This is a genomic window from Ancrocorticia populi, assembly GCF_003123745.1.
GTDB lineage: Bacteria > Actinomycetota > Actinomycetes > Actinomycetales > Actinomycetaceae > Ancrocorticia > Ancrocorticia populi.
On the sequence record NZ_QETB01000001.1, the window covers coordinates 1 to 56644 of the forward strand.

Consider the following 56644-nt stretch of genomic DNA (forward strand, 5'->3'; position numbering starts at 1 on the left):
ATGACTCTAAAAAAACACAACACAACATCAACAAAGACATCACATCATGCACAACCGAGACTCAACCCGGCACACCCAACAACCGTTGAGCAACCACCCTCACAGGCAGCCACACCACAAACACCCAGACACCCTCACAGGCACCCAGAAACATGTTTGTCGTGAGCCAGACACAAACCGTCTGGCATTTTCACACTCGACACACTATTAGACACTCAACCACCACACCCACACCCCACAACCAACCAGAAAAAACCAGTCAATCACAAGAAGGAGCGAGAACCAAGCCTACCCCACCAAGCCCGAAACCACAAACCCGCACCAGCGAGAACACAGTCACAACCAGCAGAACAAACCCTTGTCCCACACCACCCAAACACAACCCAAAACCCAACAAACACAAGACCAAAACCCTTGCCCTGCCGGCCCGAACCATGTCCCGGCGACAAGCAAAAACAATACCCACCCCACCCACCCCAACACAAACCACAACCCCATGAACCACCTCACACACCCACAAAACCCAACAACCACAACAAAAACACGCACACGGTGCAGTTCTAACAAGCCTCCAAACCCGGATAAGGCCGGCACCCTCCCAGCATGCGCGACTCAGTTACCGCATCCAAAAGTGACCCACCAATCAGACACAGGAACCGTGAGAGCCCCCAAACGGCCCCGAGGGCACCCGGTAGAACCCGATCGAACCCTCACTCTCAGCACACAACACGCACTGTCACCACCATCAGCAGTGATCGAATAGGTAAAACGCAGATGCCCGTATCTAGTCGCGCACCCACGCACACGGGACGAACCGACCTCGGCGCTGGTCCGGCCAAAACCACGCAAACCTGATCTCGACGCTATCGGATGCCCCTAGCGCTTTGGGAGGCCACTATAGAGGCAACTCAAAGCGCTAACGTACCCTCAAACCGGCAGAGGGGCAGGAGCCCAGCCCACGCGGAGACGGTACAGGCACCGGCCACGTCGTTGTGGTGACGAATGTGACCTAGAAGGGCCGCAGACACGAAGAGACGTAAAGAGCGTCTGAATAGACAGAAGAGCTGGTGGCCAATAACTGGCCACCAGCTCTTCTGATGGGTCTTGCTCCGAGTGAGACAGCTGAGGTTCAGCTGAGCCTCAGCGCAGATTACTCAGCAACAACCTCAACGGTTAGGTTCGCGGAAACATCGGTGTGAAGCTTCGCGGTTGCCTTGTAGGTGCCAACGGACTTGATCGCGGTCGCAACGTTAATGCTGCGGCGGTCCACGGGCTTGCCGGAGGCTGCGGTAGCGGCCTCGGCGATATCGGCAGAGGTGACTGCACCGAAGAGACGGCCGTTTGCTCCGGCGGTCTTTGTGACGGTAAGGGTCTGTGCCTCGAGGGCCTCGCGAGCAGCGTTCGCATCCTCGAGGGATTCGATGGCGCGCTTGCGACGGGACTCGTTGATCTGATCAATTTCCTTCTGGGCACCCTTGCTCCATGCCTGGGCGTAGCCGCGAGGGATGAGGTAGTTGCGGCCGTAGCCGTCCTTGACCTCAACAACTTCGCCGGCTTCACCAAGACCAGAGACATCATGCGTCAGGATGAGCTTCATATGGTTACTCCTCCTTAACGAGCAGAGCTCGAGTATGGCAACAGGGCCATTTCGCGGGCATTCTTGATTGCCTTAGCGATCTTGCGCTGTTCACGGGTGCTAACACCGGTTACCCGACGGGCGCGGATCTTGCCGCGGTCGGAGATGAACTTCCGCAGGGTAGCGGTGTCCTTGTAATCGATGTTCTGGACTTTTGTGGCCTTGACGGGGCCAATCTTCTTCTTTGGCTTGCGAAGCGCGGGCTTCGGCATAGTAGCTCCTTTGGATGTGCGGCTAACGCCGCAGAAAAGTCAATATCTGTTGGTTCCGTTAGAACGGAGGAAGATCATCGAAGGATGAGCCACCCTGAGGTGCCTGCTGCCACGGATCGTATGAGGATCCGCCCTGCGGGGCATCGTAGGAAGCTCGGCCGCCAGATGGCGCGCCTTGCTGTGACTGGCCACCCTGGCCGCCGCCGTAGTTTCCACCACCGCGGTTCTGCCCACCGGATCCGCCGGAGATCTTGGTGACCTGCGCGCGCGCATAGCGCAGCGAGGGCCCCACTTCGTCTACCTGCATCTCGATGGAGGTGCGCTGCTGCCCGTTGTACTCGTAGCTACGTACGGTCAATCGGCCAGTAACAACAACCCGCATTCCCTTGGTGAGTGATTCAGCCACGTTTTCGCCGTACTCACGCCACACGGAGCAGCGGACGAACATAGCTTCGCCATCTTCCCACTGGTTCGTTTGGCGGTTGAGGGAGCGAGGTGTGGATGCCACGGTAAAGCTCGCGACAGGGGTACCTGAGCTAACGTAACGCAGTTCAGGATCGGCGGTTAGGTTGCCAACGATTGTGATGATCGGTTCGCCTGCCATGATCTCTCCTTAGAGTTCGGCCTCAGGCCTCGACGCGCAGCAGCTTGGTGCGCAGAATGGATTCGTTCAGCCCAAGCTGACGATCGAGTTCCTGTGCGGTTTCCGGTGTGGCCTTCATGTTAACCACAACGTATGTGCCTTCAGAATGCTTCTGAATGTCGTAGGCAAGGCGGCGCTTGCCCCAGATATCAACCTTGTCCAGAGAGCCACCTTCGTTAGGGACAACCTGAAGCAGCTTGTCAACGTATACGCCTAGGTTGCGCTCGTCGACGGTCGGATCGATGATGATCATCATCTCGTAATCACGCATGCTTTTCCCACCTCCTTTGGACTATACGGCCATGGTCTTTCCATGGCAGGAGGGTCAATGCGTGGCATCGCGGGGCACATTACCCCGATATACCAACACAACACTCTAGCGGCCCCCGCCCGGCTCGGCTAGTTTTCACCAGAGTTGGTTGTGTGTTTTTGGCGACGACGACGTCAGCTAGCCCTCGCCACCACCGTCATCCTGGCTACCGCCACCGGTGTTACCACCGCCTTGGTCACCGTTACCGCCGCCGTTGTCATCGTCTTCACCGTCGCCCGGTTCCGGCTCGGGTTCCTCGGGCTCAGTCGTCGGCTCCGGCTCAGTTGTCGGCTCCGGCTCGGTCGTCGGCTCCGGCTCAGTCGTGGGCTCTTGCGTCACTGTCGGCTCAGGTTCAGGCGCGGGAGCAGGGTCAGGATCCACCGGAGTGACTGGCGCAGGATCATAGACCTGCCCACCAGCCGAATCTGGCAGATCAGCAAACTCCTCAATATCCATACCCTCAGTGGCCACCTGCATGTAGGCCAGCCACACATCTGCGGGGTAGGAGCCACCGCCAATCTCATATGGCGCAACGGTTCCGAAGGTGTCGAGCTTCTCTTCGGTGCCATCGTCGCCAATCTGGTACATATCAACCGCGGTCACCATCTGGGGGATGTACCCGATATACCAGGAAGACCAGGGGCCGGATGAGGTACCCGTCTTGCCTGCCACGGGCCGTCCGAGCTGGCCCGCCGTTTCGGCGGTTGCTCCTGACGCAGAAGTTCCCTGAAGCGCGTAGTTCAGCGTGTCAATATCATCCTGCTCGAAGACCTTCTCGCCCTCGTTTTCTCCGGAATATACGACGTTTCCGTCAGCGTCATACACTTCCTTCACGATGTGAGTGTCATGCTGAACGCCTCGGTTTGCAAAGGTGCTGTAGGCCGTCACCATATCGATGGGATGCGGTGACGCCGAACCCAGCACGTTCGTGAGCGAATCATCCAACCCCGGTGTTTCATTGGCCTCTGCGGTTTCGCCTTCAGCTGGCCCGTCTGGTAGCCCCGCACGAACGGCTACATCACGCGTTGCGGACGGGCCCACTTGTTGATTGAGCTGAACGAACACGGTGTTAACCGAGTAAGCCGTGGCAGTTGTCAGGGGAATTCGTCCACGGTTGGAACCATCAAAGTTCTGAACTTCAAAGTCTCCGTTTCCGAAGGACATGGGTGAGTAGGACTCATACGTATCCCACAGGGTGCCGCCCTGCTCGATATGAGCAAGTAGAGCAAACGGCTTGAACGTTGAACCGGCCTGAGCCCGATCTTGCGTGACGCCGTTTCGCTCCCGCTCCTTATAGTCTGCGCCAGCATACATCGCATAGATGGCGCCAGTGCGAGGATCTGCGGAGGTAAGCGTCACGTAGTTGTTATCGGGACGATCCTCAGGGAGCGAGTCCACCGCATCCACCGCCGCCTGCTGCATATCCTCATCGATCGTGGTCACAATCTTCAGGCCACGGGTATTGATCTCATCCGCGGTGAACTCACCCGATGCAACGAGTTCGCTCTTCGCGGTAGAGAGAAGGTAGCCATCGGGGCCCTCGAAATCATCGGACAGCTCCGTGGAGATCGTCTCGGGGAACTCCAGATCGTCAGCCTCTTCTTGGGTCAGGTAGCCCTCGGACACCATGTTTCCGAGCACGCCCTGCCACCTCGATTCGGCCTTCTCGGGACTATTCTCCGGATCCCAAGCGGAAGGCGCCGGGATAATGCCGGCCAGCAACGCCGATTGGCTCACGTCCAGCTCCGAAGCGGAGACCCCAAAGTAGCGCTGAGCAGCCATCTCAATGCCATATGCACCACGGCCGAAGTAGATGGTGTTCAGATAGTTCTGAAGAATCTCATCCTTGGATTGCTCTCGATCGATCTTCAGGGCAATGATGGCTTCTTTGAGTTTGCCGGTGTAACTCGTCGTCGTCCCTAAGTAGTAACGCTCCACGTACTGTTGTGTGAGCGTAGACCCTCCCTGAGTAGCCCCACCACGCACGTTATTCACCAACGCGCGGCCAATACCACGCAAATCAATGCCGTTATTGGTGTAGAAGGACTTATCCTCCGAGGAAATCACCGCGTGGCCCACGTAATCCGGCAGGTCAGAAATCTGGACGGATTCGCGGGAGATATCAGCGAAGCTGCCCATCTCCGTCTCCCCATCCTCGTAGTAAACACGGGTGGACTGGGCGATGGCCAAATCGTCCGGCTCGGGAATCGAGACCGAAACGTAGAGGACCGCAAACGCAGCTACCCCCAGCCCGATCACGCCAAAGATGGAAGCCAGAACAACGCGCCAGCTCGGAAGCCAGCGATGAATCGGGCCCTTATCTGCGCGGGGGTAGTTCCAGAACTTCTTCTTCGGCTTCCCGCCTTTGGCAGCGTGCCCAACACCCTTGGGCGAGTGTTTGCCGCTATTCGCCGCGTTCTTAACCATGACTATTTCTCCGTCCTAGCTCGCAGGCTACGAAGCGAGAGACTGCGCAACGTACGTTGGATCTTCTTTCGTTCTTCTGAATCTTGAGCGGTGAGATCGATAAAGGTATCGGGACTTGGCGATTCTTCATCGTAGTATCCATCTGCTTCTTTCTTACGAGCTTCACCCTCCGGAATAAGGAAGGCCTCCATCCAGCGGGTCTGCACGCTAGAGTCAATCAGCAAAGCCTTGGCAAACAATGTGAGCGGGACTGCCAAGATCGCGCCGAGCGGCCCGATGATGAATGTCCAGAACACCAGTGAGAGGAATGTGACGGTGGTGGACAGACCAACCGCATCTCCCGTGAACTTCGGCTGGAAGACCCCCTGAATTACCGCGTTGAACACGCAGTAGGCCACAACTACCCACACACCGGTGATCCAGCCAGAATCGAGCACACCCAGTAGCGCGGGCGGGATCACGCCAATCACAAACCCGATGTTCGGGATGTAGTTCGTGATGAAGGAGAAGAGCGCCCATGCTACCGGCAAGGGGACATCAAGGATTTGCAGTGCCGCCCCATTAAACACGGCAACGATCAGGCCGAACACCGTGGAAACAAGCCAATACTGGCGGACGCGGCCTTCGAAAGATGACAGTGCTTGGAAGAATGTGGAATCGTGGCGCTTCACTACGAACGCGCGTTGCTCCACAATCTGAGTGTCAATCGTAATGAACAACAGCGCAAGGGCTACTAGGGCGATGAGCGCGCCAGCCGAGGAGAGCGAGTTCACCACATTGGTGACGGTATTAACCGCTTGCCCGAAATCGAACTTGCTGAACAGATCAGTGGTGATTTGATCGGCTTGCAAACCCTGACGCTCCGCAAACTCGAGAGCCTGATTCACCAGATTCTGGAAGGCAGGGGCATACCCGCGAATAAGCTCAGGCAGGCCAACAAGCGACCACGCCATCAGGCCCACCACCACAAGCAGTGTTCCCACAAGTGTGGTGATCGTGACAACCGCCGAAAGCCACACCGGTACGCCCTTGCCCAGCAACCATCTGTGGATAGGACGCACAGTGAGAACCAGCGTAAACGCGAAGAAGGCGGGCGCCACCATATCTCTGATCTGATAGAGGCCGGCGCATGCGAGAGTCGCGAGTGCCGCCACCGCCAGAATTTTCATACCTGCCGGTATGTTGTTCGCAGATGTAGCGCTCACCTGCAAACGGGCCGCCGGGGGCGCCGGCGGCTGGTGGGGCCGTGAGGTGCCGGCCTGCTCGGGAGCATCAGAGGATTCAACAGGCGTGGCCTGATCTTCCTGAGGGGTGGATTCGGGATCCGTATGAGGAGCCGTATCGGCCGAGACCTCGGAAGGGGAATCTGGGCGCGGGTGGCCCGGGCGCAGGGCCGCAATGGCATCACGCCCGCGTGCCGAGTTTTTGGCCATGGGTTCCTATTCCCTTCTGTGTTCCCGGTTCTCCCGTCAAGTTTGCCGCAAATCACGCTGATTGCGGCAATCAAAGCGGCTCCCACTGGATTAAGTGTGCCACGATAGAACTGTTCTACCCATGGTCACGGACACAGTTCAGTGACGCGTTAGGGGTGACAGATATATCAGTTCGATATATCCTCTTAACAACATGACAGTCTAAGGAAGTTCTCTTGCCAACCAGCACATCTCGCTCTCAGGTACTCAACCTCGCGATCTTGGGCTATCTTGCACAGGGTCCGCAACACGGTTATGCCCTACGCAAGGCACTGAATCTCTCCTTAGGCACGTTCCGAACGTTGAGTTACGGCTCGCTCTATCCCGCTCTTCGGCGGCTCGAGGCGGACGGCTTGATCGAATCGCACGAGGATCCCAAGATCCCCGGCACGCGCCGCAAGCGCATCACCTACTCCATCTCAGGAGCAGGTCACGATTACCTCGATAACCAGCTTTCCTCCGCAGGTCCTTCGGACTGGGAAGACGGCACGTTCGATGTTCGGTTCACCATGTTTTCCTCCACAGATTCAGCCACTCGGCTCCGGATCCTCGAGGGAAGATACGCGCGAATGCTCGAGCGCCGTGAGGCACTCGTTTTGTGGGCAGACACCGCTGCCCGCCATGCCGATGCGTATGTCACCGAGCTAGCAAATCACGGCTTGGACCAAGTGAATGCCGAAGTGCAGTGGCTGGAGCGCATGATCGAGGAGGAGCGGGCCATCCAAAAGCCCACGCCAACACGCCGTGCTCCGCGGACCCCACAAAAGGGCTCGCAAAAGGAAAAGGCCTCACAACAGGGCACTAAGGCAACGGGCGGTCACCAGACAACGTCCCGTGAACCTATAAAGGAGAACTAATGAGCAAGATCCGCGTTGGAATCGTGGGGCTTGGAAACTGCGCCTCGTCACTCATTCAGGGCGTTGAATACTATAAGGATGCCGATCCTTCCTCTACTGTGCCTGGCCTCATGCACGTCCAGTTCGGCGATTACCATGTGCGCGATCTTGAGTTCGTGACCGCCTTCGATGTGGATTCGAAGAAGGTCGGGACCGATATCGCGGAAGCAATCTCCGCTTCAGAGAACAACACCATCAAGCTGGCCGACGTGCCTCCGCTGGGCGTTAGCGTGGAGCGCGGCCACACTCTTGATGGGCTAGGCAAGTACTACCAGGAGCAGATCGAGGAATCCGGCGCCGCTCCCGTGGACGTTGTTCAGGTGCTCAAGGATAAGAAGGTGGACGTTCTTGTCTCCTACCTTCCAGTTGGCTCCGAGCAAGCGGCCAAGTTCTACGCCCAGTGCGCGATCGATGCCAAGGTTGCCTTCGTCAACGCCATGCCCGTTTTCATCGGCTCCACAAAGGAATGGTCCGATAAGTTTGCCGCCGCCGGTGTACCCGTGGTGGGAGACGATATCAAGTCCCAGATTGGCGCCACCATCACCCACCGCGTGCTTGCCAAGCTGTTTGAGGACCGCGGGGTTGCCCTTGACCGCACCTATCAGCTGAACGTTGGCGGCAACATGGACTTCAAGAACATGCTGGAGCGCGAGCGCCTCGAATCCAAGAAGATCTCCAAGACCAACGCCGTCCAGTCCAACCTTCACGACAAGCTGGATCCCCACAACGTCCACATCGGCCCATCCGATTACGTAGCTTGGCTGGACGATCGCAAGTGGGCGTTTGTGCGCCTCGAGGGCCGCAACTTCGGCGATGCGCCCGTTTCCCTCGAATACAAGTTGGAAGTCTGGGATTCCCCTAACTCCGCCGGCATCATCATCGACGCCGTGCGCGCGGCCAAGATCGGGCTGGATCGTGGCGTGGGCGGCGAGCTCCTTTCCGCGTCCAGCTACTTCATGAAGTCACCCATGGAGCAGCGCGATGACGATCATGCGCGCGAATCCGTTGAGGCGTTCATTCGCGGGGATATCGAGCGCTAATCCATCGCAAATCCCCGGCCCGCTGTCCGGGGTTCCGAATGAGATCCTGCATAACTTCGTGGGAGAAGGCCTAGGCCCTCTGTGCGGAAGGGCAACGCTTTCTGCCACGAAGTTATGTGGACAGCCCCGTTTATCCGCCGATAAGGAAGTCGAGCACATTCATCCCGCTGTCTGTCGTGGACGAATACAGCTCCGTGTACCCACAATTCGTGCAGATTACGGTGATAAACCGCTTGTTTTGCACATCGAAGAGCTTGGCGAAGTTTCCGCCCGTGGCCTGAAACTTATCGGTGTGGTATCGCTGATTACCGCATTTCACGCATACATATTGAACCTGATTCATGCGCTCGAGGATAACCCAACAACAGCCATCTCCCGGCCACTTATCGGCAACCCGTACGTATCTATGCGTCAGATGGCCTAGACCCTCCTATGGAGAGGGCAACGCTCTCTGGCGCATCGTTACGTCCGTGCATGGCTATGCCCCTGGCTACGCAACCACGCGAGGCTTGTTTCCGAGCTTGCCCACGAGGTGCCGGTAGCCAAGAGCTACGATCCACACGAACACGATGAGCCCAATCTGAACGGGACGGGACCAGCCGATGTTCGGTAGGAGGAAGATCGCCACGCCAGCGGCCACGCATTCAGCCACGTTGAACAGGACGTCATAGATGGAGAATGCGCGCCCACGGTAGGCATCCGCGGTATCGGACTGAACGATGGTATCCACGGCGATCTTCGCGCCCTGAACTCCGATACCAAAGATGAAAAGGCCCGCCATAAAGATCAACTGCTCGTGCGAGAACACGATGAGGAGCTGACCCACGGTTCCACCGGTCAGGCATAGGACGATCCACTGCGCTGGCGTTATGCGTTCGTGCGCGATTGGGGTGAGCACCACGGCAACGCCGTGCCCAGCCACCATCGCACCCATGAGAGTTCCGAAGGCGGCGATCCCGGCATCGGCATTGTGTGGATCAACCAGCAGGTTTCGCCCAGCCAAGATGATCGTGATGAGCTGCATCCCGTACACGAAGCGGTGCAGGGCCATGGTGGTCAGAGCCAGTCCAGGCGTACCCCGCCGAACCAGATACTTCACAGCGTCAACGAGGTCCACCGCCGCTTGCTTGATCTGAGCGCCAAGAGAAGAGCTGGTGTCCGGGACCTCCGGCCCTAGCTCATCCTTCGCCAGCAAGGTTGCCACACCGGCCGCCCCCAGATAGAGCAGGCCCGAGATCACAAGGGATGCCAACTGCTGCGACGCCCCATCGGGCAGCAGCAGCCGCAGCAAGAACCCGATAACGGCGCCCACTCCAGTGGCAACACCCCCAAGGGTCGGGACAATCGAGTTCGCCATGAGCAGCCGTTCCTTGGATCCCACCACCATGGGTAGGCCCGCGGAAAGGCCGGCAAGCATGAAGCGCGAGAGCCCTAGGGCAACAAGAACCACCACATACACAAAAGGCCCGTCCCCAAACCAGACTTCCCCGAACACCGCAAGAAGCACCAGCCCGGCCCGCAGAACATTCCCAAATAACAGCACCTGACGCCGCCGCCACCGGTCCAGGAACGGCCCGGTGAAGGGCCCCACGATCGAAAACGGCAGGAGCATCACAACAAGGGCCGCAGCAACGCCGGCCGCATCCGTCATTGCTTCCGGCCGGAAGAAGAACAGGGAAGCCAGCCCCGCCTGAAACATGCCGTCGCCGCATTGGGATACGAGCCGCACCCCGATGAGCTTCCGGAACCCGGAGTTCTGCGCCAGGACCTTCAGATCATCAACTAGCTTCACTGAGCTTGCCTTTCGCTCCACCACGCCTTGAGCCGCCGCACGGCCTCATCGTGTTCTATCGGGCCTTCATCCAAGCGCAGCTCAAGCATGTAGTTGCGCGCCGCGCCAACCTCTCGGCCGGGCGTGAGCCCCAAGATCTCCATGATCTCGGCGCCATCCAGATCCGGGCGAATCGCCTCCAGCTCCTCTTGCTCCGCTATCTCCACGATCCGCTGCGCCAGCTCATCGTTGGCCGCCTGCAGCTGGCTGACCTTCCGGCGATTCTGCGACGTAATATCCGCCCGAATAAGCCGCAGCAGCCGCCCAAGCAGCGGCCCGGCATCGCGCACGAACCGCCGCACCGCCGAATCGGTCCAGCTGTGCTCCCCAAATCCGAAGGCGCGCAGGTGCATCTCCACCAGCCGCGCCACATCCTTCTCTGTCTGCTTATCAAAGCGCATGGCCCGCATCCGCTTGGCCGCCATGCGCGCCCCAATCACGTCATGCGCCCGGAACGTCACCGAACCGTCCTTCTCGAACCGCCGGGTGGCCGGCTTGCCAATGTCATGGAACAGCGCCGCCAGCCGCAACACCAGATCTGGGCCCGGCAGCGGCCCACCGAGGGATGGATCGGAGGTGAGGGATTCGGCGGCATCGCCCTCAAAATTCTCCGAGTCTTCCAAGGCGATAGCCTGGTCCAAGACGGTCAGGGTGTGCTCGTAAACGTCTTTGTGGCGGTGGTGCTCATCCACGGTGTCCTTGAGCAGGGCCACCTCGGGAATCACCACGTCCGCAACGCCGGTGTACACAAGCAGCTCGATGCCCCGCCGCGGCGCTCCGGATATCATGAGGCGTTCGAACTCGGCGCGCACACGCTCGGCCGAAACAATCTCAAGCCGCCCAGCCATTTCCCCCATGGCGTCCATGACGTCTTCGCTCACGTCAAAGCCCAGCTGGCTGGTGAAGCGGGCGGCGCGCATGATGCGCAAAGGATCATCGTCAAAGGATTGGCGCGCGGTCACGGGAGTGCGCAGAACGCCCTCAACCAGATCGTCTAGTCCGCCACACGGATCAACCAGAGCTTTCTCCGGCAGGCGCAGTGCCATCGCGTTGACGGTGAAGTCGCGCCGGGTCAGATCGCCCTCAAGAGAGTCCCCGTAATCCACTTCGGGTTTGCGCGATCCGATCTCATAGGAATCTTGCCGATAGGTAGTAATCTCAACGGTTAAGCCGTTTTTGTGTGCCCCGATCGTGCCGAAATCGCGGCCGATATCCCACACCGTCCGGCTCCACTGCCCCAGCAGTTTCTCGGTCTCTTCAGGACGCGCCGAGGTAGTCAGGTCAAAGTCATGAATGGCAAGGCCCAAGAAGGCATCTCGAACTGGTCCGCCTACAAGTGACAATTCATAGCCCGCATCTGCGAAGATAGTGGCTAGATCATCAATGGTGTCCGGAAGCTTCGCAAAGGTTCGCTGGCCTTGGAACAGCAAGTGAGCCCGCCGATTCGTCTCTGCCATTGCCGCCCCTTGTACCTGTTCATCGCCAAGATCTCGTTGTGACACCCTCTAAGGGTGCCATGATCGAACCTATCTAAGCACGTGGATGGGCACACAATTACTACAGTGTGAAGTATGTCGAGAAAAGCACCGCTGCCTTCGCCGCTTGGAAGGCACCAGCCCTGGAGGCGTGCTGCAGCCGCGCATCAGGTTGCTGCTCGGCGCAATTCGCTGCCCGTTGTCAATGAAACGAGCGCTGGCGGCGTTATCGTTTCCGTCCAAGACGGCCAGGCTTACGTGGCCGTGATCGCGCGGCGAAATCGCGGCGGGCGCCTCGAGTGGTGCCTGCCCAAGGGCCACCTCGAGGGCGAGGAAACAGCCGAGCAGGCCGCCATCCGCGAGATCACCGAGGAGACGGGGATCACCGGGCGTGTTCTTCGCCACCTGTCTTCCATCGATTACTGGTTTTCCGGGACCGATCGGCGGGTTCATAAGGTTGTTCATCATTTCCTCCTCGAGGCTCTGTATGGCACGCTAACCGTGGAGAATGATCCCGACCGGGAGGCGGAGAAGGTGGAGTGGGTGCGCATTGACCGGGCATCGTCCCGCCTCGCCTACCCCAACGAGCGCCGGGTTATCACGCTAGCGCGCGCAATTTTGGCCGGGGATGAGTAGCGTGGGCCGGTTGGGTGCGGGCTTGGCGTCCCTCGCGTTGTGCTTGGGAGGTTTTGGCTTAGTACCACCAGCCTCGGCTACGCCCGTGGTTGGGACTGTTATTTCGGACGACGACGAACCCACCATCACCATCACCTCTGTTGGCGGTTCAACGCTCGCCGAAGGTGACGATCTACGCGTGGATGTGACAGTGGCGAATCCCGGCTCCGAGACACTGAGCATCTCCTCACTGTCCCTCTTTGGGAACAGCTCCCCCCTGTCCTCCCGGACAACTCTGATGACCTTCATGGAAGGTGGCGGCGGAGCGCTCACTCCCTTGCACACGGAGACGGAACTTGAAGACATCGCCCCCGGCGGCACAGTGGCGTTCGATCTGACTGTCGCGGCCGAAGATCTGTTGTGGAGCGGATCTTATAATTCGTGGGGGCCGCGTGGGCTTGAGGCCGAGGCGATTCTGGCCGATGACACAAGGCTGGCTGACCGCTCCATCGCGGTTGTTGAGCCCAACATAGATCTCACGCCGATGCCGGCCGCTGCAGCCATTCCGCTCACGCAAACACCCGAAGAACTCGCGGGCAACACCCTGAGTGTCGAGGATTTCGCAGAACCCAGAGCCGAGCCTACCGAAGAACCCACCGAGTCCGCGGAGCCCACGGCTGAAGCCTCGGGGACCGCCGTGGAGCCCACCGCAACCCCTACCGATGAGGCGGAGGCCGGAGCCGAATCGGATAGATTCACCCAGACGGTCGGCCTCCTCGCGATGCCTGGAGTATCCCTATTCGTTGATCCTGCGATTGATTCACTTGAGGATCCCGCGGAGGCCATTGACGGCAGTGATGGCTCGGAGATGCTAACCACCCCGCTTTACGATGCGGATACTGCGGCATTGGTTCACGGCGGCCATTCGCAGATACTTGAGGACGTAATGGCCGATGCATCGGATGTGGCGCTGCTGCCCGCCGGAGCTGATGGGGCAACGATCGACGCTCTACGTGACGCTGGTGTGGAGGCTGCGTTGCTCTCCGATGAGGACATCCCTCAGGCAGGTTTTAGCTACGCTACGCCTTCTGCGCGAACAACTGTGGTGACGGATTCCGCCGAAATGCCGGCCCTAGCCATCGATTCGGCCGTTTCATCGGCGCTGGCCGGGCGGCTGAGCGATGGTTCCAAGCTCAGCACTCTCGATTCACAGCAAGTTGTGCTCGGGCTGTCTGCGCTTACCTACCGCGAGCGCCCCAATGATCCGCGCGCCATGGTCCTCTCCCTCGATCGTGCGGGCCTGTCTCAATACGGCGCAAGTGTGGATGATCCGGAGGACGCCGAGCAGATCGCCGGCTCTCTTGAGACACTCATGGGCGCTTCCTGGGTTGAGCCCACGTCCGTGTCTGATCTCCTGGAGCTCGAAGATCCTGAGACAGACCGTGAGGCTCTGGCCGCTACCAATGTGAGCTCAGGGGAAATCACTAGTGCTCAGGTGGATGAGCTGACCGGTTTTCAAGCGTCAGTTGCTACGTACGCGAATCTGGCTGAGGATCCAGATGCTGTTCTTGATCCCACCAAGAGCGCCGCACGAAGTGCCTTAGCTACGGGCCTTCGGGGCGATGGCGCTGCGCGTGATCGCATTATTGGGGGCATCAACAATCTCGCCAACCAGCTCGCTGGCTCCCTCAGTGTTGAACCGACCTCCACCATCAACGTGATTTCTGAGAACACAGAGCTGCCGTTGCACGTGAGCAGTGAACTTCCGTTTTCATCAGGTGTTGTCATTCGCGTTGATAGCCACGATTTCCGGTTGGTCTCCAAGGGAGACGTAGCGGTCTCTCTGCCCGGTGATGGCACCACAGATGTGTCCGTCCCGGTTGAAGCACGCGGCTCCGGAAACGTCCAAGTTGAGGTGCAGATCCTTGACCCCGCGGGCAACGTCATTGGGCCTTCTCAGGATGCGCAGATTCGAGTGCGCGCCGATTGGGAGAACGTAGGGACTGCCGTGATCGCGATCGGCCTTGTTGGGATCCTCGCTTTCGGCATTGTGCGCTCGCTACGCCGTGGTAAGAAGCACGGCCCGGTAGACCCCACCGCCTCCGCACAGGCCCAACGCAATCGCCGCCGCGCAGTGTGGCGCCACGGAAAGTAATCGGGCACCGTAGCGTGTGTTTGCTAACGCCCCGGCGCATTAACACGATCTGTTGGTTCGGTATGGCTAGAATGGCGCGTGTGTAGGTATTCTGCGTCATCCGTATGCCCTGATTACCCACAATTTCTGGAGGACGTACAGTGAATCGTATTGTAGAGGCTGGTCAAATACTCTCTGGCCGGTATCAGCTGACCCACCCGTTTTCTGATCAAGTGGATCAGCCGGGCGCAGAGTTTTGGGCTGCAGAGGACACACTCCTTGGCAAACCCGTGCGCATCTTGGCGCTAAACCCGCAAGCTCCTACAACTCAGCCGGTGCTGGACGCTGCTCGCAGGTCCGCCCTCGTTGATGACCGCCACCTCGTGCGCGTGCTCTCTGTTGGGGACTCTACTGAAGTGTCATTTGTGACTTTGGAGAACCCCAAGGGCATGCGGCTTTCTGAATACTCGAAGCAGCAGCTCTCCGGCGAAGAGACGTGGAATATTCTGGGGACACTCGCCCAAACGCTCACAGCTGCTCAGGCGCGCGGCCTCCGGCACTATCACGTGACTCCAGATGACGTGTGGGTAACCCCCGAGGGTGGCATCACCCTTGATGGCGTTGGTATTTCCGCAGCCCTAGCTGGCCGTTCCGTGAGCGAAGTTCCTGATCCGGATGCTGACCGCGAGGAGGCGCACCGCTTGCTCGGATTCGGTGCCGGTCTACTCAGCGGGCATTTCCCTGGTGCCGATGATGAAGTAGATTCGGCAATTACCGAGGCACTCGCCACTCCAGACCTTCCAGAGCCATTGCGGGGAGTTTTCTCCCGGGAGATTGAGGGCGATGGCACTCCAAACCCTCGCTCTATCGTTCGGGGCCTAGGTGCCTGGCCCTCCGTGTCTTTCACGGCACCACCGGTTGAGGAACCGGCCGCGCCCGAGGTAGAGATCCCCAAACCCAAGGGTCCCAAACGCAAATCTGCGTTCGGGAGCGACCGCTTCTTTTCGGCCTCGCGAGTGCGCGAAGACGATGAACCATCTGTGGACAAGTTCCCCAAGATCACCGCACCTTTGGGTGGAGACGCTGCGGGTATAGAAGATTCCGAAACAGTGAGATCCCCAGCCCCGGTCAGCCGATGGGGTGGTCCAAGGCCACAGACGCCCGAATCCCCAACTGAGTCCTCTCCGATCGTCGCATCCGCCGATGCCTCCTCTCCTGATGTGCCCTCTCCTGATCAGGCTTCTCTTGATCAGGCTTCTCTTGAGGGCCCTGTGCAGCCAGAATCCACCGGCGCCACTGCTGTTTTCAAGAAGATCGTTGATCCTGAAGATGGCGATGGCCAAGAGGATGAATACTACAGAAAAGCTGCGAGTGCGGGGTTTGCGGCCGGTCTAGCTTCCGAGCGCGAATCACTTCAGCAGGAGGCCGAAGCCGAGCCGCCGGCTGAAGAGCCGGAGCCAACACCAGAACCTGAGCCAACACCAGAACCAGAACCCGAACCGGAACCCGAGCCAGAGCCAGGACCCGAGCCTCAGCCTGAGCCTGAGCCTGAGCCAACGCCGGAACCCGAACTGGAACCTGAGCCGGAGCCGGAACCTGAGGCCGAACCAACGCCTGAACCGGCCCAACCGACCCAGCAGATTCCGTGGGTTGCGCCAGCGGCGGCCCTACCGCCGGACAAGCCGGTCACTCCTGCCCAGCCAACTGGCGGTCAGCCTCCTACGGGCGCCCAACACACCGCAAGCGAACCTGAGGGCGAACGTCACTATAACCCGTCTAAGGTGTTCACCATAGGGACGGCGATTCTGGTTGCTATTGCATTCATTTGGGCTGCAGCCACACTGTTCAACCCCACCACTACGCCAGAAACCAAGGCCCCAGTGCTTACGCCCACACCCACGGCAGAAGCAACTCCAGAGCCGGAGGAAACAACTCCAGAGCCGACCGAAGAGCCTACTGAGGATTACCCTGATCCCGAGATCGATACGGTTGCGTTGCTGAACCCAGAGGCCGCCGCACTCGATCCCTCAAATGTGGGCGAACAGGATTCTCCCGCCACAATCGGCAACGCCTATGACGGCAATGAAAGCACCGTCTGGCGGTCCTGGTGGTACTCCAACGCTGACTTTGTTGGGAAGAGCGGCTTGGGGCTCGCGATCGCGCTGGATGAGGAAACCGAAGTCTCCGAAGTGACCTTGGCAGTGAATGGTTCCGGCGGAAATGTGCAGTGGCGTGACACCTCGGACGATTCTCCAACAGAGGGCGATGTTCTAGCCGAAGGGTCCATGTCCAGCGAAACCAATCTGAAGGCCGATGAACCGGCGGTCACGGACACGATCGTCCTGTGGTTCAACGAGCTACCCACTGATGATGAGGGCAACTACCGCATTTCGATTTCCGAAATCTCTGTGAAGTAGTTAGACGCGACTCGTCAGGGAATACTCGCGCCCATCCACTGCGTTGCTCATGTGGATGGCAATGAAAGGTAGGAAATGAGCGAAGAGAATCAGAAGGTGCATGAGGTCGTCGTCGTCGGCTCTGGACCTGCCGGGTGGACTGGAGCCGTGTACACAGCGCGAGCAGGGCTCGAGCCCGTGGTGCTGGCCGGAACGCTCGAGGCGGGCGGTGCGCTCATGAACACGACGGAAGTGGAAAACTTCCCAGGTTTCCCCGAGGCCGTTCTTGGCCCCGATCTGATGGACAAAATGCAGGCACAGGCCGAGCGTTTCGGCGCGGACGTCCGCTACGAGGACGCGACCGAGCTTGACCTGACCGGTGAGATTAAGAAGATCACCACGGACGATGAGACCTACCTAGCGAAGTCCGTGATTCTCGCGCTCGGCTCCGAATACAAGAAGCTCGGCCTCGAGGGGGAGAAAACCTACTCCGGCAAGGGCGTGTCCTACTGCGCAACCTGCGATGGATTCTTCTTCAAGGATAAGGAAATCGTCGTGGTGGGCGGTGGGGATTCGGCTGCCACCGAGGCCCTCTTCCTCGCACGATTCGGCACAACGGTTCACGTGATTCACCGTCGCGACGAACTTCGCGCCTCCAAGATCATGGCCGACCGGATGCTTTCCAACGATAAGATCCAGATGCACTGGAACTCTCGTGTTGTGGACCTTCACGGAGAAGGCAAGCTGGAATCCGTGACCCTCGAGGATACGAAGACCGGCACGCAGACCGAGCTTCCCGCCTCCGGACTCTTCGTGGCCATCGGTCATGAACCGCGCTCTGGCGTTGTTTCCGGACAGATCAATCTGGACGAAAACGGTTACATTCTGGCCGATGAACCCTCCACTGCCACCAATCTTCCCGGCGTATTTGCTTGCGGTGATGTTGTTGATCATCATTACCGTCAGGCCATCACCGCCGCCGGGACAGGCTGCAAGGCCGCGTTGGACGCTCAGGCATACCTAGAAAGCCTCGAGGGCTGACTAGGCGCATCTCAAACCTGTGGGACGGCCGTGACATGATGGAGCTATGAGTTCTGAAGTGACGGATACGAGCAAGCGGAAGGCCCGCGGAGCCTTCTTCACGCCTGCCCCCGTGGCCGGGTTCATGGTCTCGTGGGCCGTTCGGGATTCTCGCGATCAGGTGCTCGATCCTTCATGTGGGGACGCAGCGTTCCTCGTTCCGGCCGTGCGGCGATTGGCGGAGCTTGGCGCTACCTCCCCCACTGTCCATGGCGTGGAAATTCATGGGCAGACGGCCAAGCAGGCGGAGTCTCTCGTAGGTGAGGCTGGGGGGTGCGGGCTCATCGAAACCCGCGACTTCTTCAATTTCGGGACCACCGAGGCAGGGCCCTTTGATGCGGTGGTGGGCAATCCTCCGTATATTCGCTATCAGGGTTTTAGCGGTACCGCGCGGGCGGCAGCGCTGCGAGCTTCTCTCCAGGCCGGGGTAAATCTCTCTGCCCTATCCTCAAGCTGGGCGCCCTTCGTTGTGCATGCCTCCCGCTTCCTCAAGCCTGGTGGCCGGCTGGCATTCGTGCTGCCGGCCGAGCTGCTAAGCGTTAACTACGCGGGGCCGATCCGCAGATTCCTCTTAGAAAACTTCGGGGACGTCCAGCTCACTCTTTTCGAGCATCAGGTGTTTCCCGAGGCGCAGGCAGACGTTGTGCTGCTTCTGGCCGATCAGTTTGGTGGCCACACTGAGAGCGCCAAGGTTCGTCAGGTTCGCGATGAATGGGCGCTGCAAGAAGGCGCCGCGGAAGATGATGACGCCCCGACGGCATGGTCACCCCACACTCCCGCAGAAAAGTGGACGGACCTATTCCTATCACCCGCGGCCGCCGATGTTGTTTCGCGTGGGCGCGACGTTGGCGCGTTTGCGTCTTTAGACACGTGGGGGCGCACCCGGCTTGGCGCTGTCACTGGGTCAAACAAGTACTTCACCCTGTCACCAGCCAAGGTGCAGGAACTGGGTATCTCGCGCCGCGACCTGGTGCGCATCAGCCCTCCGGGCAGCAAACACCTGCGCGGCCTCGCGCTCACGTCCGCGAAGATTGCGGAGCTGGGGGAGTCGGGAAAAGCGGTCTGGCTGTTTCGGCCATCCTCCCAGCCAAGTCCGGGCGCCATGGCCTACATCGGGCACGGGCATGATCTGGGCATTGACCAGGCCTACAAGTGCAGGGTACGCACCCCCTGGTACCAAGTACCGGTGCTTCCCGCCCCCGATCTGTTCCTCACCTGTATGAACGCGGATACCCCGCGCCTCACCACCAACAGTGCAGGCGTGCTCCACCTGAATTCCGTGCACGGGGTTTATCTGGAAGAGGGGCTCCAGCTTTTGGGAAGGGAGTTACTCCCTTTGGCCAGCCTCAACTCCCTGACGCTCTTGAATGCGGAGACCACAGGCCGAAGCTACGGCGGAGGCATCCTGAAGATCGAGCCCCGAGAAGCAGATCGTTGGATGATGCCCTCTCCTCAGCTCGTTCAGCGGCATAGCGCCGAGCTGCGGAAGATCAAACGGTCCGTGCTGGCTAAACTTAACAGAGGGAAACTCCTCGAGGCGGTTGAGCAAGTGGACGGCGTTCTCCTCGCCGGCTTGTTCTCCCCGGAGGAAATCGGAGCGATTCGTTCGGCACGGCAGCGAATTTCAGATAGACGCATCATGAGAGGGCGCCACAATGGCCGCACGAACGGCATCCACCAAGACGCAGGCATGGAAGTTCTTCGATCGGATCGTTGAGCGGGCCTCGCGCGGGGGCAGCTACTCTAATCCGTGGCACGCTACTGAAAACTCGCAGATGGAGTACCTGCCGGATTTCCGGACGTTGTCCTTGTTGCTTGGCGTTCCACTCTATCTCTCGGCTCCCATCACCACCGGCGTACCGGCCTTGGCCCTCGACGTATGGATCGCCTATGAACTGCGCCGGGCTGGATTCTCCCCCGATTCGGTGTGGCCACGGGATGCGGCACCTCGAGTGTTGCCGGGCCCCGTTGCAGCCCTTCTTGAATCTCTGCCCCACCACGAGCGCCGCGAACTAACCAAGCGCATCGTCTCCGGCTCGCCCACTGGGGTCGCGCCGTCTCAAGCACTCATCCTTGGCAAGAACTATCGCAAGCAGGTGGACGTGGTGATGTCCCACTGGTCCACAGGCCCCGAGCTGCTCGTGAGCACTAAGCGGATGGATTCAAGTTTTGCCAAGAACGCCCAGAACCGTATCGAAGAGGCGTACGGCGATGCCAAGAATCTTCGGCTGCGCCATCCCATGGCCGGCCTAGGCTTCCTGTTTGGCATTCGCTCCACCGCATTCACGGACGAACCGCGGAGCGCAGAGTTCATCGCGGACTTGCTGATGAAACTGGCTCAGGAAGAAGACGCCTACAACGTCACCTGTATGCTTCCGATCGAATACTCTTCTGATGCCGCCCCAGCTCCGACTGGGCCTGATGCTCCCGTCATACACATTGTTGAGGATGCCCCCGCTGATGATCCGAAGCCGCTTGCGCTCTTTCCTGAGTCCACGGAGAATTCGGGCGAAGCGCACGTGCCAGAACGTGTGATGTGGCAGGATTCCCTCGCCTTCGGCGATGACGGACAGGTGGACGAGGTGCTTGCGGATCTTCCGGGCGTTGGCATCCGGGAAGATCTGGTGCCCCCTGAGCTCCGATCTGGCCAGTTCTTCGATCGATTGGTGCGGCACGTGCTTGCGGCTACCCCCACCACCCTTCACGAGACAGCCCGTGATCGCTTGAAGGTGGCTCAGTATGGATCATGATTCCTTCACTCTCGTTTTCACCACGGCCCAGTGGTGCGATCCCGGTACTGCGATGCTTCCGATTTTCGAGGAGACTCTGCGGGATTTCGCCCGGCTTTACCCAAAGCTTGAAGTTGAAGGCACCGTTATTGATATCGACGACGAAGAGGCCGACCAGATGGCCGGCCTGCCCGCTTCTGTTGATCCGGCAATCCTTGCATCAATAGATTTCGTGCCAACTCTGATCCTCATGCGCGGTTCCGCGCTGGAGGGCACCGAGATGCTGCGATTGGTTGGACAACTACCGAAGCTCGTTATTCGGGCCCAGTTGGCTAAGGCTCTTGGGGTGGCCTAAGAGACACTCGCACAGCCCGCGTGTCCATACCGCGCATTATTACCTTCATAAGTGGCAGACTTAGACACGATTCGCATTGCCTACAGGATTGGTAGCGCCAAAGTCTAGGTAGATCCTAGGGAATCAGTCATTCGAGAAGGAGTGCGTCATGAGCACCAAGGAGAACAGGAGCACCGGTAACGTGGAAGAGACGAACACTGCGGCCGCCGCCGGTACTCGGCTGGACCCTTGGTTCAACACCTATGCCGATCGCGCTCTGGGAATGAAGCAATCCGAAGTCCGCTCGCTTTTCTCCGTGGCAAACCGCCCAGAGGTTGTTTCTCTGGCTGGTGGAATGCCGAACATCGCGGGTTTGCCTCTGGATTTCCTCGCGGATATGACGGCCCGGTTGATTCGGGACCGCGGCACCAAGATTCTTCAGTATGGCGGAGGCCAGGGCGAAGAAGAGCTTCGCGAGATGATCACTGAGGTGATGCGTCCCGACGGAATTCGAGCGCATCCTGATGACATCACTGTTACGACGGGGTCACAGCAGGCGCTCGATATTATCTCCGAGATTTTCATCAATCCCGGTGAGGTCGTGTTGGCCGAGGCTCCCTCCTATGTTGGAGCCCTTGGTACTTTCCGCGCCTATCAGGCTTCAGTTGTGCATGTGCCGATGGACGAATTCGGGTTGATCCCCGAGCGGCTGGAAGAGACAATCCTGCAGCTTCAACGAGCCGGACGGCCCATCAAGTTTCTCTACACTATTCCCAATTTCCATAATCCTGCTGGCGTGTGCCTCTCCCTCGAGCGGCGTCCTCAAATCGTTGACATCTGCCGGCGCCATCACGTACTTATCGTGGAGGACAATCCTTACGGACTCCTCGGTTTCGATGGGGATCCATTGCCGGCACTGCAGAGCCTGAATCCTGACGGCGTTGTGTATCTTGGTAGCTTCTCCAAGACATTTGCGCCGGGTTACCGAGTCGGGTGGGCGCTGGCTCCCTCGGCCGTAACCCAACGAGTGTTGCTGGCAAACGAGAACGCGCTTCTATGCCCCACCACCTTTGGCCAGCTTTCCATAGCTGAATACCTCAAGACCTACGATTGGTATCAGCAGGTGAAGGAATACCGGCAGGTTTACCATGAGCGGGGCGCCGCCATGCAGCGCGCCCTCAAGACGCACCTGCCGATGTGTGAGTGGAATCAGCCCGATGGTGGCTTCTACACGTGGGTGAAGCTACCCGATGGGCTCGATGCGCAGTCCATGCTTCCCCGGGCTGTTACCCAACTCGTGGCGTACGTTTCTGGAACTGCCTTCTACGCTGATGGAAACGGCCACGATCACATGCGGCTGTCCTTCTGCTATCCCACTCCGGAGGCCATCGAAGAGGGCGTGCGGCGCCTGTCCGTTGTGGTCCAAAACGAACTCGAAGTGGTTGAGATGTTTGGCGTCAAGGGATCCCAGACGAAGCCACCTCGGAATATCGAAATGCCAGAACCTGATCTCAAGTAAGCCGAGGAGTACCAATGACGCGTCCCATCACTGTAGCTATTTTGGCCGGCGGACTCACCCACGAACGTGAAGTCTCGCTTCACTCGGGGAGGCGGATGGCCACCCTTCTTCGCGAAGCGGGCATGCAAGTCAAACTCCTCGATGTGGACGCGTCACTCTTGCTCCACCTCAAAGCCATGTCACCAGATGTCATTTGGCCTCTTATTCACGGGGCTACTGGCGAAGATGGATCGCTTCAGGATCTTCTTACCCTCACGGGAATCCCTTATGTCGGTTCGGCACCCAACGCGTGCCGTCTGGCTTCCGATAAGGGAATTGCTTCGGAGATGGTTAGCCGTATCGGTATTACCGTGCCTCACGCAATGTCGATTCCCTCGGCGCTGTTCAGAGAGATCGGTGTGGCACCGGTTCTGGAGCTCATCAGTTCGAGCTTCACGTTCCCACTTGTAGTCAAGCCTGCTACCGGCGGCTCAGCGCTGGGCCTCACCATAGTTGAATCCGCCGCTGATCTTCCGCGTGCCATGGTTGATTGCTATGCCTACGGTGAGCAAGCCCGGATAGAAGCGTTTATTGAAGGACGTGAGCTCGCGGTTTCCGTCATCGATATTGAAGGTGAACCAACTGCACTACCGCCAGTTGAGATCGTCACGGACGGGCCCTACGATTACGACGCACGCTATAACGCGGGACGAACCGAGTACTTTGTTCCGGCCCGTCTCAGCGACGATGAGTTGGCTGCTGTGCGCGAAGCGGCGCTCCGTGTTCATCAGGGGCTCGGCCTTAGTTACATCTCTCGTTCTGATTTCATTATCGATAAGGACGGCAAGCCCGTCTTTATCGATGTAAATGTCGCGCCAGGAACCACAGAGACCTCGCTTCTGCCCCAAGCCGTTGGGGCAGAAGCCTCGGTGCGAGGAGTGAGCCCCGATCAGTTGTACGTAGACCTACTGACCGAGGCTGCCGCCAAGTAGCGCAGGCAGCTACTCGTTCTCCTCTGCTGATTCGATATCAACCGCGTTAATCTCTGGGGACATAACGCCAAGAATGCGGTTTAGGTCCTCGATAGAAGCAAAGTCAATCTTGATACTGCCCTTGCGCAACCCCATGTTGACTTTCACCTTCGTTTCAAAGCGGTCAGCCAACTTCCCTGACAGCTCCCCTAGTTCCGGCGTGTAGCGCTGGGGCCGCCGCCGCTGAGGTACCGGCTGCTCCGGGTCTTCACCCATCGCTACGATCTCTTCAACTTGGCGGACCGATAGTCCCTCCGCAACGATCCTTTGCGCCAAGCGTTCCATCGCCGCGGGATCTGACAGGCCGAGCAGAGCCCGCGCGTGGCCAGCGGACAGAATATGGGCCGCCACCCTCCGTTGCACGAGAGGAGGGAGCTTCATGAGACGCAGCGTATTGGTGATCTGGGGCCGCGACCGTGCGAGACGTTTCGCCAGTTCGTCCTGTGTACAATTGAAGTCTTCGAGGAGCTGTTGATAGGCAGCGGCCTCCTCTAGCGGATTCAATTCCGCTCGGTGAAGGTTTTCCAGAAGCGCGTCACGTAGAAGGTCCTCGTCAGACGTTCGGCGCACAATCGCCGGTATTCTCTCCTCGCCGGCTCGCTGGGAGGCACGCCAACGCCGCTCGCCCATAATGAGTTCGTAGGCAACGCCAGGCTGATCCGGGATCGGTTCAGTTAGTGGCCGAACAATGACGGGCTGGAGGACTCCAACCTGTTTGATCGAGGCAGCCAACTCTTCCAGTTCGTCTTCATCAAACACCGACCTAGGCTGGCGCTGATTGGGGACGATGCTATCCAGTTCCAGCTCTGCATACGTGGTTCCGGGAACCGCCACGAGACCTTCCGCATTGGAATCGCCAGTGGGCTCCTCCGAAACCGCCTCCGCAGCACTCTTCTTAGCGGCGGCCTTACTCTTCTTAGCAGCAGCCTTGCTGGACTCAGTCTTGTTGCCCGTGTCCTTGCTAGCTGTCTCCTTGCTAGCTGTGTCCTTGCTAGCTACCGGCTTACTCGCCGAAGCTTCGCTAGCATCAACCTTGCCCGCAGAGGTCGCACTCTTCGCGGGTACCGGAGTTGACTCCGCCGGGGAGCTAGCGGACTCCCCACCAAAGAACACGTCTATCGGACGGTCCTTTGCCTGCCGCTCGCTGTCTGGGATAAGTGCGCCAATACCGCGCCCCAAGCCACGCCTACGTTCAGCCATGTCACAACTCCTTAATTCGCACGCTCTGCGAGTTCATGTGCCGCTGCGCGGTAGGCGATTGCGCCGCTCGATCGTGGCTCATATGTGATTACTGTTTCGCCAAAGGAAGGCGATTCGGCCAACCGTACCGATCGCGGGATCTCCGTACGAAGTGTCTGCTCCGGAAAGTATTCACGAACATTCTGCGCCACTTCTGCGCTCAGGTTGGTATTCTTCGAAACCATGGTAAGGAGGATCGTGGAGATCTCGAGTGTGGGATTATCCGAGTTTTTCGCGGCCTCGATTGTTCGAAGCAGCTGACTGAGCCCTTCCAGCGCGTAGTACTCCGTCTGCACCGGGATGAGAACTTCATTCGCCGCAACAAGTGCGTTGATGGGCAAAAGAGACATGCTGGGCGGGCAATCGATAATTACATAATCGATCGTATTGCCGTGTTCATGCAAGTCCTTCAAGCATTCTTGCAGGCTGTCACGCAGGCGTTGGCGACGATCGGCTTCGTCAGCTAGTTCTACGTCCACTAGCGACAGGCTAATGTTCGACGGTGCCACATAGAGGTTCGGCAGAGACTCCGTGGGACGCAAGATTGAAAGCAATGACCTATTACCAATCAAAACGTCATACAGTGACGGAGCCGAATCGCGATCCTCAACGCCGAGCGCAGTGGTTGCGTTGCCCTGAGGATCGTCATCGATCAAGAGTACGCGGAGGCCGCCCTTCGCCAAGCCGGCTGCCAGGTTGACGGCAGAGGTGGTCTTACCAACCCCACCCTTTTGGTTCGCTACCGCGATAATACGAGTCTGGGAGGGCTTCTTGAAGCTCTCTTGGCCTATCTCCGCGAGACGCTTGTGGTCTTCGGCCAGCGCGCTACCGAGCGGTGATTCTGGGCTGACGAACCGATCCCAGTCCGTCTGGGCGGCTCCATTCGCTCCAGCGGAAGGATTGACCAACTTACGTGGATCGCTCATAACACCCTTTCTTCGAGTCATGGACAGTCTACCGTTCGTCCCCGACACCTTTGACTCCAACCCACCACCCGAAAATGATGGGTAATTAACTCGCCGTTAATTTGCAGGGCCGTTTCACGTGGAACATTGACCTCTGTGCTTCCCAAATTCGAGCGCCGTAATTACACGAATGTATTTCATGTGCGGCCCTATAAGGCACCTACCCGGCGAATGTTTCACGTGAAACATTGCGTCTGGCTCATCTACTGGCTCCCCCGACGCGGCGCCACTGCGAGCAGACCGCAGAATGCACCCGATGCAGTCCGGTGCCCCCCGGGATCGATTCCGCCTCACACCGTCACGCTCTCCGCACATCCATCTAAATAGTCGAATCGTGAGACTAAGCGGCCAACGGTAGATTCGTAACGAGGGATCGCAGGCGAGCTATACGCACTGTCTAAGCATAGAACGGCGTCGGCTAACAACTAGTCAGCTGGCTGCCGCGCTGTCTTAGACGATGTTTCACGTGAAACATCGGCCCTGATGTCGGCCACGCGACCCCGGCGTGGGAGGTAAATGTCGAGAGCACCTGTGTTTTGAGCTATTCAAGGTGGCGCATCTTTGGATAGTCATCCTTGACACGGGCGTGCGTGATCGTTTCACGTGAAACTCCCTTCAGGAATCTCAAGCATGCTGTTTTGGGAACATCTAGTAAGAATTAGGGTTTAGTAAGACCTAACGTCGCCGAGCCCTAACGTGCTGTTTGCAAGCCTGAAAGAAATACAGGGCCGCTTCGTGGCACTCGGCACCCTGAGACTCTAGTGAGCATGATTTTTGGATTGCAATTTTCAGGCGTGGTCGATCGGAACCTCGATGAGCGTAGATCAAGGCTGATGACCCTCGTCATTTGGACATGTTTTACGTGAAACATAGATACAAAGCCTGTGCGGATCCAGTGCCGTTCTGCAGGGACACTTTCACAATCGGACAATCAACAACTTTCGGCATAGTCACTGTGTCTAGTACCCATGTTGTCGGAGCCTATCGGTTCGGACAACACCGCTGGGGAGGTTGAGTAATGCGCGTCGCTAGTACGGGTTCCGAAACCGGTTCCTTTCGCTAAGGAACTGGGAGCCTCAACTTTGGGGTTTGTGGCTTAACGCCTTCGGCGTATTGCCGAGCGGACATTCGGCGCCAGGAGACAACAACATGTATCGTGATCAATGAGCTCTCAAATTGCCCTGAGAGTGGACATGATTCTTTGAAGCGCAATGATGTGCGATGCTGAGGGACCGCCCTCAGGGTTTCACGTGAAACATCAGCGAACCGGCATTCGGGCCTAATCCAAACACATATACCAGCCAATGCTCTGAGGATGCAAAATAAGATCCGCTTCGTCCCACACCAACAAAGACATGTTTCACGTGAAACCAACATTCGTCCCAGCAACCGCAGGCCACATGACCCAACACGTTTCGCTAGCCCGCTATTACATCTTCATTCGAATCGCGGAACTCGTGATGCGCTTCAGGAAACAGAGTTACGATTCGCATCGAATCTTCGTTCGAGTAGAGTTTCTATGCCTTCTTTCGGACCTCGAGAACGTGAGTCCGCTCCTCGGAGCCGAATTGCTGGACAACATGGACATCCGCAAAGGCCGCACGATAACGCTTCAGCTCAGCTACCGCTTCGTCGATCTCCTCATCAACTGAAACGCCCTTCAGTGCGATTAGTGATCCACCAGCTCCTACAAGTGGCATCGTCCAACCAAGTAGCTTCTTCAGCCTAGCGACCGCGCGCGCCGTCACCACATCGGCACGAACGGTAGCTGGCAAGCTTTCCGAGCGAGCGTTGATAACCTCGGCGTTGCTTAGCCCGAGCTCGTCAATAGCGTCGCTCAACCAGATGCACCGGCGCTCCATCGAATCCACCAGCGTCACCGTGCATTCAGGCCGGCAAATCGCCACAACAAGCCCGGGGAATCCGGCGCCCGAGCCAACATCAATCACGGATCCCGCTTTCGGAATGTAATCCAGAACGGCAGCCGAGTTGAGAATATGACGCGTCCACAGCCGATCGAGCTCGCGCGGACCCACGAGGCCGCGCTTCTCGCCCTCGCGAACGATCATGTCCGCGAACGCCGCAAGGCCGTCCCACGCCTCTCCAAAGTGACCGGCACCGCCTGCAGGTGCGGATTCCACCATGCTCTATCCTCTAATCGAATAAGATCTCGCGGTTATTCAGCAGCTTCGGAATCGCCCTCAACCAGCTCTGCAGGTTTGATCACGACGTGACGATTGGGCCCAACGCCATCGGAATCAGACGAAAGACCGGCCTTGGCAACGATATCGTGAACTACCTTCCGCTCAAACGGATTCATGGGTTCCAGAGCTACTTCCGCGCCGGAATCCTGAACTTCAGATACGGCGTTCTGTGCAATCTCAGAGATGACCTTACGGCGGTTATCGCGGAACCCGTCAATGTCCAACATGAGACGGCTACGTTCGCCGGTTTCCGACTGAACAGCGAGCCTTGTCAGCTCCTGAAGGGCCTCAAGCACCTCGCCATCGCGGCCTACTAACCGCTTGAGCCGAGAATCAGGTTCGCCCTCAGTCACTACAGCCAGAGAGGCTCGATCGGCCTCCACTGTGATCTCAATATCGCCATCGAGATCAGCGATATCCAGCAACTCCTCGAGGTAGTCCGCTGCAACATCGCCCTCTTCATCAAGGCGCTTCATCAGCTCACTCTTATCGGTTGTCTCACTCATAAGAACTTCCACTTTCTTGAAAAGAATGCCGTTGGCCGCAGCCGAAGGCTAGAAATTGCGCTTCTTGTTGTTCTGCTGCGCCTTCTTCTTGCGCTGCTCCTGCTTCGCCTTGGATCGGGCACGCTCTGCTTGGCGCCGTTCGTAACGCTTACGTGCGCGCTCCGCATCGGTGAGTCCATCCTTGCCGCGAACCTCTGACGGATCAATGTCTTCTTCTTCAACCTCGGCGGGAGATTCAACCACGTTCTTTTCCAAGCCGGCCTTCTTCGCCCGCTCCTTGCTCATTGGCTGCTGCCGCTGCCCGCCCGCTGCGGCCGCTTCCTCTTGCGCGAGGGTTTCGGCCTCTTCTTCGCTCATCCCCTTGCGCAAACGCTTCTTGCGAAGGCGTTCCTGACGCTCGCGGTAAGCCTGAGAGCCTGGGGTTGGATTATTACGAATGAACCACGTCTGCTGCCCGATATTCCAGATGTTTCCAGCGGCCCAGTAAACAAGCACGCCCACCTGGAACGCGGCACCCGAGAAGAGGTAGATGAACGGCATGCCGTACAGCATGTACTTCTGAGTCTTAAACGCCGGATTCGAGGGATCCATCGCCGAATCAGGCATGTTCTTCATCGTCAACTGCTTTTGCGTGTAGAACATTGAGACAACCATGAAGGCAACAAGTACGCCCGCCACGATCCGCACGTTTATCGGCAAGCTAGCCTCTGAAGCAGTTCCGAAGGAAGCCGATAGCGGAGCTCCAAAGACTGTTGAGTTCTCAAAGGCCTCCGCGGTTGTCACATCGATCGGGCCCAGCGGTCCGCGTTCACCTTCGGCAATCCTTGGGAAAGCGTAGAGCACCCGGAAGAGGGAGAACAGAATAGGCATCTGGACAAGCATCGGCAAACATGAAGCAAACGGCGATGTGCCGTGCTTCTTGTAGAGCGCCGACATCTCTTCCTGCTGCCGCTGCTGAGAAACAGTATCCTTCTTACCCTTGTACTTCTTCTGAATCTTCTGAATCTCTGGCTGAAGTATCTGTGTTTGGCGAGTTGCATTGATCTGCTTGTTGTACAGGGGCAAAATGAGCAACCGAACAACGATCGTGAGGCCAACCACCGAAAGAACCCAAGCTGGTCCGGAGCCTTCGGCCAACCCAAAAAGGTTAGTGAGGCCCCAGTGGATGCCGTACATGACCCACGAAACGAGCCACATAATCGGGGCGAGGATAGTATCCATGACGGGTCTTCTTCTCTTTCACTTACAGCAGGCCGGATGCCTGCGAGCTTCGGGTGTTTACTTGCCGCACGGATCTCATCAATCTGGCAAGTTTTTCAGTATATAGGTATCGGATTCTACGTATTTGGTACGCGATCCTCGTCTTGGTATAAGGCCATAAGGCCATCGTAATCGAGCGGTCGGGATGGCCATGCACCTCGGGCAGGAACCCGATCAACACCGCCCTTACTCCAGGGATTACACCGAACAAGGCGCCACGCACTCAACAGTGTACCTTTCAGGGCGCCGTGAACCTCAAGGGCCTGAAGTGCATACTGAGAGCACGTGGGACTGTATCGGCACCGCCGTGGGAGCCCCGGTGAGATCTCCTTTTGATACCACCGAATGGGCCAAGCAAGAATACGCTTGAGAAAGATCATCAACGATCATCCTCAAGGCACTTCTTGGAAGCCTTACTTAGAGCAACATCTAAATCTTCGCCCAGCTCAACAGAGGTTGAGCCCTTTGCGCTTGGGAATGCCCGAACCGCCACCAGATCTCCAGCATCAAACTGATCGAGCCGATCCCGCATCAAGTGCCGTAGTTGCCGATAAAGCCGATGGCGAACCACCGAATTACCAACGCTTTTGGGCACGATGAAGCCGACCTTCACAGGGTGAAGGTCGGCTAAAGACTCGGCTGGCGCTTTCGCGACGGATACCAAGACCCTCTTGGCCCTTCCGCGCGCCCCGCGAGATGCAATGGCGAAATCCGCCGATCGCCTCATGCGGTGGTCGGCAGGAAGCAAGGCTCAGGCCGAGAGTGAGTGGCGTCCCTTGCGGCGGCGGTTCGCCAGTACTGCGCGCCCCGCGCGGGTGCCCATACGCTTGCGGAAACCGTGCACCTTGGCGCGACGGCGATTGTTCGGCTGGAAAGTCCGCTTGACCACGGTTGTACTCCCACGTTGATCGGGCGAGCAATGCTCGCGTTACTTAAATTGTGTACGCGTTAGCGCACACTCGACTACGCGACTTTACGCGAATTGTGCCCGATCGGTCAATGAATGAGCCGCTTCTGGTGATACGTCTCTCAGGTTAGTAAGGCTATTAAAACTGCCGTCGAAATCACCTTAGAAACGTGCCCACGAGAAATCCACAGGCATGGGCTGTCAGCCACCACCACAGATATGCCCGAATCTATCCGGATTACCCAAAAACACAGCGAAGTAATGACAAGGATGTAATTTCCACAGTTGTGGACAAGCATGTGGATAAAACTTTGTGCAGAACCATATGGAGTCGCCTAAGATGGCGATACTGCACGCTATGCTTGCGCGCAACAGCATTCGTTTTCCGGCCATTGATGTACCACCACACCATCGGTGACCGTTCGAGGAGTAGGTATGAGTGACGGCAACCCGGCCAAGGCAACATGGCAGGCAGCTACCGAGCTTCTCCGCGACGAAGGGGATCTCTCAGACTCGCAAACCGCGTTTGTGCGAATGGCACATCCGCTGGCTGCCGTTGATGATGTTTTCATGATTGCCGTGGGCTCCGAGTTCGTGAAGTCTTGGATCGAGGACCATGTGGCTGATCGAATGACGGACAAAGTTTCAGCGATCATCGGCCACAGCATTCGGCTGATGATCTCAGTTGATCCGTCCATCAACGATATGCCCAATGCTCTTCAGCCGGAATCTGAACAGCAGCTGCGGCGCGTAGAGCAACCGGCCTTTGAGCGTTATGCCGATAGCGCGCAGTCCTATGCCGAATCCCGTCCAGAAGTCGCGCCAACGCCCAACGAGGGCTCTTACCAAGATCCACGTGAAGTTCGTTACCGGGATTCCCACTATCAGAGCGATCAGCCATATCGTCCCCAGCAGGATCGGTCAGTTCTGACGCAAGCCGGCTTAAACCCCGAGTACACCTTTGACAACTTCGTGATTGGCGATTCCAACCGGTTCGCCACAGCTACCTCGCTTGCCGTGGCCGAGTCTCCCGGTACCACGTACAACCCACTCTTCCTCTATTCGGATTCAGGGATGGGCAAAACCCATCTCATGCACGCGATTGGCAACTACGCCCTGAATCTCTACTCGCGCAGCAAAATCCGGTACGTCAGCTCCGAGGAGTTCGTTAACCTGTTCATCAATTCGCTGGAAAGCGGCAAGATGAAAGAGTTCAAGGATCAGTTTCGCTCAGTGGACATCCTGCTGATTGATGACATTCAGTTTATTGGCGGCAAAGAGGACACCATGGTGGAGTTCTTTCACACCTTTAACGCCTTAACGAATGCCAATAAGCAGATTGTTATTACCTCGGATGTTGCGCCGAACCTCCTCAACGGCTTCGAGGAACGCATGCTCTCCCGATTCAACTCCGGTGTTACGGCGAGTATTGACCGGCCCAATTTGGAAACGCGTATCGCAATCCTCAAGAAGAAGGCGAATGCGGATGGCATCGAAGTGCCTCGGGAAGTCCACGAGTTCATCGCCTCGAACATCACCACGAATATTCGTGAAATGGAAGGCGCCCTGCGCCGTGTCACCGCCCTGGCCGACCTCACGAACCAGCCAGTCAGCCTGTCCCAATCGCAAGCGGTACTCAAGGACCTCATCTCAAACCCAGACACAATCGAGATCACTGCCAGCCTCATCATGGGCCAAACCTCGAACTACTTCCAGCTCACGATCGACGATCTGACATCTACGGACCGTTCCCGAAGCATCGTGGTTGCACGGCACATCGCTATGTACCTGTGCCGTGAGATGACCGAGCTATCGCTACCGAAGATCGGGGAGATCTTTGGTGGCCGCGACCATTCAACGGTTTTGACCGCCTACCGCAAGATCGATAAGCAGATGGCGCAGAAGCAGACCACCTACAATCAGGTCTCCGAGCTGACCAGCCGCATTAAGCAGGCTGCACAGCACCCCGAGTAAGCTGAAATCTCAATTCTTCTTCCACGGCTCAACTTGCGCATGAGCGCGCCCAAAATGGTCTATCCACAAGCTCTGTGTATATCTTGTGATTCTAAGACTCAAAACTGCGGACAGATCATCTCGAGTGGTGGACACTTTGCCTCACTCCTTGTTTCATCCACAATCGGCGTTGTTTATCCACAGATACCCGCACGAGTTATCCCCACTACAATAGAGAATCTTTCCCAACGATCTCGCGCATTCGAACAACTCTCCACAAGCTCCACATGCCCTATAACTACTACTAAACTAAGAACTGGATTTGAAACATCTCATCGCGGACTGGCTCAAGAACTTCCTCCAGCTGTCTCGGACTGGAACGACCGCCCGCGCCACCCACAAAGAGAATTACAAAAACTGTTCTAGGTGCTCATCGCATATAAAAAGACGCGCATAACTGCCACGGATCAACATTCTCGTAATTACAAGTTTGTTCCCCGCGCACCCTGAGCAGTGATTCGGGGAACCAACGCGGAAATCTCGCGTAAAGTTATCTCAGTATTGTTTCGTCAGAAAGAAGATTTACTGTGAAGCTTCGCGTTGAACATGACGTTTTTGCAGACGCTGTGTCCTGGGTTGCCCGGACCATTCCAACACGGCCCTCACTGCCGGTTCTAGCGGGGATCCGCATCGAAGTGGATGCGGATGGCACCGTGGCGCTGGGTTCTTACGATCCAGATATTTCCTCTCATGCGGTGATCGAGGCCGTTGTGGATGAGCCAGGCACAATCTTGGTGCACGGCCGCCTTCTCTCAGATTTCGCGAAGGCCTTGCCGAATAAGCCGATCGATCTAGAAGTTGTGGGATCGAAGCTGGAGATCGTGTGCGGATCTTCGCATATCTCCATGCAATCAATGCCTCTGGAGGATTACCCGGAGATCCCCGCGCTTCCTGAAATTACAGGAACCGTGGATGGCGCCGCGTGGCAGGAGGCGGTAACTCAGGTAGTTTCGGCCGCTTCCAACGATGACACTCTCCCGCTCCTCGTGTCCGCGTGCATCGAAATCAACGGATCCAACGTGTCACTTATGGCCACCGATCGCTACCGTCTGGCCATTCGCGACCTCACGTGGGAGCCGGCAGACGAGGATTACTCGGCGCGTATCTTGGTCCGGGCAGCGCGGCTTGCCGATATCGCGAAGTCGCTCGGTTCGGTGGGCAAGGTAAACGTGTCCATTGATACGTCAGGTCGCGCAGGCATGGTGGGATTTGAGGCCGCCGGACGGCGTAGCGTTGCCCGGCTGATCGAAGGAGAGTACCCGCCCGTGCGCAGCCTCTTCCCCTCGGAAACTAACGGGCACGCAACGATCCGGCGAACAGAGTTGCTCGATGCAATCAAGCGCGCCCGGCTCGTGGTAGAGAAGAATTCCGCGGTACGGCTGTCCTTCACTGAGGGTCAGGTTGTGCTCGAGGCGGGCCAAGGGGATAACGCCCAGACCAGTGAGGCCCTCCCGGCCACGCTGATCGGCGAGGATATCGCCATGGCATTCAATCCGTCTTACCTCCAAGAGGGGCTCACGGCGGTGGGCGATGAGTTCGTCCGTTTGTCCTTCACCCACCCGAGCAAGCCGGCCGTTCTGACAGCACAGCCGGAAGAAGGCGGAGAGGATTCTGAGGACTTCCGCCTGCTGCTCATGCCGATTCGCGTGTACGGAGGGTAGGCGGCAGAGGATCGTTGTATCTCACAGATCTAGCCCTTTCTGATTTCCGGTCCTATCGGCAGGTTGTTCTACACCTGAGTCCCGGCGTCACCACTTTTGTGGGGGAGAACGGCCAGGGAAAAACCAACATTGTCGAGGCAATCGGTTATCTGGCCACGCTGTCCTCGCACCGCGTGGCCTCGGACAACGCGCTCGTTCGGCAGGGAGCCCAGGCGGGCGTAATTCAGGCCAAGGTGGTGCACGGTGAACAGCCCACCACCGTGGAGGTTGAGATCTTTGCTGGCCGCGCCAACCGGGCGCGGATCAACCGTGGTGGTGTGCGGCCGGTGGAGCTGATCGGGCACGTTCGTACCGTCACATTCGCACCCGAGGACTTGGAGCTTGTACGCGGGGATCCGGCCGAACGGCGCAGGTTCCTCGACGATCTGATGATTCAGATGAAGCCGCGAATGGCCGGCGTGAAGGCGGAATACGAGAAGGTGGCGCGCCAGCGGGCTGCGCTGCTGAAATCGCTGGGCGCCCAACGGCGGCGCGGCGGGAGTATTGATTCTGGGGCGCTCGATGTGTGGGATGTACAGCTCGCAAAGCTTGGTGCGCAGATCACGGTGGCGCGCGCGCAGATCGTGGCAGGCCTTCGCCCGCACGTGACTGAGTACTACCAGATAGTCTCCGGCCAGTCCGGAATGGCTGGAAACGCGCGTATCGATTACACCGATAGCGCTACGAAAGGCGCGTTTACGTTGCCCGGACTCGAGGAACTTGGTGATGCAGATCGTGGGGAGGACGCCGCCCGGTTGGTCACGAATCACGAGGATGATCTGACAGACGCCGATTTGACTGAAGTACAGCTCCTTTCGGCGTTGGCTGAGCGGCGGGACCAGGAGATTGCGCGCGGGATCAACCTCGTGGGCCCGCACCGTGACGAGCTTCGGCTTGGGCTCGGCACACTTCCGGCGAAGGGCTACGCCTCCCACGGCGAGTCCTGGAGTTACGCTTTGGCTTTGCGGCTGGGTGCGTGGAAGCTTCTGCGCGAGGATTCTTCAGGGGAATGGGCCGACGACGGCGAGCCAATCCTCATCCTCGACGATGTATTCGCGGAACTGGATGCCAGCCGACGCAAGCGGTTGGCGGAAACCGTACTGGAGGCTGGTCAGGTTTTCGTGACGGCCGCGGTGGGCGATGATCTGCCCGAGGAACTGAGCGGGGATCGTTTCCTCGTGCACGATGGGATCGTGGAGCCAATCGATGGCTAGCAAGGTTCAGGATGCCAAGCGCAAGGCAGCCGAGAAGAATGGAGATATTCTGGCTCTTTCGGCGCTTGATCGAGTGCGGCAGGCGGCCTTTGCCCACGGTGAGGTGCGAACCCGCCGGCCAAGCGCGGTGGCCAGCGCCCGCGAGCAACAGCAGCGCGAAGGCGAAAGCGAACCGCTAGGAGCCGAGGTGTTTTCTCCGGGACCCGGCTGGGGAGATGTTGGATCCGGAGCTAAACCGTCGCGCCGCGATCCTCAGCCGATCTCCGCACTATTGGAACGGACGGTGCGAAACAAGGGCTGGGGCCAGCGCCTAGAGGTGGCCGGCGTGGCAGCGCGTTGGGATGAGATCGTGGGGACGAACGTGGCCCGGCACTGCACGGTGGAGTCTTTCAGTGATGATGGGGTGCTGACCCTGCGGGCATCCTCCACCTCATGGGAAACTCAGATTAAGGCTGTGCTTGCCACTTTGGATCAGCGCATCGCCCAAGAGGTTGGCGAGGGCGTGGTCAAAGAGATCAACGTGGTTGGGCCCTACCGTCCCTCGTGGAAGCACGGGAAGTTTTCCGTGCCTGGCCGCGGACCGCGCGATACCTACGGCTAGCTCACCGCGGCTAGATCTGGACAGATGCGAAATCTGGCTGGATAGCGGTGGCCACTTCGCGCAGATCAGCAACCTTGAACACCACGGTAGAGGTGTTGGAGCCAGCGTGAAAACCCGTGGTACCCGTCAGATCAAAAACACCGGAATCGATAGCGAGCTTCACGTGAGCTGGGGCCCCCAACATGTCAAACAGAGAGACGGCGCCCGAGCGCGTTCCGAAGGCTCCTTCAACGGTCTCCGGTTTGGCGAAACTCAGGCGCTTCGATCCCAGTTCAGAAGCAACCAGCTTGAGGTCCACGCGCTGATCCCCGCGGGCGATCAGTAGATAGAGGTTGCCTTTCTTCTCCTGAAGCAGAAGATTCTTGAGAACGTGGTGATCTTCAGAACCGATTTGAGCCATGACGCCCTTGGTTATGGATTCCTCCACCGTCATGACGGCTTCGTGTTGGACTACGCGATACTCGATCCCCAACGAGGTGAGGAGGTCTTGGGCGGCGGCTTGGGTTGAATCGGCGTTCATGCGCTCAGTCTAGCTATCATGCAACGTGGCTGACGTCTCATGTTTACGTGCCATTTCGGAGTGTTAGGGCAACCATATAACTCGGAAAATCACGTAATTTACGCTAGAATTGAGCGTGCCCTATTTTGTGTGGGGTCCTACCAGATCGGGGTGGAAAGAGCCTCAAGGCTTAAGAATGAGCCCCGTGACGCAATGCGAAGGAGTAGCCAAGAGTGGCTGATGATGTCTCACAGGAATCCAGCAGTATTCTACCGGAAGTCTCCCATCACGTTGGACAAGTAGGCCCCGATCAATCCTACGATGCCTCGAACATTACTGTTCTTGAGGGGTTGGAAGCCGTACGCAAGCGGCCAGGCATGTACATCGGATCTACCGGGGAGCGCGGGCTCCATCACCTCGTATATGAGGTTGTGGACAATTCGGTGGATGAGGCGCTGGCCGGGTACTGCGATCACATCGAAATCACAATCCTCGCCGATGGTGGAGTGCGCGTCTCGGATAACGGCCGTGGCATCCCGGTGGACGATCATCCAACCGAGCATAGGCCGGCCGTTGAAGTAGTTATGACGGTGCTGCACGCTGGTGGAAAGTTCGGCCAAGGCGGTTACGCCGTGTCCGGCGGCCTGCACGGCGTGGGCGTATCCGTTGTGAACGCGCTGGCTTCCCGGATGGAGACCGAGGTTCGCCGCGATGGCTATGTTTGGCGAATTGCGTACGAGAACGGTATTCCTGTAGCTCCGCTCGAACGCGGAGAAACCACGGAGGAGACCGGAACAACGCAGACGTTCTGGGCCAACTCAGAGATCTTCGAAACCATCGATTACGATTTCGAGACGCTGCGCAAGCGCTTCCACCAAATGTCCTTCCTGAATAAGGACCTTCGCATTACCCTGACCGATGAGCGGCCAACGGCCACCGCGGCAGGCGATGAAGTGACCGGGGATGAATCCGAGGAGAACGCGGAAGAGAAGTTCCGGAGCGTCTCCTACATGTATTCCGGTGGCCTGCTCGATTACGTCAAGTACCTCAACACCACGAAGAAGACGGAGATCGTCAATCCGGACGTCATCTACTTCGAGGAAGAGGACACCAACACGCACATCGAGTGCGAGGTGGCGATGCAGTGGACCTCGGGCTACTCCGAGACGGTCAACACCTTCGCGAACACGATTAACACCACTGAGGGCGGCACCCACGAAGAGGGATTCCGCGCGGCCCTCACCTCCGTGATGAACCGCTACGCACGCGATCGCGGACTCCTCAAAGAAAAGGACCCCAACCTCTCGGGCGAGGATATTCGCGAAGGCCTCACCGCCATTATTTCCGTGAAGCTTGGTAACCCTCAGTTCGAGGGTCAGACCAAGACCAAGCTAGGTAACACCGAGGCGCGAACCTTCGTCCAGCAGCAGATGGGTATTCACCTGACCGATTGGCTGGATGCCCACCCCAACGAAGCCAAGGACATTATCCGGAAGGCAACTCAGGCGTTCCAGGCCCGCGCTGCCGCGCGAAAGGCCCGTGAGGCTACGCGCCGCAAGAGCGTGCTCGAATCTGCGGCGATGCCCGGCAAGCTGAAGGACTGTACCTCCCGCAAGCCGGAAGAGTGCGAAATCTTTATCGTGGAGGGTGATTCGGCCGGCGGTTCAGCCGTCAATGGCCGCGATCCCGAGCATCAGGCGATCATGCCGATTCGTGGCAAGATCCTGAATGTGGAGAAGGCGCGGTTGGACCGTGCGCTGGGATCGGACACAATCCAAAGCCTCATCACCGCGTTTGGCACGGGCATTGGTGATGATTTCGATATCTCCAAACTGCGGTACCACAAGATCGTGTTCATGGCGGATGCGGACGTGGACGGCTCGCACATCGCCACGCTGCTCCTGACCCTCGTATACCGCTACATGCGGCCATTGATCGAAAACGGCCACGTATACTTGGCGATGCCGCCGCTCTACCGCATTAAGTGGGCGAACGCCCCACATGATTACGTGTTCTCGGACCGGGAGCGCGATGACAAGCTGGCCGAAGGCAAGGCAAATGGACAGCGCCTCGTTAAGGACGAATCCCAGCGGATCCAACGTTACAAGGGTCTCGGTGAGATGAACGCCGAGGAGCTGTGGGAAACCACTATGGATCCTAGCTTCCGCACGCTCAAGCAAGTATCGATTGGTGAGGCCGCAGCAACCGACGAAACCTTCTCGGTTCTTATGGGCGAAGACGTAGAATCCCGCCGAACCTTTATCCAGCGCAACGCGCACGACGTCCGTTTCCTTGACATCTAAGGCTGATAATCCGTGAGTGATGAAGTGAATACCCCAAGTACCTATAACCACGGCAACATCATGGACGTGGATCTCCAACGGGAGATGGAAAAGTCCTATCTGGACTACGCGATGTCCGTGATCATTGGCCGTGCGCTACCAGATGTTCGTGATGGCATGAAGCCGGTTCACCGCCGAGTGCTCTACGCGATGTATGACGGTGGCTACCGGCCCGAGAACTCCTTCTCCAAGTCCGCAAAGGTTGTTGGAGACGTCATGGGCCACTACCATCCCCATGGCGATAGTGCGATCTACGATACGATGGCTCGGCTAACCCAACCGTGGTCAATGCGTTATCCACTTGTTTCCGGGCAGGGTAACTTCGGAACCCCTGGCGATTTGGGTCCCGCTGCTCCCCGATACACCGAGGCCCGCATGGCACCGTTGGCCATGGAGATGGTACGTGACATCAAAGAGGACACGGTAGATTTCGAACCGAACTACGATGGCTCAATCCAAGAGCCAACGGTCCTGACCTCCCGCTTCCCGAACCTACTGGTTAACGGCTCTGAGGGTATCGCCGTGGGCATGGCCACCCGTATCCCGCCACACAACCTCCGTGAGGTCACTGAGGGCGTGCAGTGGTACTTGCAGCACCCGGATGCCAGCAAGGAAGAGCTGCTGGGCGAACTGATGCGGCGTATCAAGGGACCGGACTTCCCCACAGGCGCCACGATCCTTGGCACGCGGGGCATTGAGGATATGTACCGGACCGGCCATGGTTCGATCACCCAGCGCTCAGTGGTTGAGGTTGATGAGATCAACAACCGCCAATGCCTGGTGATCTCCGATCTGCCGTATCAGGTAAATCCCGATCGTCTTCTAGACCGCATGGTAGAAGGCATCCGCGACGGTCGGCTCCCCGGTATCGCGGACATCAGGGATGAGACGTCGGGCCGTGCGGGGCAGCGTATCGTCGTCGTCCTAAAACGCGACGCAGTCGCGAAGGTAGTACTCAACAACCTCTATAAGCACACCCAACTTCAGAACAACTTCCCCGCGAACATGCTCGCGCTCGTGGATGGTGTTCCGCGGACGCTTTCGCTGGACGGGTTCGTGCGGCACTGGGTTACCCACCAACTTGAGGTGATTCGGCGGAGGACCGAGTACCGGCTGCGTGAGGCCGAGAAGAGGCTTCACATTCTGGAGGGCTACCTCAAGGCTCTCGACATGCTGGACGAGGTAATCGCCCTGATCCGGCGGTCCCCAACAGTTGATTCCGCGCGTACCGGATTGATGGAGCTCCTAGAAATCGACGAGCTCCAGGCGAACGCGATTCTGGAGATGCAGCTCCGCCGCCTCGCCGCGCTCGAGCGGCAGAAGATCATGGACGAGTACAACGAAAAGCTCGCTCAGGTTGAGGATTACCGGGATATCATCGCGAGGGAAGAGCGCCAGCTCGAAATTATCTCTAACGAGCTCCAGACGATCGCTGATAAGTACGGGGACGATCGCCGCACCACCATCCTCCCCTTCGATGGGGAGATGAGCGTGGAGGATCTCATTCCTGAGGAGGACGTTGTTATCACCATTACGAGGGGCGGCTTCGTCAAGCGTACCAAGGCGAGTGAGTACCGGGCCCAGCATCGTGGTGGTAAGGGTATTCGCGGGGCCCAGCTTAGGGGCGACGACGTCGTAGAGCACTTTGGCGTAGCCTCCACTCACGATTGGCAGCTGTTCTTCACGAACCTCGGGCGCGTGTACCGTGCAAAGGGCTATGAGCTTCCGGAGGGCGGGCGCGACGCTAAGGGGCAGCACGTAGCGAATCTCCTAGCGTTCCAGCCGGGGGAGAACATCGCCTCAACTATCACACTCAAGGACTACCATCAGGCCGATTATCTGGTTCTGGCAACCTCGGACGGCCGGGTCAAGAAGACGCGGCTTTCCGATTACGATTCCGCACGGGCCGCCGGGCTAATCGCGATCCGGCTGGGCGAGCACGTTGATGGCTCTACGGATCAGGTGGTGGCGGCATCGCTGGTCAACGAGGGAGATGACATCATTCTCGTGTCCCGGAAGGGCCAGTCTTTGCGGTTCACGGCCACCGATGCGGCGCTTCGCCCCATGGGGCGCGCCTCTCAGGGCGTGACGGGAATGAAGTTCCGGGATGGGGATTCCTTGCTAGCGATGCAGGTGATCAGGCCCGATTCCCAGGTATTTGTTGTGACCGAGGGCGGTTTCGCCAAGCGTACACAGGTGGATGAGTACCGTGTTCAGGGCCGTGGCGGCTTGGGCATCAAGGTGGCCAAGCTGACCGAGGCGCGCGGCGACCTAGTGGGTGCCCTCATCACCGAGCCCGGCGAAGAAGTTCTGTGCATCATGGAATCCGGCAAGGTGACGCGATCCTCCGTGGACGAAGTAGGCATCACCGGGCGTAATACCCAGGGTGTGACATTCACGAGGCCCGATGAATCCGACCGAATCATCGCGATTGCACGCAACGTTGAAACTCAACTGGAAGAAGAGCTTGAGAACTCAGCTCTTGAGGTTGAGCCCGCAAATGTGGAGAATCAACCTGAGAATACGGACATGGACGATTCGCAGACGGTAATCTCTGAGGGGAACGACCAGTTCACCGAAAGCAATGCGGATAGAACAACGGAGTGAAGATGAACGCTAAGCACAAGAAGGACGAAAGCGCCGAGATCGCTGAAGAATCCCGCGAATACGAGGGTCCCACTGGCCTTCCAGTTGCGGCTGGCGGATCAAAGGAAGGTAACCGGGGGCCGAGCGGCCTGCCCGAGTACGCTGGTGGCGCCCATAAGGGCCAAGCTGGCGCGAGCGGTTTGCCTAAGGCTGCCGGCGGGCACGAGGATGAGGAATCAGAGGAAGACGGCGAATAGGCCCTCTTGACGCCACATGAGTGGCGCAAGTGGAGGCCCTAGCTACGGAGAATTAATGAGCGAAGAACAGAAGCAGTCCCCAAACAGCCCCGAAGCGAGCTCACCTGAAGAGGTAAAGCCCGCAGCTGGCGGCGATGGTGGCAACGCAACGGCAAGTACCACTCAGATGCCTCCGCAGGCGGCGGTTCCTCAGGGTGGGAGCTCACAGGGCAACGTAGCTGGGGCCTCAGCGCCAAGCGTTGGCGCGCCTCAGAAGCGCTCTGTTGGCCTACGGCGTATCCGGATGACCATCTCCAAGGTGGATATCATGTCCGCCGTGAAGCTTGGGTTCCTGCTATCCGTGGTGTTCGCGTTCATGGTTGTTATTGCCATGGCCATCATCTGGTTCGTGCTGGACGGCATCCACGTGTTCTCGCAGCTTCAGGGGCTTCTGGAAACCCTGAATTCGGCGGCACTACTTGAATTCATGCAGTATCTGGAGTTCGGGCGTTGGATGAGTTTCGCTGTGATCATCGCGATTCTGGACGTTGTGCTGCTGACGGCGCTGAGCGCTGTTGGGGCACTCGTATACAACCTCATCAGCTCGCTCGTGGGTGGGCTGCGTATATCGGTCACTGACGAATAGTGATTCCTGTCGCGTTGCTGCTGCCCGTTTGGACATCCGAAGATCGGGTGTTGTAATCTAATTCGGCACCCTAAAGGGAGCACCGCGATGCGCGGGCCTATAGCTCAGTTGGTTAGAGCGCAGACCTGATAAGTCTGAGGTCGATGGTTCGAGTCCATCTAGGCCCACGGTGAAGGAATCAACCAAGGTTGAGACCTCATTCGTTTCGCTTTGAGAAACGGGAACGGAGAGAGGAAACATGAAAAAGTTTCTGATCATCGCACTAACAGCGATTGCAGGTTATGCTGGCTGGCTCGAATACCAGCGCAGGACCCAAGATCGCGCAGTGTGGAACGAAGTTACCGATCCTATCGCGTAACACACGGGGCTATGGCGCAGCTGGTAGCGCATCTGCTTTGCAAGCAGAGGGTCAGGGGTTCGAGTCCCCTTAGCTCCACAAAAGATGAGAAATTCGAAGCTTGCCCCGCCTGATGGCGGGGCAGCTTCGTTTTCGTGCCCAGATCGGGCGGCTGTATGACCCTGGCCTGGGCAATCGTCACGCCGACGGCATCTGTGGGGACGTAGTCAACGTGGCCTTCGTCGTCGAGCTTCTCCTTCTGGGTGTTCAGGAGCGCGCGTTCGTCGTCGGTGGTGGCTTCGAGCAGATCGAAGACGACGCGGACGATGGTGCGCAGCTGAGAGATCCCGGGCAGGCCGGAGTCGTTGGGGCTGATGTCGATGTCCATGGGCAGCAGGGCGGGCAGCTGGACAAGTGCGGATGCGAGGTCGTTCACGATGAACTCCCGAAGATCAGAACCACCCCGGGTGGGCGGCAGCCGAGGAACATGGTCGACCAGCAGGTGCACGGGTGCTCCCGGGGCTTGGAATGAGGGCATCGTCGTCACCTACGATGGGAACGTTGACTGCTGCGGCTGAATCAGCGGGTGACAGCGTGTCGCTCGTAGCGCTGTGTCCGAGGGCCGAAGCACGTAGTCTTCGCTGTCCTGTGTCTGATGCCAGGGGAGGTCAGGAGGCGGCCAACGCCCTTGCGTGAGTCCTGTCCTTGAACCCGACTGAAAGGAACCCGCATCCCTAGAGTTGTTCGGCGAGCTGGATGAGCCAGTTGATCTAGGCGACTCCGGCCCCTGCAAGCACCGCGGCGCCCAAGGCGACGAGGACGCCTGCGCAGGATTTCGTGGCGACGCTGGTGTTCCCGGTGCTGCTGGCGATGGCCCAGATGATGGCGGAGACGATGATCATGAGGACCGTGATGACCAAAACGATGGTTAGGGCGGCGCCGATGACCGTCTTGAGGCCGCCGATGCCGGACAGGCCGTCGAAGTTGGGGAACTCGTTCATCACAGGGCTCCCACCGGCATGGTCGGATGATCGAAGTACCGGAATGGCCGGGATTCCGAGCTTCGATGAAGCCGGGTCTGTGGTGAGCTTCATGCGGTGCAGGTGCGTCGAGCGCACCCGCGGCAGTACGGGTCAGGCGTTAGGTGAGCTGGGTGATGAGGTCGCGGACGCGGGTCTCGATCTGGTCGCGGATGCCGCGCACGGCCTCGATGGGCTGGCCGGCGGGGTCGTCGAGCTTCCAGTCCTCGTAGCGTTTGCCGGGGAAGAATGGGCAGGCGTCGCCGCAGCCCATGGTGATGACGACATCGGCGGCTTGAACGGCGTCGGTGGTGAGCACTTTGGGTTGTTCGGCGGTGATGTCGATACCAACCTCGGCCATGACCTCGACCGCTGCGGGGTTGATCTGCTCGGCGGGGATGGAGCCGGCGGAGCGAACCTCGATCGTGTCGCCCGCGTGGTGGCGGAGGTATCCTGCAGCGATCTGGGAGCGTCCGGCGTTGTGGACGCAGACGAACAGGACGGTCGGCTTGCGGTTGGTCATGACGGGCTCGATTCTGCTGAGTGCGGATTGGTGTGGAACCAGCGTCGGGCGGTCCAGAGGGAGACGTAGCCGAGGCTGAGACGCTTGTCGAGGGTGAGGCCGGTGCGGTACTCGGGCAGGTCCGACAGCAGCAGCCACGCCAGGGCGAACATCACCGCCGGGCCGAGCAGCCAGTTCAGCACCAGCGATAAGAGCAGGAGGCGTGTGTCGCTGGTGACGGCGGCGATCTTGTCGTAGCGGACCTTCGCCAGTACTGGATACATCATCACCAGCAGTCCGAGTCCGATCGGCACCGAGATACCGCCGACCTCTAGGCGGGTGAGTAGGTCGGAGACGCCGGGGACGAGCCGGCCCAGCAGCAGGCCGACGAGTATTGCCAGCCCGATCCAGGCCGGCAGCCAGCGGTCGAGTGTCGAGAGACGCGCCCTTGTCATGACGGCGGTGGGCTCGGTCGGTGGTCGGGTCGCGGTCATCGGCTACCTGTTCAGGCTCGGGGGTTTCGTCGGCCGGGGTCAGGCGGTGGGCTTGGTGGCGCGGACGATGGCGGCGTGCATCCCGTCGGCATCGTTCAGGTCGTAGAGGCCCGCGCCGAAGCCTCGCTCGGCCGGCGTGGTGTCGCCGCAGCACGAGCCCTCGCTGGCCGGCCGGGTGGTGTCGCGGTCGGCGGGCTGGCCGCCGCAGCAGGAGGTTCCGCAGCAGGCGTCCTCGACCAGCAGGTCGGCGTTGCGGGTGCCGGACTTCACCGCGGTCGCGGCATGGGCGTAGCGGGCGCGGACCTGCTCGCGCAGTTCGGTGTTCTCGCTCATGATGTGTGCTCCGTTCATATCGTTGGATCGGGTCATATTGATGATGGTCAATGCATCGACAGATGTCAATACGTCGGGTAGTGTCGCGGGCATGACGACTTCGCTGCCGCTGCTGACCACGACCGATGCCGGTGCGTGCTGCGCGCCAACGAGGTGCCCTCGCGGAACAACCTGAACTTCAAGCACATGTAGGCCACGGGCTCCACGATCTGGTCGAACACCTTTGTCTCAACATGGAGCGGCCCAGGTGCCCGCTCACGGACATTCCCACGGTCATCGGAAAGCGTGTGTCCCACCTCCTCTTTGTCTCGTTACTGAGCGATATTATGTCCGACTAGTCGCATCGCGCCTATCCCGATTCGAACGGGCCATAAACATCTTGACTCTGCATGTGGAGGGTCGGATGAGAGCCACTGAACTACTTCTAGTGCAGTTCGCCATCAGGCTCTAAGAGATCGGCCAGATTATCAGTTTGATAATCTATGTGATCAACACGCGATTCATCGGCGACCATGCAAGCCTGAAGCAGTTCCCATATAGACGCCGATGAGAACCTCTTTCCGTGATGATCAATCGATTTCACGTCCGGGGATATCACAAGGATAGATGCACTTCATTGAACTAATTGTGATACGTAATCCAGCGCATTCCTTCGTTGGATAAATGACGATGAGGCCGTCCGGAATTGAGTATTCCTGGGCAGCCTCATTGTCATGCATCTCCTTGGAGTGGGAATTCAGTTGTCTCCTATTGGACGGTTTCACGCGCAATAGTCACCTGAGATGGCGCGGCGGGCCGGGGGCGCCGTCCAGCGATGCTCTGTAGGGCGGGGAGCCCTACGGGGTCGGTGCCTTGCGCGGGGATAACGGCGAGTCGTGGCGCGAGTCGATCCACAGTGTGGATCTGCTCGGCTTCCGAGGCGGCTCGGGCTGCCAGAAGCGTTGAGTCAGTCTTGACGGCGGACAGCACGTTGTTGACGGCCCAGGCCCAAGGATGAATGTCGGCACGGGCGAGGTCGGACGCCAGCTCGGTGGCTTCGAGCACGGGCGTCGTCTCCGGCAGGGTGACCACGAGGATTTTCGTGTAGCTGGGGTCGCGCAGTCTCATGAGAGGAGTGACCGTGTTCTCGGGGTCATCGGAGAGTCGGGTGACTTCGCGGTGGTAGGAGCCGGTGGCGTCCATGAGCAAGATGGTGTGGCCGGTCGGGGCCGTGTCCATGACCACGAATCCGTTGTCGGCTTCGGCGACCGCCTGGCTGAACTGCTGGAAGACCGCGATCTCCTCGGTGCAGGGGCTGCGCAGGTCCTCCTTCAGTGCCTGCCTTCCTGCATCATCGAGAGAGGCACCCTTGGTGTTCATCACGTGGTCCCGATAGGCCTGTGTGGCTTCCTCGGGGTCGATGGCGTCGATGCTGAGTCCAGGAACCTGCTGGGCAAGGGTCGTGTCGAGATGAGCGGCGGGGTCAGTGGTGGTCAAGCGGACGCGATGACCGCGTTGAGCCAATGCGGCAGCAACAGCGGAGGCGACGGTGGTCTTTCCCACTCCGCCCTTGCCCATTGTCATCACCAAACCGTGTCCCTGTGCGTCGAGGGCATCGATAAGGGAGGCGAGTTCGGGAAATTCTTTGGGGGCATCCGCCTCGTGCGCCGGGGCCGGTTGATCGGAGTCCGGCTCAAACAGGTGAGCGAGTGCCTCCACCCCGACCATCGCGACCGCCTTGAGTGGGATCTGATCGCGATGTAGTCCGGCCAGGTTGGGGGGCAGGCATGTCAGCGCCTGCTCCTGACGCTGTTGCATCTGCTGGTAGAGGGAGTCCTGTTGGACCCTTCGGGTTGTCTCATCGTTGGGCAGTGCCGCATTGATCACGAGATGGGTGGCCCGGATCCCCAGCGCCGCGAGTTCATCGTAGGTACGACTCACCTCGGCGAGGGTGGAAGCCTGGGCGCGGGCAACGAGGACCAGCCGTGTAACTCGGGGATCTGTGAGTGCCTTGATGGCGGCGCCGTAGGTGGCTCGATTCTTTTCCAGACCGCTCATGGGCCCGAGGCAGGAGGCATCCCCCTTTCCGTCATCGAGATAGCTGGTCCAGGAACCGGGGAGCTGGAGCAGGCGGATGGTGTGTCCGGTTGGGGCCGTGTCGAAGATGACGTGATCGAACTCTGCAGTCTCCGCGGGGTCAGCCAACAGTGAGGTGAACTCGTTGAAGCTAGCGATCTCGGTGGTACACGAACCCGACAATTGTTCCGTGACCGACGCCAACTCCTTGTCAGCCAGCAACCCCCGTAACGGGGCGAGGATCTTGTCGCGGTAGGCCCCGGCGGCTTGGTTGGGATCAATCTCCAGACCGGACAGACCCGGCACGGACGGGATTGGCGTGATGGTATTGCCGATCCTGGTTTCGAACACCTGACCGATGTTGCTGGCCGGGTCCGTGCTCACCAGTAGCACGCGGGCTCCACTCCGAGCCAAGTGAACGGCCGTGGCGCAGGCAACCGTCGTCTTGCCGACCCCGCCCTTACCTGTGAAGAACAAGTGGCGGGGGACGTCGGTGAGGAAATCCATATCCACCCGGGATACCCGGGGATCAGTCAGCAGCATGCCGAGCCTCCGCTGCAGCAGCTGCCGGACGTCGAATTAACGACAGGCAGGGGAACCGGTTGTGAATCAACTGCTGACTGTGAGGGACTCATTCCTGCCCACCGCTTCAGTTCGGTACGGGTGGGGTAGCGACCGGTCAACACGGTCGTGTCATCAACCAGGGTCAGGGGCAGTTGTTCTGAGCCCGCCTTGTCCAAAAAAGCCAGGACGACTGGGCTGGCTGCAAACGCGCCAGGTTCTGTCGCCAGGTTCGCCCGCGCGATGTCGGCGCCTTCTTGGCGGACGGCGTCCAGGTCGGCGGTGAACCTCACCAGGTTCTCGTCAACATCGGGACCGCACACCCCCGTGTTGCAGCACATCGCTGGTTCGAAAACTCGAATACTCGGCATGTCTCCTCCATCTCCTTCATATAGATAGGTGTCTATGTGATGGAGAGTACGCCACCGATCGATGACTGTCAATACGACATCGGGGGCACTGTCTCAATCGGCTCGTGGAGCGCCCTCGCGCGTCGCCAAGCTGGCCACTCTCTTGCCCAAACCGCGGAGAGTGTCGGCGCAGATGCTGTAAAAGACCCACTTGCCGCGCTGCTCACGCGTGACGATCCTGGCCTCCACGAGGAGGCGCATGTGGTGGGAGACGGTGGGCTGGGTGACGTTCAGCGGCACCGTGAGATCGCAGATGCATGCGGTCTGGTTGGGGTGGGAGGCAATCAGCTTCAGGAGTTGGAGCCGTGTGGGGTCCGACAGAGCCTTGAGTTGGTGAGCAAGGGTGTCCGTTGCGGCCACGTCGATTTGGGTTGGTGTGTCCGCCGGGCGGCATGCCTCCTCGGTGGTCTCCGGGCTTAGGCTGAGTGGAGTGGTCATGACCCCAGTATCCTCCTCAGATTGACATCCGTCTATAGGAGGGGTCATGCTAGCTTATATCGACAGTCGTCTATCGAACTGAGGTCTGAGGTGAGCAATCCGATGCAGGCCCGGCGCCGCGAAGTGGCCACCGTGGAACCATCGTCGGGTGAAGGGATCTCGCAGCAGCCCGCCGGCCGCTTGGGGGGTGCTTGACCGATTCCTGCCGATCTGGATTCTCTCAGTGATGGCAGTCGGGGTGCTCCTGGGCCGCTTGGCACCAACTGTTCCGCGCGTTCTTGACGGACTGCACATTGGGTCGACAAGCCTCCCGATCGCACTCGGCCTCCTACTGATTACGTATCCGCCTCTTGCCAAGGTCCGCTACACCCGACTCCGGCAGGTCGCGCAAGATCGGCGGCTCCTGATTGCCTCTCTGGTGCTCAACTGGGTGATCGGGCCAGCCGGAGCCTCGGCGAGCGCCTCCGAGGCCGAATCTGGTATGAGACCCGCTTCCTGCCGAGGGTCAGTCCGCTCGCCACCTGGGGACTACTCCTCACCGTCGTCATGCTCTTTGCCCTGCAGAGCGATGCCATCAGCAGACACCCCCTCGAGGTCGCACGCATCGCTGTATCGCTGTTCATCTACTTTGTAGTCATGTTCGCCATTGGTTTCTCCACTGGTCGGCATCTGCGTCTGGGGTACGCGAAGATCACGACCCTTGCGTTCACCGGTGCTGGCAACAACTTCGAGCTTGCCATTGCGGTCTGCATCGGGACTCTCGGCACCCTACCGGGCGTGCCCGTGCGAGTCGCGCATCGCTACGCCACGGGTAGCCAGGCGATTTCGCACGGTACCGCCGCTGAACCCGAGCCGCTTACCGATTTGTTCCAGCGACTCACCAGACTCGTAGCGGCCTACCATCTCCGTGACCTCGTCCGGCGTAGGAGAAGCGTTCCGGATTCGCACGCCTCGTTGACGGAGTAGGTCGGCGAGTCGGACTCGGCTGACGCCAAGCTCCAGCGCGAGGTCCCGGAGCTTGGCTCCCTCGGCATACCGGGCCTCAACGGCGGCAAGCTGACGATCATTCGGTTGAACAACTTGTCGTGTCTTACGACGGTCGCGCACTCTGCCCTCGGACGGCCGGAGCCGAGCCGTCCTGACGACCATTAGCGCACGTCGGAGCCGCGGGGCAAGTTTCGAAAACAGTCTCCGTAGGTCCACAAATTGAAATTGGCTCGGCTTCGGCCGGGCCAATTCTGATTTTATGGCTTGTGGACTCGGACCCGTGAGGGCTCAGGCAGCGGTGGAGCAAGCGGGGCTTGCGAACTGCCTGAGGGCGAGCGATAGCGAGCGATGCGGCTGCGGAGCAGACGCGGAGTCCCCTTAGCTCCACATAATCGGCAACGTTCGAACTCTGTCCCGCTTCAATGCAGGATAGGGTATTGCGCGCGGCCGCCGGGCCTTCGGAGTGCTCCTCGCCGGTGAGGACGAAAATGCCGATGTCGAGCTGAGCCAGGCTCAGGCCACTTTGGGTACCTTGACCTGCGGGCTCACCATCGGCTTAGTGGTGCAATCTCTCATCGCCCCAGACTCTCTCCCCACCTCAGAACAGATCACCGAGGCCCTCAACCTAGTTCGTGCAATCGGGCTCATCAGTGGCCAGACTGGCTGTGGCCTTAGCTAATTGTGCTATTGACTCCGCCCTATCCCACGATCCATGTGGACGTCGCATTGGTGTTCTTATGGGTCAGTGCAGACTGGGTGAAGATTACTTGTGAAAGCGTGATAGGCGACGCTTCCTTGCCGGGCTCGATGCTGCCGAGTTGGGGAAGTCCACCAGTCTGCATGCCTTACCTGTGTAGACCAACAGGGCCCGCTTTACAGTCAACGCCTGCGCTGGGTTGTTGATCGCAGTTATAAGCCGTGCGGCGGACCGCTGTGCCAATCGTCTTGTCACCCGTCACATGGAATCGAACTGACTGGCGGTTACGCCAGCCCAGCCTCGATTGCTGCGAAACCCCGCAGATTCAGAGGCGGAGTACGGGAGTGTGGAGGCATAAAGAGACCCGGGCGGACCTACGGATACGTCAACATCCGGGACCCGTGAAGCTACTGTTTCTGCAATTACTCCTTCGACGCCTCGTTGGAATCGCGATCAGCTTCGGGTTTCTCGTCGACTTCGGGTTTCTCGTCAGCTTCAGGTGCCTCGTCAACTTCAGGTTTCTCATCAACTTCAGGTACCTCGTCAACTTCAGGTGCCTCGTCAACTTCAGGTGCCTCGTCAACTTCAGGTTTCTCATCAACTTCAGGTACCTCGTCAACTTCAGGTGCCTCGTCAAACACTGCTGATTCAGCCACACTGTCTTCATTCGGTGATAGGTGCTGGGCCGGAAAAACCACGGCGTTCTTGCTGTACTGCGAAAGAGTGATGATCAATCCGACGATGCCGGCTGCGATGAGCGCCGTGGCAAGGGTTACCGAGGCGTCGCCGTTGGTGATCCTTGTGTAGTACTCGGTGGCGTCGGCGATCGTCCCATCGTTTGCACCGGCCTGAGCGGTTACGGTCTCGGACTTACCGTACATGAAGAGAGCAATGCCGCCGATGAGCGAGCCAAGGGATAATACCCACGAAACCACGGATGGTGCTACGGAGGATTTAGAAGAGTTCATTGGGAGCCTTTCGAGCTATGTGTACGTGTCGGACCGGCTAAGAGTGTAGAGGTATAGGCTGACTGCTCACGGCATCTAATCACGGAAGAAACTGGAAGTGGTTGGGGTCCTCACCCCAGATCTCTAGCTACACCAAGGGGTTGTCCGATCACAGGTAGGCCACGTAGCCGCGTTACGTTGCTCTTACGCTGGCTGAAATTCTCGACTCGTACCCATTTGAGCAAGATGTTCAGCACCACGCATATGTGGACTTTGCATCGACTGGTGAATCGCGAGATCAGCTACTCGAAGCGGCACCGGTGCAAGAGAAGCATGCGGTCGAGCAAGTTGGCGCGGGGCAAGGCGTGGTGTATTGGCGCTACCCAAAGGGAGAGAGCACCGCGACGCCATTCGCAAAGACTGTGGCGAAAGCGCGCTTCAAGGCCACAACAACCAACCGAAACCTGAACACCCTCAGAAAGCTGCTGACGGCCTGATCCTTCTGGTTGCAGGTCCTTTTCTAACAACCTAAGCGATTGCGGAGCTTGCTAAGCTCCCGCGCAGAATCATTGAAACGTCAGGGTTTTCTCTAAGTACGATCCATGTGCGCTAGGACTGCAGATGAATCTGGGGGTACCGGGTAGGGATGAACTATGGCACCATAACAGGACGATTGATCCGGGGCCCAGTCTTCCGGCGGTTGCCCGTAGTACTTCACTGGTAGGCGTTCGCTGGACTGTCCGGAGAACAAGGGGAATCCCATGACCTTCGGCTATGGTCTGTCAGTTCTGATCCTTGCGGTGATGGTATGGAGTGCGCTGTGGCCACGTCCAACACGAGGGCCGCACGCAACGCCTACTTTTGTGCTGGGTACCGCCGCCCTTGAAATACCGTTCATGCTCGTGTGGTACCTTCTCCTCATCACGTGGGCGGCTGCTGATAACCGTGAGCTTACTGCTCCTGTGGGAATCATCGCGGTGGGCATGGCATCGCTCACGCTCTTGGGACTGCTACGTATCATCGCGCAGTCCGTTAGAGCTATGAGTACCCTAAACGCCTCTCTTGATGCCACCTTGGGTTTGCACCGTCCGCACGCTAGTGGAACGCATCATCTGCTGAGATGCCTATGGGCTTTCATTGCACCGCTTCGGATCCCGAACCCACGGGTTCGCAGGTATCGAAACCTTAGATATGGCCCAGATGGTAAAGATCAACTCCTTGACGTTTACCGTGGCCGAAACGTCACCACGGGCCCGGTGTTTCTCTACTTTCATCCAGGTGGTTTCCACAGCGGCTCGAAGAATCGGCAAGCGAAACTGCTTCTGGAGACGCTCGCCAGCCATGGTTGGGTATGTGTGAGCGCGAATTACCGCCTCAAGGTGCCATTCCTTGTCTCCCTTGCTGATGCCAAACGAGTGATCGCGTGGATCAGGACGGAAGGGAGTGGCTACGGCGCGGACGCTGGCACAATCGCTATTGGCGGAGGTTCGGCTGGTGCCCAACTGGCGACGCACTGCGGAGTTTCCCCGAATCATCCAGAGTTCCAACCTGACTTCGAGGCTGCCGACACTTCTGTATCTGCTGTTATTGGGCTATACGGCTATTACGGCACCGTGTTTGGCCAAGAGCAATCGGATCCCTCTGAGTTCACTGACCGAGCATTGCCGCCGTGTTTCATTATCCACGGTGATAAGGATCCCATGGCACCCGTTGCTATGGCTCAACGTTTTGCCCACACAATGCGCGCCCGCGATGAGGGACCTGTTGCTTATGCCGAACTTCCCGGCGCCGGGCACAACTTTGACTTGTTCGCATCTCTTCGCCATGCAGCAGTCACTACCGCAGTCCTCGAGTTCCTTGGATGGCTGGTTGAGAATCGGCCTGATCGGATCGCCAGAGAAACTCTCTAGGTCTCATACCGGCCACGAGGATCTTGCAGACTTAGTCGGATTCGACCCCGTGAGGACTCAGACAGCTTGCCATGGCTGTTTAATCAAACGGTGAGACTCGGATCAGATTGCCGTCGGGATCAGTGATGACGAATGTTCGGCCGAACACGGCATCATGCGGCTCTTCGATCACTGTGACTCCCTTGGAAGTCCACTGGCTGTAGAGCGCGTCTACTGCTGCGGCCGAGCCTGGGGTCATGAGCCCCACCTCAGACGTGCGGGTGGCCGTTGTCACGGCATTGTTGCCGTGCCCGTTCCATAGCGCGAACAGCACTCCGGGCGCGACCTCGAACGAGACATAGCGAGGGGTCACCATGGCGGGCTCCATATCGAACAGGTCGCTGTAGAACGCGGTTGCTCGCTCAACGTCGGTGACGTAGATCAGGAAGAGGTTGGGGGTACTCATGTCGGTTCCTCCTTCGATGTCTGGAACGTCCGTCGTTTCTAGACTAGCAACATCAAATCGCATCCTGAACCGTCCTTTTCTATGCCGAGTCCGGACTACCGGCAACGTCCACCAGCGCCGTGCCGGTTCCCATATTCGGTCCGATTGAAGCCCACCCATGGCCTCGGCCACAGTCAGCGGGTACCGTAAATGGCATGGAATACACATCACTGGGATACAGCGGCCTTCTTGTTTCTGCGCTTGGGATTGGAACGAACGCCTTCGGGCGCCGGGTGGATCAAGACGGGGTGAATGCACTGGTTCGCAGCGCACTAGACGAGGGTGTCAACTTCTTTGATACCGCGGACAGCTATGGTGCGGGAACATCGGAGACGATGCTCGGGCAGGCGCTGGAGGGACACCGCGAGGAAGTCATCATCGCCACTAAGTTTGGCATGGACCTAGGCGGCCTCTACCCGGGAGCCCTTGAGAACCGTGCGAGCCGTGGCTACATCCAACGCGCCGTTGAGGGCAGCCTGACGCGCCTCGGCACGGACTACATCGATCTGTACCAGCTTCACACTCCCGACCGCATCACCCCAATCGAGGAGACCCTCTCCGCTCTTACGGACCTAGTGAACGCGGGCAAAGTCCGCTACATCGGCTGCTCGAATTTCGCGTCCTGGGAGGTGGCGGATGCGGCAGCGGTTGCAGACGCCATCGGCGCCGAACATTTCATCACAGCCCAGAACGAGTACTCGCTGTATAACCGCAGCGTGGAAGCGGAGCTGGTCCCGGCGCTCAGCCACTACGGCATGAGCCTCATTCCATACTTCCCGCTGGCGTACGGGCTGCTGACTGGGAAGTACCAGAGCGGCCAGAACGCCCCCGAAGGCACGCGCCTCGCTCAGGAAACGGCACGGTTTGAGGGCGCGAACTGGGACATTGTCGAGGGCATCCGCGAATTTGCCAAGGAACGTGGAATCAGCATGCTGGACGTGGCGCTCGGTGGCCTACGCGCCCAGCCCGCCGTTGACGTGATCATCGCAGGAGCGACCCGCGCCGAGCAGGTGGCCGCCAATGCGAAGTCGGTGCAATGGGAGCCAACGCTCGCAGATCTAGATGCACTAGACACCATCGTGGCGCCCGCCAGCGGAACCGGCTACCTGACCTACGCTACTGCTCGCTGATCGCCTTCTTGTCATCGGCGGTCGCAGCCACCGTGTATTCCGCATACTCGGGGTGCTTTTCTACCCAGCTGACAATGTAGGGGCACACGGGCACGCTGGTTACGCCGGCCGCGATGGAATCGTCTAGGACGAAGCGAACAAGCTTGGAGGCCAGCCCCTGTCCCTCGTACGCCTCACGCACCCCGGTGTGCACGAGGATACGCCGGATGGGGGCGGCGCTCCCGTAATCTCGCGAGATGTAGGTGACCTCGCCGATGGCCGCCGGGCCTCCTTCGGCCTCTTGGTCTATCAGCAGGTATTCGAGCTCATCTGGATGATGCTCGATAATGAAACGATCGTCAGTCATATCTCTCCTTCAGCGTTATTCTTGTTGCCAACCTACAGCAGATCAGCCAAGAATCGTGCGGCAGCATCGGTCTCGTGATGTTCGATGCGTGCGACTGCCAGATCTTGGATCGGCGCCGCGGCATTCTCCACAGCGATCGGCATTCCGATCTGGCTGAGCCACTCGACGTCCGTTGCGCTGTCCCCAAATCCGAGAGTTTCCTCGGGGCTCACCCCGATCCTTTCCAGCACGATCTTGAGCGCGTCCCACTTAGAACACCCGGGGATGCAGGCCTCGAAAAATCCTGGAAGGCAGCGTTCCATGGTGGACCGAGCCACCACCTCTGGCGCGATGGCGTCCAGATACTCAGGGGATGCCGAGGCCATGACCTTGACTGGCTGATCCCAGCGGTCGGGCTTCGGCCGCGGCGTGATCGTCAGGAAGTTGCAGCCGCCTAGGTAATCGGTATCTGGTCCCTCCCTATCGGTCCAAATGCCGGCCGAATCCCAGACGTACGGCTGCAAGCCCATTTCCTCTGCGAGGGCAAGAGCAACCTCAAGGTCGTTTTCGGGCAGCGGGTTGAGCGCCACCCGTTCGCGCGTACCCGGCTCCGTGATCACGGCTCCGGTACACGAGATGGCCGGCCCGCGGGCTCCTGCGCGCTCGGCTATCGTGAGCGCCGCGCTTTCGCACCTTCCTGTAACGACGACGACGGAAACCCCCTCCTCCTCAACCCTTCTCAGTACCTCATAACCGAAGTCGCTGAGGTCCAGACCGGGGGCATACGAGCCATCAATGTCGATGGCGACAGCCTTTATGGGTCTCCCACAAAACTCCAACACGTATCTCCTCTTCTTAGTCCCAGATGCCGCCGGGTGCAAAGACCTCGTCCACGAGCTCATTGAAGATCCCTAGTTCGCGCGCAACGTCCAGAACGGTGTACCGGGAGCGATAGTACATGGCGCGAGGGAAGGCGTCCTTCACGGCGGCTGGGGTGAGCCCAATATCTTCGGGTCGCGTGGGCGTACCGGCTTGGCCGAGCATCGTCTGGAGCTCGCGGGCGGGCACGAGCTGCCGGGCGATCCGCTCATTGAGAACCGGCCAGTTGGAGACGATGGGTGTGAGGCGCTGCCGCAATCCGTCAGCGTCAACGTACTTTTCCTTGGTTTCCGCGATCCCCTTATCGATCAGGGCGCCGCTCATGGTTGTCCTGATGTCGGCCTCTACCTCTTCCCATGAGGGCCAGCGGGAAATCACTGCATCGAGATCGGTTGCGCCGATGTTGCGAGCGAGGAACTTCTCATAGAACGCAGCCATGGCCAATGTTCCGATGGCCAC

The 56644-nt window shown here is 58.9% G+C and carries 57 protein-coding genes and 2 tRNA genes (1 of these 59 cut by a window edge); 29 read left to right on the top strand and 30 right to left on the bottom strand.

The window, feature by feature from the left end; all coding sequences use genetic code 11:
• Window positions 1–1150: 1150 nt before the first annotated feature.
• The 6 genes from rplI to DD236_RS00030 all read right to left on the bottom strand — a co-directional run bounded on the left by rplI (window position 1151) and on the right by DD236_RS00030 (window position 6661).
• Complete coding sequence (rplI, locus tag DD236_RS00005; RefSeq protein ID WP_109092351.1) at window positions 1151–1597, bottom strand: 50S ribosomal protein L9; 447 nt, start codon at window positions 1595–1597, stop codon at window positions 1151–1153.
• Window positions 1598–1611: 14 nt separating this feature from the next.
• The gene (gene rpsR, locus DD236_RS00010) at window positions 1612–1848 is read right to left on the bottom strand and encodes a 30S ribosomal protein S18 (protein ID WP_109092352.1); all 237 of its coding nucleotides are present in this window, start codon (window positions 1846–1848) and stop codon (window positions 1612–1614) included.
• Window positions 1849–1906: 58 nt separating this feature from the next.
• Complete coding sequence (locus DD236_RS00015) at window positions 1907–2452, bottom strand: single-stranded DNA-binding protein (protein WP_109092353.1); 546 nt, start codon at window positions 2450–2452, stop codon at window positions 1907–1909.
• 22 nt (window positions 2453–2474) lie between these two features.
• The gene (rpsF, locus tag DD236_RS00020; RefSeq protein WP_109092354.1) at window positions 2475–2762 is read right to left on the bottom strand and encodes a 30S ribosomal protein S6; all 288 of its coding nucleotides are present in this window, start codon (window positions 2760–2762) and stop codon (window positions 2475–2477) included.
• A 177-nt stretch (window positions 2763–2939) separates the two neighbouring features.
• Window positions 2940–5228, bottom strand: a complete 2289-nt coding sequence (locus tag DD236_RS12100; protein WP_109092355.1) for a transglycosylase domain-containing protein — start codon at window positions 5226–5228, stop codon at window positions 2940–2942.
• Window positions 5229–5230: 2 nt separating this feature from the next.
• Window positions 5231–6661 carry an AI-2E family transporter gene (locus tag DD236_RS00030; protein ID WP_109092356.1) on the bottom strand — a complete coding sequence of 477 codons (1431 nt, stop codon included), beginning with the start codon at window positions 6659–6661 and terminating at the stop codon, window positions 5231–5233.
• 215 nt (window positions 6662–6876) lie between these two features.
• On the opposite strand from DD236_RS00030, the gene DD236_RS00035 reads away from it, so the two are divergent.
• Complete coding sequence (locus DD236_RS00035; protein WP_109092357.1) at window positions 6877–7557, top strand: PadR family transcriptional regulator; 681 nt, start codon at window positions 6877–6879, stop codon at window positions 7555–7557.
• A complete protein-coding gene (locus DD236_RS00040; protein WP_109092358.1) occupies window positions 7557–8636 on the top strand; it encodes an inositol-3-phosphate synthase in 1080 nt (359 codons plus the stop codon). The genes DD236_RS00035 and DD236_RS00040 overlap by 1 nt, the downstream gene beginning before the upstream one ends.
• A gap of 130 nt (window positions 8637–8766) precedes the next feature.
• Here the strand turns inward: DD236_RS00040 and DD236_RS00045 are convergent, their stop codons facing one another.
• The 3 genes from DD236_RS00045 to DD236_RS00055 form a co-directional block, all read right to left on the bottom strand.
• The gene (locus DD236_RS00045) at window positions 8767–8979 is read right to left on the bottom strand and encodes a zinc ribbon domain-containing protein (RefSeq protein WP_109092359.1); all 213 of its coding nucleotides are present in this window, start codon (window positions 8977–8979) and stop codon (window positions 8767–8769) included.
• 147 nt (window positions 8980–9126) lie between these two features.
• The gene (locus DD236_RS00050) at window positions 9127–10428 is read right to left on the bottom strand and encodes an MFS transporter (RefSeq protein WP_109092360.1); all 1302 of its coding nucleotides are present in this window, start codon (window positions 10426–10428) and stop codon (window positions 9127–9129) included.
• Window positions 10425–11924: a CCA tRNA nucleotidyltransferase gene (locus tag DD236_RS00055; RefSeq protein ID WP_109092361.1), complete on the bottom strand. Its 1500-nt coding sequence runs from the start codon at window positions 11922–11924 to the stop codon at window positions 10425–10427. Before DD236_RS00055 ends, DD236_RS00050 begins: the two co-directional genes overlap by 4 nt.
• A 132-nt stretch (window positions 11925–12056) precedes the next feature.
• Between DD236_RS00055 and DD236_RS00060 the strand changes: the two genes are divergently transcribed.
• From DD236_RS00060 to DD236_RS00110, 9 genes are all read left to right on the top strand, one after another.
• Window positions 12057–12578: an NUDIX hydrolase gene (locus tag DD236_RS00060; protein WP_423716449.1), complete on the top strand. Its 522-nt coding sequence runs from the start codon at window positions 12057–12059 to the stop codon at window positions 12576–12578.
• A complete protein-coding gene (locus tag DD236_RS00065; RefSeq protein ID WP_243409857.1) occupies window positions 12571–14712 on the top strand; it encodes a DUF6049 family protein in 2142 nt (713 codons plus the stop codon). The genes DD236_RS00060 and DD236_RS00065 overlap by 8 nt, the downstream gene beginning before the upstream one ends.
• Window positions 14713–14852: 140 nt before the next feature.
• The gene (locus DD236_RS12105) at window positions 14853–17108 is read left to right on the top strand and encodes a protein kinase family protein (protein ID WP_207785635.1); all 2256 of its coding nucleotides are present in this window, start codon (window positions 14853–14855) and stop codon (window positions 17106–17108) included.
• Window positions 17109–17183: 75 nt separating this feature from the next.
• The gene (gene trxB / locus DD236_RS00085) at window positions 17184–18128 is read left to right on the top strand and encodes a thioredoxin-disulfide reductase (RefSeq protein WP_109092365.1); all 945 of its coding nucleotides are present in this window, start codon (window positions 17184–17186) and stop codon (window positions 18126–18128) included.
• 46 nt (window positions 18129–18174) lie between these two features.
• Window positions 18175–19884 carry an HsdM family class I SAM-dependent methyltransferase gene (locus tag DD236_RS00090; RefSeq protein ID WP_109092366.1) on the top strand — a complete coding sequence of 570 codons (1710 nt, stop codon included), beginning with the start codon at window positions 18175–18177 and terminating at the stop codon, window positions 19882–19884.
• Window positions 19823–20917 (top strand): hypothetical protein, encoded by a 1095-nt coding sequence (locus DD236_RS00095; protein ID WP_109092367.1) that lies wholly within the window; start codon window positions 19823–19825, stop codon window positions 20915–20917. The genes DD236_RS00090 and DD236_RS00095 overlap by 62 nt, the downstream gene beginning before the upstream one ends.
• Window positions 20907–21251, top strand: coding sequence for a TlpA family protein disulfide reductase (locus DD236_RS00100; protein ID WP_109092368.1), 345 nt, complete (start codon window positions 20907–20909; stop codon window positions 21249–21251). The genes DD236_RS00095 and DD236_RS00100 overlap by 11 nt, the downstream gene beginning before the upstream one ends.
• Window positions 21252–21399: 148 nt before the next feature.
• On the top strand, window positions 21400–22749 hold the full coding sequence (locus tag DD236_RS00105; RefSeq protein WP_109092369.1) for an aminotransferase-like domain-containing protein: 1350 nt from the start codon (window positions 21400–21402) through the stop codon (window positions 22747–22749).
• A gap of 14 nt (window positions 22750–22763) precedes the next feature.
• Window positions 22764–23720: a D-alanine--D-alanine ligase family protein gene (locus tag DD236_RS00110; RefSeq protein ID WP_109092370.1), complete on the top strand. Its 957-nt coding sequence runs from the start codon at window positions 22764–22766 to the stop codon at window positions 23718–23720.
• Between the two features lie 9 nt (window positions 23721–23729).
• Here DD236_RS00110 and DD236_RS00115 read toward each other — a convergent pair whose 3' ends face one another.
• The 8 genes from DD236_RS00115 to rpmH form a co-directional block, all read right to left on the bottom strand.
• Window positions 23730–24959: a ParB/RepB/Spo0J family partition protein gene (locus DD236_RS00115; protein ID WP_109092371.1), complete on the bottom strand. Its 1230-nt coding sequence runs from the start codon at window positions 24957–24959 to the stop codon at window positions 23730–23732.
• A gap of 11 nt (window positions 24960–24970) precedes the next feature.
• On the bottom strand, window positions 24971–25924 hold the full coding sequence (locus DD236_RS00120) for a ParA family protein (protein ID WP_109092372.1): 954 nt from the start codon (window positions 25922–25924) through the stop codon (window positions 24971–24973).
• Window positions 25925–27480: 1556 nt separating this feature from the next.
• Window positions 27481–28107 carry a 16S rRNA (guanine(527)-N(7))-methyltransferase RsmG gene (gene rsmG, locus DD236_RS00125; RefSeq protein WP_109092373.1) on the bottom strand — a complete coding sequence of 209 codons (627 nt, stop codon included), beginning with the start codon at window positions 28105–28107 and terminating at the stop codon, window positions 27481–27483.
• A gap of 32 nt (window positions 28108–28139) precedes the next feature.
• Entirely contained in the window at window positions 28140–28673 is a 534-nt protein-coding gene (locus DD236_RS00130) for a Jag family protein (protein WP_109092374.1), read from the bottom strand.
• 48 nt (window positions 28674–28721) lie between these two features.
• Window positions 28722–29894, bottom strand: a complete 1173-nt coding sequence (yidC, locus tag DD236_RS00135; protein ID WP_109092375.1) for a membrane protein insertase YidC — start codon at window positions 29892–29894, stop codon at window positions 28722–28724.
• Window positions 29895–30010: 116 nt separating this feature from the next.
• Window positions 30011–30313 (bottom strand): membrane protein insertion efficiency factor YidD, encoded by a 303-nt coding sequence (gene yidD, locus DD236_RS00140; RefSeq protein WP_109092376.1) that lies wholly within the window; start codon window positions 30311–30313, stop codon window positions 30011–30013.
• Window positions 30313–30681 carry a ribonuclease P protein component gene (locus DD236_RS00145; RefSeq protein WP_109092377.1) on the bottom strand — a complete coding sequence of 123 codons (369 nt, stop codon included), beginning with the start codon at window positions 30679–30681 and terminating at the stop codon, window positions 30313–30315. Before DD236_RS00145 ends, yidD begins: the two co-directional genes overlap by 1 nt.
• A 3-nt stretch (window positions 30682–30684) precedes the next feature.
• Complete coding sequence (gene rpmH, locus DD236_RS00150) at window positions 30685–30822, bottom strand: 50S ribosomal protein L34 (RefSeq protein WP_109092378.1); 138 nt, start codon at window positions 30820–30822, stop codon at window positions 30685–30687.
• 453 nt (window positions 30823–31275) lie between these two features.
• On the opposite strand from rpmH, the gene dnaA reads away from it, so the two are divergent.
• The 4 genes from dnaA (at window position 31276) to DD236_RS00170 (ending at window position 36368) form a co-directional block, all read left to right on the top strand.
• Window positions 31276–32814, top strand: a complete 1539-nt coding sequence (gene dnaA / locus DD236_RS00155) for a chromosomal replication initiator protein DnaA (protein WP_109092379.1) — start codon at window positions 31276–31278, stop codon at window positions 32812–32814.
• Window positions 32815–33380: 566 nt separating this feature from the next.
• Entirely contained in the window at window positions 33381–34514 is a 1134-nt protein-coding gene (gene dnaN, locus DD236_RS00160) for a DNA polymerase III subunit beta (RefSeq protein ID WP_109092380.1), read from the top strand.
• A 14-nt stretch (window positions 34515–34528) separates the two neighbouring features.
• Entirely contained in the window at window positions 34529–35767 is a 1239-nt protein-coding gene (gene recF / locus DD236_RS00165; protein WP_109092381.1) for a DNA replication/repair protein RecF, read from the top strand.
• The gene (locus tag DD236_RS00170; RefSeq protein WP_109092382.1) at window positions 35760–36368 is read left to right on the top strand and encodes a DciA family protein; all 609 of its coding nucleotides are present in this window, start codon (window positions 35760–35762) and stop codon (window positions 36366–36368) included. Before recF ends, DD236_RS00170 begins: the two co-directional genes overlap by 8 nt.
• A 10-nt stretch (window positions 36369–36378) precedes the next feature.
• Here DD236_RS00170 and DD236_RS00175 read toward each other — a convergent pair whose 3' ends face one another.
• Window positions 36379–36888 carry a YbaK/EbsC family protein gene (locus DD236_RS00175; protein ID WP_109092383.1) on the bottom strand — a complete coding sequence of 170 codons (510 nt, stop codon included), beginning with the start codon at window positions 36886–36888 and terminating at the stop codon, window positions 36379–36381.
• Between the two features lie 245 nt (window positions 36889–37133).
• Here DD236_RS00175 and gyrB point away from each other — a divergent pair, with 245 nt between their 5' ends.
• The 8 genes from gyrB (at window position 37134) to DD236_RS00210 (ending at window position 43546) form a co-directional block, all read left to right on the top strand.
• Window positions 37134–39170 carry a DNA topoisomerase (ATP-hydrolyzing) subunit B gene (gene gyrB / locus DD236_RS00180; RefSeq protein ID WP_109093227.1) on the top strand — a complete coding sequence of 679 codons (2037 nt, stop codon included), beginning with the start codon at window positions 37134–37136 and terminating at the stop codon, window positions 39168–39170.
• A 60-nt stretch (window positions 39171–39230) separates the two neighbouring features.
• A complete protein-coding gene (gyrA, locus tag DD236_RS00185) occupies window positions 39231–41816 on the top strand; it encodes a DNA gyrase subunit A (RefSeq protein ID WP_109093228.1) in 2586 nt (861 codons plus the stop codon).
• A gap of 2 nt (window positions 41817–41818) precedes the next feature.
• Window positions 41819–42052, top strand: coding sequence for a hypothetical protein (locus DD236_RS00190; RefSeq protein ID WP_109092384.1), 234 nt, complete (start codon window positions 41819–41821; stop codon window positions 42050–42052).
• Window positions 42053–42107: 55 nt separating this feature from the next.
• On the top strand, window positions 42108–42677 hold the full coding sequence (locus DD236_RS12240; protein ID WP_243409858.1) for a DUF3566 domain-containing protein: 570 nt from the start codon (window positions 42108–42110) through the stop codon (window positions 42675–42677).
• A 93-nt stretch (window positions 42678–42770) separates the two neighbouring features.
• A tRNA-Ile gene (locus DD236_RS00200) sits at window positions 42771–42844 on the top strand.
• A 71-nt stretch (window positions 42845–42915) separates the two neighbouring features.
• Window positions 42916–43035 carry a DLW-39 family protein gene (locus DD236_RS12245; protein ID WP_243409859.1) on the top strand — a complete coding sequence of 40 codons (120 nt, stop codon included), beginning with the start codon at window positions 42916–42918 and terminating at the stop codon, window positions 43033–43035.
• Window positions 43036–43040: 5 nt separating this feature from the next.
• A tRNA-Ala gene (locus DD236_RS00205) sits at window positions 43041–43113 on the top strand.
• Between the two features lie 22 nt (window positions 43114–43135).
• Window positions 43136–43546: a hypothetical protein gene (locus DD236_RS00210; RefSeq protein WP_133246016.1), complete on the top strand. Its 411-nt coding sequence runs from the start codon at window positions 43136–43138 to the stop codon at window positions 43544–43546.
• 238 nt (window positions 43547–43784) lie between these two features.
• Here DD236_RS00210 and DD236_RS00215 read toward each other — a convergent pair whose 3' ends face one another.
• The 7 genes from DD236_RS00215 to DD236_RS00250 form a co-directional block, all read right to left on the bottom strand.
• Window positions 43785–44015 carry a DUF6112 family protein gene (locus tag DD236_RS00215; protein ID WP_109093230.1) on the bottom strand — a complete coding sequence of 77 codons (231 nt, stop codon included), beginning with the start codon at window positions 44013–44015 and terminating at the stop codon, window positions 43785–43787.
• 139 nt (window positions 44016–44154) lie between these two features.
• A complete protein-coding gene (locus DD236_RS00220) occupies window positions 44155–44556 on the bottom strand; it encodes an arsenate reductase ArsC (protein WP_109092386.1) in 402 nt (133 codons plus the stop codon).
• Window positions 44553–45029, bottom strand: coding sequence for an arsenic resistance protein (locus tag DD236_RS00225; protein WP_243409860.1), 477 nt, complete (start codon window positions 45027–45029; stop codon window positions 44553–44555). Before DD236_RS00225 ends, DD236_RS00220 begins: the two co-directional genes overlap by 4 nt.
• A 39-nt stretch (window positions 45030–45068) precedes the next feature.
• Window positions 45069–45548, bottom strand: coding sequence for a hypothetical protein (locus DD236_RS12110; RefSeq protein WP_207785636.1), 480 nt, complete (start codon window positions 45546–45548; stop codon window positions 45069–45071).
• Window positions 45549–46109: 561 nt separating this feature from the next.
• A complete protein-coding gene (gene arsA / locus DD236_RS00240) occupies window positions 46110–47960 on the bottom strand; it encodes an arsenical pump-driving ATPase (protein WP_279322526.1) in 1851 nt (616 codons plus the stop codon).
• Window positions 47951–48349 (bottom strand): arsenite efflux transporter metallochaperone ArsD, encoded by a 399-nt coding sequence (arsD, locus tag DD236_RS12395; RefSeq protein WP_109092387.1) that lies wholly within the window; start codon window positions 48347–48349, stop codon window positions 47951–47953. Before arsD ends, arsA begins: the two co-directional genes overlap by 10 nt.
• 93 nt (window positions 48350–48442) lie before the next feature.
• Window positions 48443–48826, bottom strand: coding sequence for an ArsR/SmtB family transcription factor (locus tag DD236_RS00250; RefSeq protein WP_109092388.1), 384 nt, complete (start codon window positions 48824–48826; stop codon window positions 48443–48445).
• Window positions 48827–49052: 226 nt separating this feature from the next.
• Here DD236_RS00250 and DD236_RS12400 point away from each other — a divergent pair, with 226 nt between their 5' ends.
• From DD236_RS12400 to DD236_RS00260, 3 genes are all read left to right on the top strand, one after another.
• Window positions 49053–49460 carry an arsenic resistance protein gene (locus tag DD236_RS12400; RefSeq protein WP_423716450.1) on the top strand — a complete coding sequence of 136 codons (408 nt, stop codon included), beginning with the start codon at window positions 49053–49055 and terminating at the stop codon, window positions 49458–49460.
• Window positions 49373–49792: an arsenic resistance protein gene (locus DD236_RS12120; RefSeq protein WP_207785698.1), complete on the top strand. Its 420-nt coding sequence runs from the start codon at window positions 49373–49375 to the stop codon at window positions 49790–49792. Before DD236_RS12400 ends, DD236_RS12120 begins: the two co-directional genes overlap by 88 nt.
• Before the next feature lie 484 nt (window positions 49793–50276).
• The gene (locus DD236_RS00260; RefSeq protein WP_109092389.1) at window positions 50277–50492 is read left to right on the top strand and encodes a hypothetical protein; all 216 of its coding nucleotides are present in this window, start codon (window positions 50277–50279) and stop codon (window positions 50490–50492) included.
• A gap of 440 nt (window positions 50493–50932) precedes the next feature.
• Here DD236_RS00260 and DD236_RS00265 read toward each other — a convergent pair whose 3' ends face one another.
• The gene (locus tag DD236_RS00265; protein ID WP_109092390.1) at window positions 50933–51478 is read right to left on the bottom strand and encodes a hypothetical protein; all 546 of its coding nucleotides are present in this window, start codon (window positions 51476–51478) and stop codon (window positions 50933–50935) included.
• Window positions 51479–51723: 245 nt separating this feature from the next.
• Between DD236_RS00265 and DD236_RS00270 the strand changes: the two genes are divergently transcribed.
• Complete coding sequence (locus DD236_RS00270; protein ID WP_109092391.1) at window positions 51724–51954, top strand: hypothetical protein; 231 nt, start codon at window positions 51724–51726, stop codon at window positions 51952–51954.
• Between the two features lie 264 nt (window positions 51955–52218).
• Window positions 52219–53367, top strand: coding sequence for an alpha/beta hydrolase (locus tag DD236_RS00275; protein ID WP_109092392.1), 1149 nt, complete (start codon window positions 52219–52221; stop codon window positions 53365–53367).
• 79 nt (window positions 53368–53446) lie between these two features.
• On the opposite strand, the gene DD236_RS00280 is transcribed toward DD236_RS00275, so the two are convergent.
• Window positions 53447–53812, bottom strand: coding sequence for a VOC family protein (locus tag DD236_RS00280; RefSeq protein WP_109093232.1), 366 nt, complete (start codon window positions 53810–53812; stop codon window positions 53447–53449).
• A gap of 194 nt (window positions 53813–54006) precedes the next feature.
• Between DD236_RS00280 and DD236_RS00285 the strand changes: the two genes are divergently transcribed.
• On the top strand, window positions 54007–54981 hold the full coding sequence (locus DD236_RS00285) for an aldo/keto reductase (protein ID WP_109092393.1): 975 nt from the start codon (window positions 54007–54009) through the stop codon (window positions 54979–54981).
• Here DD236_RS00285 and DD236_RS00290 read toward each other — a convergent pair.
• The 3 genes in view from DD236_RS00290 to DD236_RS00300 are tightly spaced (at most 32 nt apart) and all read right to left on the bottom strand, a layout consistent with a single transcriptional unit that may run on beyond the window.
• Complete coding sequence (locus tag DD236_RS00290) at window positions 54968–55327, bottom strand: GNAT family N-acetyltransferase (protein WP_109092394.1); 360 nt, start codon at window positions 55325–55327, stop codon at window positions 54968–54970. The two genes, DD236_RS00285 and DD236_RS00290, sit on opposite strands and share 14 nt — an antisense overlap.
• A 32-nt stretch (window positions 55328–55359) precedes the next feature.
• Entirely contained in the window at window positions 55360–56148 is a 789-nt protein-coding gene (locus tag DD236_RS00295; protein ID WP_165819773.1) for an HAD family hydrolase, read from the bottom strand.
• A gap of 13 nt (window positions 56149–56161) precedes the next feature.
• Window positions 56162–56644: the 3' portion of a sn-glycerol-1-phosphate dehydrogenase gene (locus tag DD236_RS00300; RefSeq protein ID WP_109092396.1), read on the bottom strand. Its footprint extends 861 nt past the window's final position; the window shows 483 of its 1344 coding nt (coding positions 862–1344); the start codon falls outside the window, past its right edge; the stop codon is at window positions 56162–56164.

What these genes read in the sequence shown, in the direction of transcription:
- rplI (WP_109092351.1), bottom strand. Translation starts at nt 1,597, where the DNA reads ATGAAGCTCATCCTGACGCATGATGTCTCTGGTCTTGGTGAAGCCGGC.
- rpsR (WP_109092352.1), bottom strand. Translation starts at nt 1,848, where the DNA reads ATGCCGAAGCCCGCGCTTCGCAAGCCAAAGAAGAAGATTGGCCCCGTC.
- DD236_RS00015 (WP_109092353.1), bottom strand. Translation starts at nt 2,452, where the DNA reads ATGGCAGGCGAACCGATCATCACAATCGTTGGCAACCTAACCGCCGAT.
- rpsF (WP_109092354.1), bottom strand. Translation starts at nt 2,762, where the DNA reads ATGCGTGATTACGAGATGATGATCATCATCGATCCGACCGTCGACGAG.
- DD236_RS12100 (WP_109092355.1), bottom strand. Translation starts at nt 5,228, where the DNA reads ATGGTTAAGAACGCGGCGAATAGCGGCAAACACTCGCCCAAGGGTGTT.
- DD236_RS00030 (WP_109092356.1), bottom strand. Translation starts at nt 6,661, where the DNA reads ATGGCCAAAAACTCGGCACGCGGGCGTGATGCCATTGCGGCCCTGCGC.
- DD236_RS00040 (WP_109092358.1), top strand. Translation starts at nt 7,557, where the DNA reads ATGAGCAAGATCCGCGTTGGAATCGTGGGGCTTGGAAACTGCGCCTCG.
- DD236_RS00045 (WP_109092359.1), bottom strand. Translation starts at nt 8,979, where the DNA reads ATGAATCAGGTTCAATATGTATGCGTGAAATGCGGTAATCAGCGATAC.
- DD236_RS00055 (WP_109092361.1), bottom strand. Translation starts at nt 11,924, where the DNA reads ATGGCAGAGACGAATCGGCGGGCTCACTTGCTGTTCCAAGGCCAGCGA.
- DD236_RS00065 (WP_243409857.1), top strand. Translation starts at nt 12,571, where the DNA reads ATGAGTAGCGTGGGCCGGTTGGGTGCGGGCTTGGCGTCCCTCGCGTTG.
- trxB (WP_109092365.1), top strand. Translation starts at nt 17,184, where the DNA reads ATGAGCGAAGAGAATCAGAAGGTGCATGAGGTCGTCGTCGTCGGCTCT.
- DD236_RS00090 (WP_109092366.1), top strand. Translation starts at nt 18,175, where the DNA reads ATGAGTTCTGAAGTGACGGATACGAGCAAGCGGAAGGCCCGCGGAGCC.
- DD236_RS00095 (WP_109092367.1), top strand. Translation starts at nt 19,823, where the DNA reads ATGGCCGCACGAACGGCATCCACCAAGACGCAGGCATGGAAGTTCTTC.
- DD236_RS00100 (WP_109092368.1), top strand. Translation starts at nt 20,907, where the DNA reads ATGGATCATGATTCCTTCACTCTCGTTTTCACCACGGCCCAGTGGTGC.
- DD236_RS00105 (WP_109092369.1), top strand. Translation starts at nt 21,400, where the DNA reads ATGAGCACCAAGGAGAACAGGAGCACCGGTAACGTGGAAGAGACGAAC.
- DD236_RS00110 (WP_109092370.1), top strand. Translation starts at nt 22,764, where the DNA reads ATGACGCGTCCCATCACTGTAGCTATTTTGGCCGGCGGACTCACCCAC.
- DD236_RS00115 (WP_109092371.1), bottom strand. Translation starts at nt 24,959, where the DNA reads ATGGCTGAACGTAGGCGTGGCTTGGGGCGCGGTATTGGCGCACTTATC.
- DD236_RS00120 (WP_109092372.1), bottom strand. Translation starts at nt 25,924, where the DNA reads ATGAGCGATCCACGTAAGTTGGTCAATCCTTCCGCTGGAGCGAATGGA.
- rsmG (WP_109092373.1), bottom strand. Translation starts at nt 28,107, where the DNA reads ATGGTGGAATCCGCACCTGCAGGCGGTGCCGGTCACTTTGGAGAGGCG.
- DD236_RS00130 (WP_109092374.1), bottom strand. Translation starts at nt 28,673, where the DNA reads ATGAGTGAGACAACCGATAAGAGTGAGCTGATGAAGCGCCTTGATGAA.
- yidC (WP_109092375.1), bottom strand. Translation starts at nt 29,894, where the DNA reads ATGGATACTATCCTCGCCCCGATTATGTGGCTCGTTTCGTGGGTCATG.
- yidD (WP_109092376.1), bottom strand. Translation starts at nt 30,313, where the DNA reads ATGATCTTTCTCAAGCGTATTCTTGCTTGGCCCATTCGGTGGTATCAA.
- dnaA (WP_109092379.1), top strand. Translation starts at nt 31,276, where the DNA reads ATGAGTGACGGCAACCCGGCCAAGGCAACATGGCAGGCAGCTACCGAG.
- DD236_RS00170 (WP_109092382.1), top strand. Translation starts at nt 35,760, where the DNA reads ATGGCTAGCAAGGTTCAGGATGCCAAGCGCAAGGCAGCCGAGAAGAAT.
- DD236_RS00175 (WP_109092383.1), bottom strand. Translation starts at nt 36,888, where the DNA reads ATGAACGCCGATTCAACCCAAGCCGCCGCCCAAGACCTCCTCACCTCG.
- gyrA (WP_109093228.1), top strand. Translation starts at nt 39,231, where the DNA reads ATGGACGTGGATCTCCAACGGGAGATGGAAAAGTCCTATCTGGACTAC.
- DD236_RS00190 (WP_109092384.1), top strand. Translation starts at nt 41,819, where the DNA reads ATGAACGCTAAGCACAAGAAGGACGAAAGCGCCGAGATCGCTGAAGAA.
- DD236_RS12240 (WP_243409858.1), top strand. Translation starts at nt 42,108, where the DNA reads ATGAGCGAAGAACAGAAGCAGTCCCCAAACAGCCCCGAAGCGAGCTCA.
- DD236_RS12245 (WP_243409859.1), top strand. Translation starts at nt 42,916, where the DNA reads ATGAAAAAGTTTCTGATCATCGCACTAACAGCGATTGCAGGTTATGCT.
- DD236_RS00215 (WP_109093230.1), bottom strand. Translation starts at nt 44,015, where the DNA reads ATGAACGAGTTCCCCAACTTCGACGGCCTGTCCGGCATCGGCGGCCTC.
- DD236_RS00220 (WP_109092386.1), bottom strand. Translation starts at nt 44,556, where the DNA reads ATGACCAACCGCAAGCCGACCGTCCTGTTCGTCTGCGTCCACAACGCC.
- DD236_RS00225 (WP_243409860.1), bottom strand. Translation starts at nt 45,029, where the DNA reads ATGACCGCGACCCGACCACCGACCGAGCCCACCGCCGTCATGACAAGG.
- arsA (WP_279322526.1), bottom strand. Translation starts at nt 47,960, where the DNA reads ATGCTGCTGACTGATCCCCGGGTATCCCGGGTGGATATGGATTTCCTC.
- arsD (WP_109092387.1), bottom strand. Translation starts at nt 48,349, where the DNA reads ATGCCGAGTATTCGAGTTTTCGAACCAGCGATGTGCTGCAACACGGGG.
- DD236_RS00250 (WP_109092388.1), bottom strand. Translation starts at nt 48,826, where the DNA reads ATGACCACTCCACTCAGCCTAAGCCCGGAGACCACCGAGGAGGCATGC.
- DD236_RS12400 (WP_423716450.1), top strand. Translation starts at nt 49,053, where the DNA reads ATGGCAGTCGGGGTGCTCCTGGGCCGCTTGGCACCAACTGTTCCGCGC.
- DD236_RS12120 (WP_207785698.1), top strand. Translation starts at nt 49,373, where the DNA reads ATGCTCTTTGCCCTGCAGAGCGATGCCATCAGCAGACACCCCCTCGAG.
- DD236_RS00265 (WP_109092390.1), bottom strand. Translation starts at nt 51,478, where the DNA reads ATGAACTCTTCTAAATCCTCCGTAGCACCATCCGTGGTTTCGTGGGTA.
- DD236_RS00275 (WP_109092392.1), top strand. Translation starts at nt 52,219, where the DNA reads ATGACCTTCGGCTATGGTCTGTCAGTTCTGATCCTTGCGGTGATGGTA.
- DD236_RS00280 (WP_109093232.1), bottom strand. Translation starts at nt 53,812, where the DNA reads ATGAGTACCCCCAACCTCTTCCTGATCTACGTCACCGACGTTGAGCGA.
- DD236_RS00285 (WP_109092393.1), top strand. Translation starts at nt 54,007, where the DNA reads ATGGAATACACATCACTGGGATACAGCGGCCTTCTTGTTTCTGCGCTT.
- DD236_RS00290 (WP_109092394.1), bottom strand. Translation starts at nt 55,327, where the DNA reads ATGACTGACGATCGTTTCATTATCGAGCATCATCCAGATGAGCTCGAA.